This is a genomic window from Roseomonas sp. TAS13 (genome assembly GCF_001950415.1).
GTDB classification, from domain to species: Bacteria; Pseudomonadota; Alphaproteobacteria; order Acetobacterales; family Acetobacteraceae; genus Roseomonas; species Roseomonas mucosa.
On record NZ_BDLP01000002.1, the window covers coordinates 1 to 50,730 of the forward strand.

The window sequence follows — 50,730 nt, forward strand, 5'->3', positions numbered from 1 at the left end:
CCCAGTCCGGCGGCCAGTTGCTGTTCCACCTTGTCAGCCGTCTCTACGAGCAGACCTCGGTCATCGTCACCACCAACCTCGCTTTTGGTGAATGGCCCAGCGTCTTTGGGGACGCCAAGATGACCACTGCCTTACTCGACCGCCTCACTCACCACTGCGACATCGTCGAGACCGGCAACGATAGTTGGCGATTCAAGAACCGCGCCTGAACGCCCCCTCAACACACCTCACAAGAGGGTCCCTTTTGCGTGCCGATCTGGGGTCCCAATTCAGTGCCGATTGACAGTCGTGGCGTCAACCGGGTTCATGGTCCTGGCACAAGTCACGCGCTCTCGGCAACAGTCGGGGACAACCCACTGCCCGGGCTGGCTGGCGATTGCTCGAATGGGACTTGGCAGGGACGGCATCGCGCCGTGACGCTCCTGCCGGAGCCAGGCCGGACGGCAAGGTGGCGCGTCGGCGGGCGCTGTTTGGTCGCGGATCATTGCTGGTCCGGTCAGGGCCCCGTACCTGAAGGGCCAGCTCCGCCGTCGGGCAGGCGCTGGTAGATCTGCCGGGTGTGCCGGCCTACGGGAACCTCCAGCACCTTTCGGTAGTGCCGGCCCAACTCGTCTTCCAGCGCCGCAACGCTGTCCGCATTATTGCGCGGCTGCATTCCCTCCCAGGTCACCACAATTCCCGGACGTGTTGCGAAGATCCGGCGTATCTCGGTGACCTGGTCGGCCCCGATGGCGCCTGCCTCCTTCCGGTCGCTGAGATGGCTCGGGAAGGCGTAGGGGGTTGGGATGCAGCTTCCCGTAAGGTGGTACAGCATCGGCTCTCCGTCGAAGACGTAGAGGCATCCCACCAGCCGAGGTTGGATGAAGGAGACGATCCTGCGGATCTCGGTGCCGTCGCCGCGCTGCCGAACGTGCTTCGTGACGAGGACGAAGCTCGCCAACAGTCCGAACAGGCCCACCAGCAGGGCCACGGGCACGCGCGGCGCCCTGCCTGCGCGACCCAGCTTCAGGCCGATGCTTCGCCACGCGCCAAACACGGGTGCCGCCATGGCCGAAAGCGGCACGAGGAGCGGCAGGGCGTAGTGCGTGTAATAGGTTCCGAAGGCCAGGAAGCCGGCAAGGGCCGCGAGCGACCACGCCGTCACGAAATTCTGCGCCGCCGCGACGTTCCGATCATTCCCCGGCCACACCAGCCGCCTAGGCCAGCGGCTCAGGGCCGCGGCCAGCAGCAGTGGCAGGAGCAGAAGGATGATCGGCCCCAGTCGGCCCAGGGCCGAGCCTTCGCCGAAGGTGCTGCGCTCGAAGACCGACAGGAAGTTCGCGTAGAGGAAGGCCTCGCCCTGGCCCCGCAGCACGTAGAAGGCCAGGGCCGCAGCGGTGGGCAGCAGGCCGCAGGCGATCCAGGAGACCCCTTGAGCCATGAGTGTGACGGGGCGGGTTCCGGCGCGCCAACCCTGCCAGAGTAGCGCACAGCCGAAGAATATCCCCTCGAACACGGCCGTATACTTCATCTGGATGGCTATGCCGGCGAGCAGCATGGCACCACAGCCCAGGGCAAGCCGCCTAGCCGGAGAACAACGTCCGGCGCGGAGCGTCAGCCAGGCCGCCAGGACAACGAACAGGTTGTAGAAGACCGGAGCTTGGCCACCCACGCCCTCGAAGGCGCCCAGGAAGGCCAGGTAGACCAGCCCGGCGCTGACCGCACCGGCGCGCGTCGCGAAGCTCGCGGCCACCACGGAGATCATCCCGGCCGCCGCCGCGGCGAAGAGCGTCGCGACCACCTGGTACTGATAGACGCCCTCGCCCCCGAGAAGGCGGATGGCCGCGTAGATCAGGAAGAGGCCGACCGGCTTGCGATCCCACAGATCGACGAAGGGCAACGCGCCCTGAAGCATCCGGTCGCCGACCAGGAGGTAGAAGGTCTCGTCCACACCCACAACAGGGTTTCCGAAGACCGGGGTACGGATCGCGAAGGCGAACAGCAGCAGGATCGCCATGTTCATGACCAGCAAGCCGGCATCTCTCGGCCAAAGGGTCACAGGCCGAGCCGGTCGCGGATTTCCCCATAGGTCAAGCGTGCGGCCACGCCAAGGCGCCGGAGCCCATGGAAGGGGATCGGTCTCAGATCGGTGATCGGAAAGTCGATCTCCTCCTGCGATGCCCCCATGACCCGCCGAGCCACCTGCTCTCCCATCGCCGTTGCCATGGCCACACCACGACCATTATAGGCGAGGCAGGCGATGACCCCTGGTGCAGGCTCGTGCAGATGCGGGTAGTGGTCCGGCGTGACGGCCAGTCGGCCATTCCAGAAGTACTCCCAGCCGACTTCCTTGACCTGCGGCCAGAGGCGCCGTGCATAGCGTGTGAGACGCTGGAAATCCATCGGATCGGAGGTATCGCGGTCAACGCTGCGGCCGCCCATCAGCAAGCGCTTCCTTGCGTCCACCCGGTAATAGACAGTCAGCGAAGCGATCTCGAACAGCACAGGCCGTTCCGGCATGATCGTGGCGGCGAGATGATCGGGCAATGGCTCGGTGGCGGCTATGGCGCTGAAGACCGGCACGATGGAGCGCCGCAGCCCCTTCCAGATGTCGTCACTATACGCGTTAGTGGCCAGCACGAGCTTCTCCGCCGTCATGGTTCCGGCGGGTGTGACGACACGCCATCGCGTGCCTTGGCGCTCGATGCGAAGCGCAGGCGACGCGGCATGCACGTTGGCCCCGGCTCGCTGCGCCGCATCAGCCAGCCCGCGTGCGTAACCCAACGGGTTCACGCTGCCGCCGCGCCGATCGATCGAGCCCCCTATGTAGCGATCGCTGCCGGTCAGGCGCTGCATGCCCCTCGCGTCGAGGATCTCCACCGGGCCGCCACGCCGGGCATTATCCTCAGCCGTAGCGCGGATAGTGGAAAATCCGTTCGCATGGAAGGCGCCTCGGATGGTGCCACCTTGATGCGCTTCGCACAGAATCTGATGTTGCCGGATTAGTGAGAAGACCTTGTCCGGCGCTGCGCCTGACATGGTGATCATGCGCCGCCCGAGCTCAGGACCGAAATCCCGCTCCACCTTAGCAGGGTCATGCTTAAGGCCCGGGTTGACCTGCCCGCCATTGCGGCCGGAAGCGCCCCAGCCGGGTTCGTGTGCCTCCAGAACCGCCACGTCCACCCCTCTCTCCGCGAGGTGGAGCGCGGTCGAAAGACCTGTGAAGCCGCCGCCCACCACCACGACCGAGACCTGCCGTTCTCCCTGGAGCGGCGGTGCCACGACGGGCTGCCTTGCCGTGTCGGCATAGAGGCTGCGGGGCAGGGAGCGTGGCGAGACGGCGTTCATTCCGCGATCATCCGAGCAGGAAGCGGTTCCACTTGGTCTTCACCGTATCCAGATTGGCTGCCCACCATGCGGGGTCATAATTGATCAGCTTGTCCTTGATGTCCGGGGCGGTGGGCAACAGCTTCAGCCGATCCGCAGACAGATGCTCAGCCGCCTTGTTGTTCACGAAGCCATAGGTGATCAATGAGGAGAGCCGCGCCTGCGGAGCGGCAAGCGTGATGAATGCGGCGAACTTCTGGGCGTTCACGCGGTTCGGTGCACCCTTGAGAATGGCCCAGCAGTCGTTGCGCAGCAGCTGGTCTTGCCAGACAATCTCAACCGGAGCTCCGCTTGCCTGGATGGCTGCGATCCGGCCGTTCCAGGCCGTGGCCATCACCACCTCGTCGTCGTTCAGGAGCTGTGCTGGCTGCGCGCCCGCGCCCCACCACTTCACCACATTTGGCTTCAACTCGCTGAGCTTGCCGATCGCCTTATCGACATCGATAGGATAAACCTTGTCGCGCGGCGTTCCGGCCGCCAGCACCCCGAGTTCCAGATCCGGATTCAGCGCGCCTCCACCCATCATGGCACGTGGGCCGGGAAACTTCTTCACGTTCCACAGATCGGCCACTGTTGACGGCCTGCCACTCTTGAAGGCGTCCGTTCGATAGGCATAGATCTGCGCATAAGGCAGCATGTCGACAAAGAATTCCTTGCGGAATACCGGGTCGATATTGTCCGTATCGAAAAGCGCGTAGTCGATTCTTTCCCAATAGTCGCCTCTGGCGGCCAGAGCCACGACCGAGGAGCCTTCCTGTTCAGTCACGTCGTATTCGATGTTGCCTGTATCGACCATCGCCTTGACCTTGGCGATATCGGGTCCCTCTGTCTCCACGACCTTGATGCCGGAGAGTTCCTCGAAAGGCTTGAAGTAGGCTCGCCGTTGCGCCTCCTGAAGGCTGCCCCCATAGGAGCAGACGCGCACCACTCCATTGCCCTTGAGCTTCTCGGGGATGGAGCGGATCTCCGGAAGATCTACCCCTTGCGCCAGAGCCGGCATGCCAAAGCCCTGCGTGAGCGCCGAAGCCGCAGCAGCCGTTAGCCCGAAGGAGGCGGCCCGGTGGATGAAGCGCCGCCGCGTAAGATCCGCCGCATGAGGTGGCTCCGCCGCGAGGCGCGCAAGCAGGCGTGAGATACGGTCGTCCATGGCAATCTTCTCCCGTTAGGATCCGTTGGAAACACCGGAGCGCAGCCGGGCCGAGCGCCGCCGAAGAAACTCGGCGCCAAGCATCAGCAGCGTGGTCAACACGATCAGCAGAGTCGAAGCGGCCGCGATCGTAGGGTCGAGATTGTAGTTCAACTGCTCCCACATGCGGCGGGGTAGGGTAACGGCGCCGGTACCAGCCAAGAATAGGGCGATCAGCAGTTCATCGAAGCAGACCACGAAGGCAAAGACCGCGCCGGCGGTGATGCCCGGTTGGATGAGCGGCAGCGTGACTTGGCGAAAGGCCCCCCAGGGCGTGGCGCCCAGGCTGAGAGCCGCGCGTTCCAGCCGCCGGTCGAGGCCACTCAAAGCGGAGACAACGTTCACCACCACGAAGGGCACGGCCAGTGCAGTCTGTCCCAGGATCAGGGCGATCGGTCTTCCGATCAGGCCGAAGCGCGCATAGACATAATAGAGGCCGATCGCCACGACGATGCCCGGCGCCACGATCGGTGACAGGATCAGTGCCTGGATCAGCCCCTTGCCGGGAAAGCGTCCTCGCGCGAGCCCGATTGCGGCTGGCACACCGAGTCCGACCGAGAGCAGGGTGGAAACCAGCGAGGTCCAGAGGCTCATCACGGCGGCGTTGGTCCAGGCCTCGTTACCGAAGAAGATCCGGTACCAGCCGAGGCCAAAGCCCGGAGGCGGAAAGGAAAGGTAGCGCGCGGTCGAAAAGGAGAGTGGCACCACCACCACCACCGGCAGGACCAGGAAGCCCAGCACCAGGACCAGCGCGGCGATCAGCAGGACACGGCGCAGCAGGGGCAACTCAATGCCCTCCCTGCAACACCCGTCCCAGCGGGACGATCCGGGCCAGCAGAGCGAAGGCGAGAGCGACGATCAGCAGCAGAACCACCGCCATTGCCGAGGCGCGCGCCCAGTTGAGCTGGTTCACCAGATCGCTGATCAACATCGCTATCATCACATCCGATCCAGCCCCCACAAGGACCGGGGTGATATAGAAGCCGACTGAAAGGGCAAAGACCAGAACGCAGCCGGCTGCGACGCCGGGCAGGGAAAGCGGCAGGACCACCTGCCTGAAGGCTGCAAAGGGTCCGGCACCCAACCCGTTCGCCGCCCGCACCAGGCGCCAGTCCAGACTGCGCAACGTCGCCGTCAGGGGCAGGATCATGAAGGGCAGCAGCACATGGACCATGGCAAGATAGACTGCCAGGCGCGTGTTCATCAGCTGCAATGGCGTATCGATCAATCCGCTCGCGACCAGGGCATTGTTGACGATGCCGCGCCGCCCGAGCAGCGCCATCCAGGCATAGGTGCGCACCAGGATGCTGGTCCAGAACGGGATCAGCACCAGGATCATCAGCAGGTTCGCATGGGACTGCCGCATGCGCGCGAAAGCATAGGCCACCGGATAGGCGAGCAGCAGGCAGAGCAGCGTGACCGCAAGGCTTATCTGCATGGTGATGCCGAGCACGCGCCAGAAGATCGCATCACCGAGCAGCGAGATGAAAACCGAGATCGTCCAGCCTTCCTCGGTGAGCAGGCTGCGGGACAGCATGGCAGCTACGGGGTAGGCATAGAAGACGAGCATATAGAATAGCAGCGGCAGAACCAGCAGTATCATTGCATGCCGTGAACCGAAGGCTCGCCGGTTCTTGGTTAGGTCCGTGCCCGCCATGGGCAGCGCAACAGTCCCGGGGCCGCTTCCCAATGGCAAAGGTGCGTTCATGGCTGCTTTCCCTGCCGCAGGGAGAGACCGAATCCCGGAGCTGGACAGGCGCATTTCGTCTCGTCCATGCTGAATTCCCGATGCTGAGAAGAGGTCAAGCAAACCGGATGCCAGAGGACGCAGCGACTCCCCATCCTGAGAGCTCCGGTGCCGAGATCACCCTCCGTGAGATCACCAAGCGTTACGGCAGCCACCTTGCCATCGACCGGCTTTCACTGTCGATCCGGCGCAGCGAATTCATCAGCTTCCTGGGTCCTTCCGGGTCCGGCAAGTCCACCACGCTGATGATGATCGCCGGCTTCGAAACACCCGAATCCGGCCAGATTGCCCTGGACGGGCGGGATGTGACCCATTTGCCCCCGCATCGGCGCGGAATCGGGATGGTCTTCCAGAGCTATGCGCTCTTTCCCCACATGACGGTGGCGGAGAATGTCGGCTTTGCCCTGAAGCAGCGCGGGGTCGGCAAGGCGGAGATCGTGGAGCGTGTGCGCCAGGCACTGGACCTTGTCCGGCTATCCGCTTTCGGTGGCCGTTATCCGCAGCAGCTCTCCGGCGGTCAGCAGCAGCGCGTGGCCATTGCCAGGGCGGTGATCTTCAACCCGCCGGTGCTGCTGATGGACGAGCCGCTCTCGGCCCTCGACAAGCAACTGCGCGAGGAGATGCAACTGGAGATCAAGGCACTGCATGAACGCCTTGGCATCACCTTCATCTACGTCACGCACGACCAGAAGGAGGCGCTGGTCATGTCTGACCGGGTGGCTGTGATGAACCAGGGGCGGATAGAGCAACTCGACGATCCGGCCACACTCTATGATCGCCCCTCCAATCGCTTCGTCGCTTCCTTTGTCGGCGAGGCGAATTTCCTGCCCGTGGAGGATATGGGGGTGGATCGCCCAGGGGTGCGCTGCGTATCGCTGGGCGGCACCCTCCTGCGAGGTACCGTCGCTTCCTCGGCAGCCCCGGGGCAGGCCTGCATGATCCGGCCGGAGAAAATCGGAATCCTTCCAGCCGGCAGTCCGGTCCCGCCGGGTCGGAATCATCTGATGGCCACGGTACGCGAAGTGACCTTCATGGGTGAGTTGACGCGCTGCGTGCTGCAACTCGATGCCGGTGGCGATCCCGTGGTCGCAAAGCAGCAGCATCGGGCGGATGCGATTGTCGTGCGACCCCAGGAGCGCGTGGCCCTGACCTGGGCGGTCGAGGACACGCTTCTGGTCTGAGGCCCGCCTACAATCCGGCCTTAGCGGCCGATGTTCTGTCTCCAGCGCTCGCTTCGTGAGGTCGGCTGACGGAAGTTCCGGTGTCATGCGGAACACTTGTCCTGCCGGCTTCGCGGCGCGCATGTCGGCCCGCGAGCAGGCCATGCTTCGGCGCCAGGGTGAGGGCCAAGGCGAACAGCAGCGACAGCACGACGACGATGCTACCTGCGGGAGAGATGTTGGCGTGGTAGCTGGCGAGGATACCGATGAGGGTGGCGGCCACGGCGGCGGTCACGGCGATGGCCGACATGCGGCCGAAGCGATCGGACAGCAGATAGCCGATGCACCCTGGCGTGATCAGCAGCGCTACCACCAGGATGACACCGACCGCCTGCACGCCGGCCACCACCGCTGCCGAGAGCAGGGCGAGGAAAAGGTAGCGCAGCATTCCGGTGTTGAGTCCGATCCCCCGCGCATGTGTCGCGTCGAAGCAGAAAAGCGTCAGATCGCGGCTCTTTACCAGCAGGACAGCCAGCGTGATGCCGCCGACGATCAGGGTCTGCCACAGGTCCTCCCGCTCAATCCCCAGAATGTTGCCGAAAAGGATGTGGGTGATGTGGGCCTCGGTGGTCAGGAAGGCCAGCATGACGATGCCGGCCGCGAACATGCCGGTGAACACGACCCCGAGTGCCGCATCCTCCTTCACCCGGCTATGGCTTTGGACGAAACCTGCTCCCAGCGCGCAGAACATGCCGGCAGCAAAGGCGCCCGGCGCCAGTGGCAACCCGGCCGCGGAAGCCAGCACGACACCCGGCAGGACCGCATGGGAGATCGCATCACCCAGTAGTGACCAGCCCTTCAGCACGATGTAGCAGGAGAGCAGTGCGCAGGCCGTCGCAACCAGGGCGCCGGCCCCCATCGCCTCCAGCATGAAGCCATGGCTGAACGGAGCGAGGAAAGTGTCGATCATGCCGCTTGTTCCAGCCTGCCCGCCTGTCGCCTGGCACGGCGGCTGGCCAGGATGCCATGCCGTGGCGCGAGGATCAGAACCGCCGTGAAAATCAGTGCCTGTAGTGTGACGATGACGCCGCCGGTGGAGCCGTCCAGGAAGTAGCTGAGATAGGCGCCGGTAAACGCGGTACTGGCGCCGAGGGCCGTGGCACCCGCCATCATCCGTCCGAAACGATCTGTCAGCAGATAGGCCGTGGCACCCGGGGCCACCAGCATGGCAATGACCAGCACCGCGCCCACTGCCACCATGGCTGTGACGGCGACAGCGGCGACACAGCCCAGCAGCAGCATCTGCAGCAGGCGTGTGTCAAGCCCGATCGCCTGTGCATGGGCGGCATCGAAGGCCCAGAGTGTCAGGTCGCGCCCACGCAGTGCCATGACCAGCAGCACGCCGGCCGAGACAAGCAGCATCTGCATCGTGTCGGCCGGCGCGATGCCAAGCACGTTGCCGAACACCACCGTCTGCAGCCGCATATTGCTCGGGTAGAGCGTCAGCAGGACCAAGCCGAGGCCGAAGAAGGCGGTAAAGACCACGCCGATCGCGGAGTCCTCGCGGATGCGGCTGTTGCGGCGAATGAAGCCCATGCACCAGGCGGCCAGCATGCCCGAGGCGAAGGCACCGAGTGCGAAGGGCAGGCCCAGGATCCAGGCCAGCGCCACGCCCGGCACCACGGCGTGCGACAGCGCATCGCCCAGCAGCGACCAACCCTTGAGCGCCACGAAACAGGACAGCAGGCCACAGACAGCGCCGATCACGGTGCTGACATATATCGCATTGCGCATGTATTCGTAGGCGAAGGGGATCAGCAACTCCTCCGTCACGGCCGGATCTCCATCGACGGCTCCCTCATGCCTCCGGGCCCAGGCGGCCGAGCACCCGCCCATCGGTGGTGACCACGAACCGCTCGCCATTCCCGCCGTCCCGCAGCGTCAGGCGTTCATCGGCCTGCGCTGTCCCCGGGCTGGACGGCTTGGCGGCGTCGCCGAAGGCGCGCGCGATCTGGGCGGGGGTGAAGACGTTACCGCAGGGGCCGGCGGCAAGCACGGTACCCTTGACCAGCGCCACCTGATCGCAGAATTCCGGCACGCTGGCGAGGTCGTGGGTGGAGACGAGGATGATCCGCCCTTCCGCCCGCAGTTCCCGCAGCAGTTCCATAATCTGGCCTTGTGTGGTGACGTCCACGCCTCCAAAGGGTTCGTCCAGGAGGATGATCCGGCCGTCCTGGGCCAGCGCACGGGCGAGGAAGACACGCTTCTTCTGCCCACCCGAGAGCTGCCCGATCTGCCGCCCGGCGAATTCCTCCATGCCGACCCGGCGGAGTCCTTCCTCCACGGCGGCACGATCCGCAGCGGAAGGGATGCGCAGCATGTTCATGTAGCCGTAGCGGCCCATCATGACGACATCGCGCACACTGACCGGAAAGGCCCAGTCCACTTCCTCGTTCTGGGGGACATAGGCCATCCAACTGAGTTTCTGCGCCTCGCTCACCGTGCGGCCGCCAATCCGGACTGTGCCGGAGGCCGGCCGTACCATGCCCATGATGGCCTTGAAGAGCGTGGACTTGCCGGCGCCGTTGACGCCGAGCAGCCCGCAGATCGTAGGCCCGTCCAGCCGCAGCGAGGCATCCCTCAGCGCGACATGGCCGTTGGCATAGGCGACCGTTACCCCCTCCACCCTGAGGTCGAGCGTCTTGCCTTGTGGCGGCCCCGGATCCGGTGCCGCCCTGGACAGCAGCCGCCGGCCGATGCGGCGCAGGGACGAGGCGCCGTGCCTGTCCTGCCTCGGCAGTGCCACGCTACGCGACGGGGACATGAGCATGACGTGTCTACCGTCCAGGCGGCGGCTGGAAGGCGCGGACGATGGTGCTGGCGTTGTATTCCAGCAACTTGACGAAGGTCGGCGCCACGCCATCTTCCGCCGTCAGGCTGTCCACGTACAGCATGCCACCGAACCTGGCGCCGGCCTCGCGTCCGACCTGTTTCATGGCCCGGTCGCTGACCGTGCTTTCGCAGAACACCACCGGGATCCGGTTCTTCCGTACCGTGTCGACGACACGCCGGATCTGGCGGGGTGTACCTTCCTCCTCGGCATTGATCGGCCAGAGGTAGAGTTCCTTCATGCCGTAGTTCCGGGTCAGGTAGGAGAAGGCGCTCTCGCAACTCACCAGCCAGCGGCGCTCCTCGGGAATGCCGGCAAGCTGCGCACGGATCGGCGCGTCGAGCGCGCGGATCTGCTGGGTGTAGCGAGCCGCATTGGTGTTGTAGGTCTCGGCATTGCGGGGGTCGGCCGCTGTGAGTGCCCGGCGAATGTTCTCGACATAGATCACCGCATTGGCGGGTGACATCCAGCTGTGCGGGTTGGGGCGGCCAGCATAGGGACCCTCCGTGATGCCGATGGGCTCGATGCCCTCGGTCAACACCACCGAGGGAACATCCTTTACCCGCTGGAAGAAGCGCTCGAACCAACGTTCCAGGCCCATGCCGTTCCAGAGGACGAGGTCCGCCGCCTGGACCTTCACGATATCCAGTGGCGTCGGCTCGTAGTCATGGATCTCGGCGCCCGGCCGGGTGATCGATTCCACGATCGCGGCCTCGCCGGCCACGGTCTGGGCCATGTCCTGCAGGATGGTGAAGGTGGTGACCACACGCAGTGGCCGGTCGCGCGGGGTCTGGGCGGCGCCTGTGGCTTGGCTGCCGAACAGGAAGACGGCGGCAAGCGCTGCCATCGCGAGAAAGCGCTTGGGCGATCGGTTGTCCAGCATGAACTTTCCTGTAGCTACTGCTCGTATGTCAAGTCCAATACAAAGCATGTAGCATAGGCTACAATCAAGAGCGAAACCTGCGAACTTGGCCCAGCCGTGGCATTTTCATCGGCATGAGGTATTCTTCGGCCTGATGATGCAGGACGACGCTGAGCAAGGCAGGCCGGGAGATCCGGACGTGACGCTGCCCGAAGAAGACATGCAGGCCGCGCGCCATGCCTCTGCGCGTGCCGGCCGTGCCTCGGCCGTGCTTGAGGACTACGTCGAACTGATCGACGACCTGCTGGAGCGGGAAGGGGAGGCCCGTGCAACCGATCTGGCGCGCCGCCTGGGGGTTTCGCACGCCACGGCCATCAAGAGCATCGGGCGGCTCAAGGGTCTGGGGCTCGCTCAGTCAAAGCCATACAGGGGCATTTTCCTGACCCCGGAGGGTCATGCCCTGGCGCGGAAGGTGCGGGCACGCCATCGCGTTGTGGTCGATTTCCTCAAGGCGGTCGGCGTACCCCCGGAAATCGCGGAAAGCGATGCTGAGGGATTGGAGCATCACGTCAGTGATGAGACGCTTGAGGCGTTCTCCAAGTTCCTGCGCCAGCTTTAACCCAGGGCCAGATCCGGGTCTGGCCAACAGCTTCGCTTCAGGCCCCGGCGAGACGCGGTTCACCTTCAGGATGCCGTTGACGAGAGCAACGGACGGATGGCGCAGGATCGCGACAGCTTCCCCTTCACCCCGGATCGGTTGATCAGGCGTTCATGTCACCTGCTCGTCCGCGTCCCCAGGACGCGGGCGAGCGCCATTTCACCATGCGGATGATCGGGAAACGGCTACCGCAATGGCGACGATCAGTCAGGCGAAAAGAAAATCCGTTGCCGTGAGGTGAGGCACACCGTGCACGACCACCACGCTGCTGGTGGAGAACTGAATGGAGGTGGCGTTAGGATCCGAATCCCCGATGACGGCGCCTGCCACGAGCGTGAGGTCGGCAAAACCGTGGATGCCTTGGCTGGCATAGCCGGTCAGGTCGATGTGGTCCTTGCCTTGCTCGAAATCCATGATCTGGTCGCGACCGCTACCGGTGGCGAAGACGAACGTATCGCTGCCACCTCTGGTGGTGCCAGTCTTCGGCCCGTCGCCCCACATGATCTCGAAGGAGTTGCTGCCGGCGATCAGGATGTCATTGCCGCCCCTCGCTTGGTCGGACAGGGCTCCATCGCCATACATCATGACGTAAGGGGCGTTGCTCCCGCCCACGATCACGTCGTCGCCGCCGCGTGCGTGTTCGGTCAGCCGGCCGTCGCCATAAGCATAAAGGCTCTGAGCGCCATCCGAGAGCCGGAAGTGGTCATTTCCGCCACGGGCGTGGCCGCTGAGGATCGAGGCGTCGCCGTAAAGTGCCATCCCGATGCCGCCGCCGATGATGGTATCGTCGCCGCCGCGCGTGGTGCCATCCATGGTCCGCGCATCGCCGGCGACGAAGCCACCGCCTGACGCACCGTTCGAGCCAGGGTAGATCAGGTCGTTACCCCCACGGGATGCGCCGTGCAGCTCCAGCGCGTCGCCCACGATCGTGATGCTGAGGTGGGAGCCGAAGCCACCGAAAATGGTGTCGTTGCCGCCGCGGCTGGAGCCATCCATCGTGGCGGCGTCGCCAGCGATGAGTTCGGTCGAGTAGCTCGCGCTGACGCCGTAGATGATGTCATTGCCGCCGCGGGCATGGCCAGCCAAGGCCTGGGCGTCGCCATACAACTGGTCGTTGTAGCGACCGGTGTAAGGATCTATCGGTTCGAGGCCGCCGCGCAGGATCTGGGCTCCCCCGGACTGAGAGCCGGACAGGGTGCCGGTGGTGTCGCCATAATAGGTGGGCACGGTTGTTTCCTCCGTCGCCCGCTTCTCCTCGGGGCGGCAGTTTGATTCGTAATCGAATCGTACCGGGAAATCCATGGCGTTGTGCTTGAATGTTCTCATCCGCTGCAAGCAGGGTTGCCGGGTGAGACGGCATGAAGCACCGGAGGGCGACGCATGACGTGCGCTTCAACGTCATCTGCCCAGGCTTCGTGCGTGCGCCACTGGCGGAGAAGCAGATCCCGAAGCAGGTACATCAGCGACGATGACGTCATGCACAAGGTGATGCTGAAGGACACGGTGGGCGGCGGTTCACCACAGTGGACAACGTGGCCCAGACCGTGGTGTTCCTGTCCGGCTTCCCGGCCAATGCGCTGACCGGGCAGTCGGTCGTGGTCAGCCCCGGCTGGTTCATGCAGGAGGAGCCTCCGTCCAGCAACGCCGCCTTGAGGGTGCGTTCTGCCTATCAGGGCCGGGCCGCTGGGGAAGGTACCGGTCGCTTGTGCTGAAAAGCTGCTGTCAGCTTCGCAGGGAAAGCAGAAGCAGTGCGGCGGCGGCCACCGCGATCAGGCGGATCAGCTTGACAACGCGACCCGGCTCGATCCTGGGCCGCAGCATGAAGCCGCAGCCTGCCCCGGCCAGACAGGCGGTGATCAGGCTCCACAGAATGCCAGCTCCCGTGGCGCTGGTGGTGGGCAGGCCGGCGACTGCGAGGGCCACGCCATACCCCACGCAGGAAACCGGCTGCATGACACGCCGTACCTCGTCGCCGGAGCGTCCCGCGCGGGCCAGCGCGACGGGAGTCACCGGACCGGGACTGGCGGTCCACAGGGTGAGCATCCCTGTCACGATGCCGGCCCCGGCGATCCCCGCCCAGCCCTTATCGGATCCGGGGACGGTGACGGGTGCGGCCGGGCGCGGCAGCGCAGCGAGAAGCAGGACAGCGGCCGTTATTCCCTTCAGCGCAGCCTCCGGGATGGACGGCAGGACGGCCGCTGCCGCACAGCCCAGCAGGATGGAGCCCGATGACAGGGCCACATCCCCCCAGCGCAACCGCACCCCACCCAGAGCCGTGGCCACCAGGGACACGAGGAGGTTGAGCAGCAAGAGGACCGGTACGCCGACGGCGGTGCCAAGCCACAGGAAGAGCGCGGCTCCGCAAACGATGCTGAGGCCGGCACCGACCGCGACCTGGATCGCGGCGCCGGCCGCGACCAGCGCCATACAGGCCATGATGAGAAACATGACGATCCCTGGTTGGTGGCGCCGGTCAGCCGGCCGACGCGATGCGGTGGCTCGCCGAATCCGGATGGATCTTGACGATCGGCGAACCGGCGATCGTGGCTTCCGCGCGGGCCGCCACCTCGCGCATGGTGGCACGTGCATCCCAGTCCAATGGCCATCCGCGCCAGAGCCGGAGGCGGCCCGCCACGAAGACGGCCTCGATCTGGTCGCGGTTGCCGAAGCGGGTCAGCTCCCACATCAGGTCCCGTGACGGCACGAGCTCCGGCACGGCGAGGTCCACCAGCAGGAAGTCGGCCGCGAGGCCCGGCGCGATGCGGCCGGTAACGGCGCCGAGGCCGAGCGCGTCCGCGGAGGCCGCCGTGGCATGGACCATCCACGGCCAGCCGCCGCCGCAGGAGAAATCGCCCTGCGGGATGCCATAGGCGAGGCGCTGCGAGGCCTCTGCCGCATCGAGCAGGCGGAACGCATCGCTGCGGGTGGCGTCGGTGCCCAGCGCCAGACCTATGCCCATCTCCAGCATGGCCGTGGCGGGCGCGACGGCATTCCCCTTCCATTGCGAGGCGACAGGGCAGTAGGCCACCGTGGCACCGCTGTCGCGCAGCAGCCCCAGCTCGCGCGGCGTGACCAGAGTCACGTGCGCCAGGAGTGCGGCCGCGTTCAGCGCGCCGGTCGCCTGCAGGTGCTCCACCGGCCGCAGCCCGCGTGCGACGAGGGAGCGCTCCACGGCGACGAGGTGCTCGTTGGCATGGGTCTGGAACGGCACGCCGGCCTCGGCGCAGAGGGAGGCGACCCTGTGCAGCATGGCATCCGTCGCCACCTCCGGGATCGAGATGGCGAGGGACGGATGAACCAGCCCGTCCGAGGCCCAGCGGGCAAGGTGGCGTTCCGCACGTGCGAGGATCGGGGCCGGATCGGCAGGTTCCGGCCCGGTTGCGTCGTTGCAGATCAGGCCGAGCACGGTGCGTAGCCCGGCCCCCCGCACCGCGTCGGCGATGGGGTCGAGGTCGCCTTCATGCCGGGTCCCGGCATCCACCACGGTCGTGAAACCGCCTCGCAGCGCCTCCAGGGCCGCGAGCTTCGCGGAGAGCCCCGCCATTTCCCCGCCCAGGTGCGATTCCATCGGCACCCAGATGCGGCGGAAGATCTCGGAGGGTTCACCGAAGGCGAGCGACTTGCCAATGGCCTGGGTCAGGTGATGATGCGCATCGATGAAGCCCGGCATCAGCGCGTGATCCGGCAGGTCGATCGGAGCGAGATCCGCGTTCGCGGCGAGGATCGCCGGAGCCGGGCCGACCGCGGCGAAGCGGCCGTGCTCCACCAGGACGGCGACGTCGCGCGCGAAACCTTCGGGCAGCAGGGCCTGGCCTGGCCGCAGCAGCAGGCGGGAGGCGGCCAGGATCTCGGGGGAAAGGGTGCGCATCGATCAGTCCAGGGTCACACGGTCAGGCATGACGGCGCGCAGTGGCGCCTCCGCGATCGCCGCGCGGAAGACGGCGGGCTCGGTGGAGGCGCCGCGCGCGGCCCCGGTCTCGGCCAGCCAGCGGCCCTCGCGTTCCATCAGATCGAGCAACGGCCGGTCGAGGCTGATTCGGGCGTCGTAATCGGGCCAAGCCGCGCGCACAGCTTCAAGGTTCTGTGCCCGGCCCGCCAGCCGCGCGGCCGCGGCCTGGGCCGCCTCGGTTTCGGTGGCCATGGCCGCCTCGGCCTTGAGCAGCGCTGACAGAAAGCGGCCCGTCACGTCGACGTCCCGGACGAAGGCCTCGGAGGCGACGAGAAGGTAGGTCGGCTGATAGGACCTGACAGGGATCTCAGCATAGTCGGCACCCAGCGCACGGCGCGTGCCGGCATAGGCGTTCGGGAAGGGGGCTGCCGCATCCACATCGCCGCGCGCGAGCGCCGCAATGAGATCGGCCGGCCCGATATTGACGATCTCGGCCTGGATGCCGGCCGTGGCCAGTTCCGACATCAGCATGAAATGCGTGTTGGTGCCGAGCGTGACACCGAATTTCCGGCCCGTCAGCGTGGCGAGCATGGGCGCCGTGCCGCCCTGCTTCTTCGTGACGATGCGCATGCCCCTGTAGCGGGACAGCGTGCCGACCACGCCGAACTTCTGCGCGCGCAGTGCTCCGACCACGACGGGAAGCTCCGCCATCATCGCAAGGTCGACTTGGCCGCCGATCAGTGCCTCGAAGGCCTCGCGCCCAGTGGGGAAGTTGGTGACAGCCGGAGCAAGACCCGCCGCCCCGAACAGGTCGCGCTCCTGTGCCAGGGCAAATTGCGGTGCCTCCACGGAGAGGCCGCCGCCGATCCGGACAGGGCGTGGCGATTGGGCGCGCGCCAGGCTGGGCATGATTGCGGGAGCGAGGAGGAGGGCGCCGGCAAAGGCGCGGCGGGTGACGCGGGTCATCGGTCGGTCCATCGGGAAGACAGGGGTCAGGCGGCCTCGGCCGCCGGTGCGTGGCGCAGGAGGCCCATGATGCGATTGCGCTGGGCGAGGTACTCGGGGCCCACCTCGGCGCCGGCGCGGGCGGCGCGATCGCCCAGCTCTATTGTCTCGACGATCCGGCCGGGGCCGGCGGCCATGACATGGACGCGATCCGCCAGCACCAGTGCCTCGTCCACGTCGTGCGTGACGAAGAGCACGGTGGTACGGTGCGCCCGCCAAACGCCGAGCAGCAGTTCGTGCATCGAGGCCCGGGTCTGGGCATCCAGGGCGCCGAAGGGCTCGTCCATCAGCAGAACCCGGGGCCGCGCCGCCAGGGTGCGGGCCAGCGCCACGCGCTGCTTCATGCCGCCCGAAAGCTGCCCTGGGTAGGAATCCCCTCGTCCGGCGAGGCCGACCTCCGCCAGCGCGGCCTCCGCCGCCTGACGGCGCCTGGCGGCGGAATGGCCAAGCCGCCTGAGGGCGAACTCCACGTTCCCGCGCGCGGTGAACCAGGGGAACAGCGCGTATTGCTGGAAGACGACGCCGACCTCGGGGCTCGGGCCGCGGATGGGGCGGCCATCCACTGTCACCGCGCCACCGGACAGCGGCACAAAGCCGGCGATGGCGTTGAGCAGGGTGGACTTGCCGCAGCCGGACGGCCCGATAAGCGCGGTGAAGGAGCCGGGCTCAAGGACCAGTTCCGTGGGGGCGAGGGCCTGTACAGGCCCGCGCCGGCCCATGAAGCGGATCTCGGCCGCGGTCGCGCGGACCGCTCCGGTGGAAAGGGTGGTGCTCACATGACCTCCCAGTGCACGAGGCGGCGGCTGGCGGCGACGAAGGCCGCATCCAGCGCCGCGCCGAGCACACCGAGGAGGATGAGGTTCACGAACATCACGTCGGTCTGCATGAACTGGCGGGCCTCCTGAATGCGGAAGCCAATGCCGGAGGAGGCGCCGGTCAGCTCCGCCGCAACCAGGGAGAGAAAAGCCAGCGCGGCCCCCATGCGCAGCCCCGCGACGATATGCGGCGCGGCGGCAGGCACCACGACCTCGAAGAACTCCCGCAGACGGCCTGCCCCCAGCGAACGGGATGCGCGGATATAGGTCCCCGCGACGGAAGAGGCGCCGTGATGCGTGCTGAGCCAGACGGCGAGGAAAACGGTATAGGCGATCACGAAGTGCTTCGATCCCTCCCCGATGCCGAACCAGACGATGGCCAGCGGCACGAGGGCGATGGCGGGGATGGGGCGCAGCAGCATCAGCATGGGCGTCACGGCATGGCCGATCAGGCGAGTGCGTGATGTCAGCAGCCCCACCAACACGCCCAGCGTGGCGCCGATGGCAAAGCCGATGGCCGCCCGGCCGAGCGAGACGCGCAGATCGCCGAGAAGCGTTCCGTCCGTCCACAGCTCGACAAAAGCCGCGGTGACGACGGGCGGGCTCGGCAGGAAAACGGGGTTCACGCCCGGCAGAGCACTGAGGACCCACCAGAGGAGTACGATGCCTGCGAGGGCGGCGGGCACGCGGCCGGCGCGGCCTAGCATCCTGATCAAGTGAAGCTCCGTTTTCGCTGGATAAGCACCTTGTTATAACTAGTCATATCTCGTCATAGTAAGAGGATATGTGATCAGTGGGGCAAAAATATCCCCTCGCGGTAAGGTCTCCGCATAGGAAAAAGGCGATGTGATGAGAAAAGAAGCGGACGATGGTTCGGATTACCCAAGGCCGCTCTACGACGTGATCCGGGACGCCCTGCGAGCGGATATTGCCGCCGGACGGCTGAGGACCTTCGACCGCCTGCCCTCCGAGGCGGCTCTGCAGTCGCGCTTCTCCGTGTCCCGCATCACCGTGCGACGGGCCGTGGGGGAGTTGGCACGGGAAGGCTTGGCTTTCGTGGTGCCCGGCAAAGGCTGGTTCGTCGCACGCCCTCGTGCGGTGCAGCCTCTCCATAGTTTGCAAGGTTTGTCCGAGGCCATGGCCGCGAAGGGGAGGAGCATCCGTAACCGTGTTCTCCACGTGCGCGAGGAACCCGCGAAGGCCGATAGTGCCGAGTGGCTGCGCTTGCCGGAGGGCGCTCCAGTGACATCCATCCGGCGTCTCCGGCTGCTCGATGGCGAGCCGCTTTCGGTGGAAGACACCTGGCTACCTGTAGAGCTCGGCCGACGGCTGGCTGGAATGGATCTGGAAGGGCGCGACGTCTTCGCGATGCTGGAAGGGGATCTCGGCGTGCGGCTGGGGCGGGCGGATCTCGTCATCGGTGCCATCGCCGCAACCCTCCCTCACACCACGCTGCTGGAAGTGGTGGAAGGGGCTCCACTCCTACGGATCGAGCGGCTGACGCACGATGCGAACGGCACGCCGATTGATGCTGAGCAGCTCTATTATAGGGCCGACGCATTCCAGTATCAGGTCAGCGTGAACCGATAGGGGCCTGGCAGAGGCAGATGAAGGCGCAGACAAGGTGGGATGTCTTGCGCAGCGCCGTGACTGAGCCGACCGGCGGTGTCGAGGCCGCAGCGGCGAGAAAATCTTGCCAGGGCGGATCTTGCAATATGCCTTCATACCGGCTGTGAATATGGCGAAACGGCGTAGCGCAGCTGATGGGCACGGGCTTTGCTTCACACCCACCAGAAGCGCAGGAAAAACGCTCCATTCCAACAGGCCCTGGAATACCAGAACACGGGTCCGACGAACCTCACGAACGGATCAACGCATCGGGAACTGTTCAATCCCAGCTACATATTTTTCTCCGAGAACGAATACTTAAGAACGATGATCTTCCGGCACCATCACGAAGTCGAATGGTGACCGCCAGGCGATATCACCCTGGATGGGTTCAAACGACGCTATCAGCGTTTTCTTAACCCCAAACACAGCGTCGGATTCCAGGTAAGGATCGCCGTCAACAAAGATATGGGTCACAATCTTTCGGAACCCTGGCGCTGTCACCATGTAGTGCATATGGGCAGGACGATAGGGATGACGTCCTAGATGACTGAGCATCTTGCCGACAGGCCCATCATCGGGGATTGGATAGCTGACTGGCTTTATGCCAACAAAGCTGTATTTCCCGTCGGAACCGGTGACGAACCTGCCACGATTGTTCCATTTCGGTTGAATGCCGGGTTGTTGCACATCATAGAAGCCTTCCGCGTTGTCCGACCAGACATCCACGGTCGCGCCGTCGATAGGTTCGCCATTCAGATCAATGACACGGCCTTCGTAGAGGCAGCTTTCGCCTTTGCCGTCCAGTGAGATCGAAGCGCCCATCTGGCGAACCGGCGCACCATCGACATGAAATGGGCCAAACACGGTGTTCTCAGTCGCGCCAAGCGGGCGGCGGTTGTTGATCGCATCGACCAGCATCGACAAGCCTAATGTATCCGACAACAGGATGAATTCCTGCCTCTCCTCAGAGCAGATCTGACCGGTTCGGGTCAGGAATGCGATGCCGGCTTCCCATTCTTCCTGCGTGAGGTGCACTTCCTTTGCAAAGGCGTGCAGATGCCTGACCAGCGCGGTGAAGATCTCGGCCAGGCGCGGGTCAACGTCAGGACCCATGCGGCCATTGACCGCATCGGCTGATCCTTCCTCGTTGAAATAAGGGATCATCGGAAAACCTCAGGAGCTGAAGGGACGGCGGCCCAGCCAGGCATCTTGCAGAAGCTGGCGAACACCATTGCGTTCGATCCGGCGCGGGTTCGAGTAGGGCGTAAGCACGGCCAGATCCGCCACATTGTCCAGATCGGCCTCGGTCACGCCGAGCGACCTCAGCGCCAGCGGAGCGCCCATGCGCTGAGCGAAGTCATAAAGGCCACCGGCTGCACTGCCGCTGTCCAGAAGCCGGGCGACCGGTTGCAGCACCTCAGCGGCGGCCACCTCGTTGTACGCGATGGCATGAGGCAGGACTATGGCATGGGTCTCGGCATGAGGCAGGTTCAGCGTGCCGCCCAGTGTGTGACATAGTTTATGATGCAGGGCCATGCCGACCTGGGCCAGCACCGTTCCACATAGCCAGGCGCCGAACAGCGTGTCTTCGCGGGCGGCCAGATTGTCTGGCGCCGTGACCACCCCAGGCAGACCGGAGACAAAGGCACGGATGCCTTCGACCGCCAAGGCACTGGAGAGCCGGTTGGCGTCATGGGCATAGAGCCCTTCGACGGCGTGGGCCATTGCATTCAGCCCGCTGGTAACAGTCATAGACACAGGCAACGTGGCGACCAGTTCCGGGTCATAGATGATGACCTCGGGCTGGACTTTCTCCGACCTCAACGTGGTTTTCACACCGTTCTCGGTCTGACCCAGCACCGGTGTCGCCTCGGATCCGGCATAGGTGCTGGGCAATACGATTTGTGGCAGGTCTGTCCGCAGCGCGATGGCCTTGCCCAGCCCGATGGTCGAGCCGCCGCCAACAGCGACGACGCAATCCGCCTCACTTGCCGCGACCTGCTTGAGGGCGGCCTCCGTGACATCGACTGGCGTGTGCATCGTCGCGTTGGTGAACAGGCCCACGGCGCGCCGGCCCAGTGTCTGGACAATGTCCTCTCCTTCGCGGACCTGCTGAGGGGTGGTCAGCACGAATGCACGCGACAAGGATAGAGCATCCAGTTCCCGATCCAGGGACCGGCGCGCACCGCGGCCAAAATGGACGCGCACCGGGGCGCCTCCCTGCGCGAAACCCGCATGAAAGACCGGCATGACCTAAACAGCCCGCCTCTGGAATCCGGCAGTTGCCCGGTAACTGGCGGCGACCCGCTCAAGCTCTTCCGCGGCGATCAGATCCTCGATCCGGTCATCGGGGCCTTTGACGATGGCATCGGCGATGTCCAGAACCTGCTCGGGACCGCCCTTGCGGTTCATCAGCACGACATTCGTGGCCACTGGCCTGCGCTCGGCCTCATAGGCCTGGAGCCCGCCCGGACCTGGATCGGCCGCCAGGCTATCGGCCAGGACGCGGCCGTCGATGATTGCCTGACTGGCACCATTGGCGCCGATCGGATACATTGGATGAGCGGCATCACCCAGCAACGTAACCCGGCCATCGGTCCAGAACGGCAGCGGGTCACGGTCGATCATCGGGAATTCCGTCACCGAAGGCGCGCCCCGCATGATCGCCACCAGATCCATGTCGTTCATGCTGAAGCCCTTGAACGGCGTGATGTAATCCAGCGTGGCGCCCCGGGACCAGTCGGCATCCTGGATATGGCGCGGCCGGTCCACCCGGACCTCAGCAACCCAGTTGGTCAGCGCCTTGCCTTGCTTGCGGGCCTTTTCACTGATCGGATAGGTCACGAACTTCACATCGTGATTGCCGGCAATCACCATCGTGCGGCCGTCGCCGATCATGTCCATCTCGGTTGCGCCGCGGAACATCATCGTGCCCTCATAGCACACGGGCCCTTCGTTCGGATGCATCTGCGCCCGCACCTTCGAGCGCAGGCCTTCGGCATCGATCAGGAGATCGGCTTCCTGATCGGAACCATCCTCGAACAACACCGTCACCTTGTCGGGGTCCTGGCGATAGCCTTTGACGGGTTTACCCGCCTTGACCGCGTCGGAACCCAGACGTTCGCGCACCGCGTCAAACAGAAGAAACTGCAATTCGCCGCGATGAATCGAATACTGGGGCGCTGAGAAACCTGCTTCCACGTTTCGCGGATCGGACTGGATCAGATGGCCGAAGCGGGTGCGGTACTCAACACAACGGGTACGCACGGCGATTTCGTCGAGGGCCGGGCCAAGAGCCAGCTTATGGAGCACTTCGGACGAATGGGGCATGACGTTGATGCCAACGCCCAGCGGTTTCATCTGAGGCACAGCCTCGAAGATGCGAATGTCACCGAAGCCTTTCGCATGAAGGCAAAGCGCGGCCGTCAGTCCACCGATACCGGCGCCCGCAATCACGATTCCGGTCATGTGGTCTTCCTCCCCATGGCTTTTGAAGGAAACGGTCCATTCAGTCCGTTCCTGCTGCTTCTCCAGGTGCAATCTGACGGGAAGGCTGAGTAGGCGGCAATCGAACCTTCTGATAAAAACTAGCACATTTTCAACCTTGGAGATGTCAATGACGGAAAGTCTCCCAGATCGCGGAAAGTACGTTCTGGGCGATGTCTCTGCCCATGTCGGCTTCCTGAACTGTGAGCGTATTTCTGACCGTAGCCACATCCATGGCTGGCGGGTCGACGAACACTACCATGAGGGCTTGGCCCAACTTTTCGTTTTTCAGGAAGGGCGGGTGGAGGGGCGGATCGACTACGCGCAGTGTTCCATAGATGGCCCCGCCGTGGCCTGGATGCCTGCGCTCTGCAATCATTCCTTCGTTTATCCGGCGGATATGAACGGCTGGGTGATCACGGTTCCCACAACGAACATATCCCGCCTGGTAGCGCAGAAACCCTGGCTGAAGGGTTGCACATCTCTGCCCCTCCTGGTCAGAGGTGCGGAACACGCAGCATTGTTGGCGGAAGCCCTAGGCTGGGCGCGTCGGATCGAGGTTGAGCAGGCCCGGCATAGTGAAGAAAGCTACGCCGTTCTCGAAGCACTCTTCTTTCTGGCATTGGTGACGTTGCACCGTGCGCAAGCGACTGAAGGTGGACAGGTCAGTCCAATGGCTGGACGCAAGCAGGATCTGCTGGTCCGATTTCAGGCTCTGTTGGATCAGAAGCCGGATGCAACGCGATCTGTGGTCGAGTATGCACGGATGCTGGCGGTTACACCAACGCATTTGTCGCGCTGCATCAGGGCGTCGACAGGCCGTACGGCCGGCGAGCTGATCCACGATCGGGTTATGCTGGAGGCCAAGCGCCAGCTTGTGTTCACCGACCGGTCGGTCGTGGACATCGCCTATAATCTTGGGTTTTCCTCGCCTTCGTACTTCAGCCGCTTCTTCGGCAGTCGAATGGATGGTGAGACGCCACGCGATTTCCGTGCCCGAATGCGCGTCTCAGCGCTGGTTTGATGGACGCGGCAACAAGACCGGCCGGACGCAGGAAGCGGCCGGCCGATGCCAATGCTCAGGCCGCGGCGGGTTCGGCGCCGCACTGGGACGACCAGCGTATCGCCTCGTTCAGGGTACGGGTTGTCACGCAGGCAGCCGCCCGGCGATAGCGCTCCGGGTCGGGCGAGGATGCTGCCGCATCCGCCAGCCGGCCGCATGCCTGTGCCAGCGCCAGCGCAGTCGTCAGTTTCATGAAGGCATGGGCGAACTCCTCGGGCCGAGCGCTCTCCACAAGATGGGCGCGCGCCACGCGCCACAGCCGCAGCGGTGCGGCCAGCTCCGGGCGGGCGGCGATCATCGCCTCGAAGGCATCGGCCCCGGCACCGCCCGCGTGCTTCAGGCCACGTGTCGCCAGCGTCCGCGCGTGGATGCCATTGGCACCTTCGTAGATGGCGGTGATCCGCGCATCTCGCCAAGCCTGTTCCACGCGATACTCGCGAAGATAACCATAGCCACCCAGCACCTGGATGCCCAGATCGGAAGCGGTGATCCCCGCCTCGGTTCCCAGCACCTTTGCGACCGGCGTCATGAAATCCACCAGCGGGCTGTCACCCTTTTCCGACAGTTCCACCATGGTCGTCAGCGTGACCAGACGCCCGCCAAGGGCAAGAGCCTCGGCCTCGTCCAGCATGCGGGCGACATCGGCATGGCCCGCGATGACGCGGCCACCCTGGCGGCGCTCCGCGGCATAGGAACGCGCGATATGGCTGGCGCGGGCGGCATGGGCGAGACCCTGTAGCGCGACCTCAAGCCGGGCATGGTTCATCAGCGTGAACATCGCCCGCAGCCCGCCGCCTTCGCTGCCCAGCAGTGTGCCCATCGGACCGTCATAGGCCAACTGGCAGGTAGGCGAGCCGTGCAGGCCCATCTTCTCCTCGATGCGCGTGACCTTGACCGCTGTGCGCCTCCCGGCCTCGTCGTGCGACGGAACCAGGAACAGGCTGAGGCCACGCGTGCCTTCCTCCAGCGTGCCGGTGCGGGCAAGGACCAGATGCAGGATGTGCGGTGTCCAGTCCTGATCCCCGCCCGAGATGAAGATCTTCTCGCCCTCGATCCGCCAGTTGTCGCCCTCGCGAATGGCACGAGTACGCATCTCGGACAGGTCGGAACCGGCACCGGGCTCGGTGATGGCCATCGTTGTCAGCCAGTTTCCCGAGGCCAGCCGAGGCAGCCAGAGCTGCTTCTGTTCGTCGGTGCCGAAATTGATGATGGTGCGCGCAGCGCCAGGGACCAGTGCCGGGACCATCTGCAAGGCGTGGTTGGCCCCCGCGAATATCTCGCTGACCGCCCCCAGCAACGGAGCGGGCAAGCCCTGCCCACCCCATTCCTCAGGAAGGCCGATGGCATGCCAGCCCTGTTCCACCAGCGAGGTCCATGCCTGCGCGAAGCCGTCCGGCGTCCTGACGCGGCCATTCTCCAGCCGGCAGCCCTGCACGTCGCCGGACTCGTTCAGTGGCGCGATCTCGGTCTCGGCGAAGCGGCTGAACTGCCCCAGGACTTCGCGGGCGAGTTCATCGTCCCAATCCCGTAGCCGCCCGGCACCGGCCAGCTCCAGTGCAAACAGGATGTCATCGACAGGCGCCCTAAACGCGATCATGTCTTCCTCTGTTCATGGATGTCTTGCGACAGGCCCGCGGCCTGCACAGGGGAACGGGGAAGGGGCGCCGGCAGCGCCGACGCCCCGGCAGGCCGTCAGGCCAGCAGCGCCGGACGACGGCCACGGCGGATGATCAACGCCACGGTCGCCAGGCCGCAGACCGTGACAAAGGGTAGGATGGCGAACAGCAACTGCTGCGGACCCATGCCGCTGGCCAGCAGAAAACCCGCCAGCAGAGGACCGGTAATCGAACCGATCCGCCCAACTGAAACCGCCAGTCCGACGCCGGTGCCGCGTACCTCGGCCAGGTAGCACTGCGGCGCAATACCATAAAGCAGCGCCTGCGACCCCATCAGTGTGGCACCGGTCAGAATGCCGGCCGCCACGGCTGCCGTCATATTACCACCCGGCACGACAGAGAACAGCACGACGGCCACGATCAGCACGGTGAACCAGGCGACGGTTGCCAGTGCCGGGCGGCCGCTATCCAGCAACTGGCCGCCCAACATGCAGCCTGCTGAACCGCCGATGTTGAACAGGATCTGAACCATTGCCGCCTGTTCGCGGGCAAAGCCCAGTGAGACCAGCAGCTGCGGCAGCCAGTTCAACAGCAGATACAGCACGATCATGCCAAAGAAGAACGCTGCCCATAGCAGCATCGTGTTGCCCATGCTGCCGCGTGCGAACAGCGCCCGCCAGTGGCTGGCGGGGGCGGCGGCGTTGTGGACGACACGGAACGACGGCAGGATCAGATAGAGGGGGATGACCAGCACCAGCGGCATCAGGCCACCGATGAAGAAGATCGACTGCCAGTCCTCGTGGAGGCCGACCATGGACACCAGGCTGGCAATGGCTCCGCCCAGTGGAACACCCGCGTACATGATGGCGACTGCGCGGCCGCGCCGTTCAGGTGAGGCTGCTTCGGCGGCGATCGAGATCAGGTTAGGCAGTGCGCCTCCCATACCTACACCGGTCAGGAAACGCATGATGACCAGATGATCGAATGTACCAGCCCAGGCGGTGCCGAGCGAGAAAGCGCCAAAGACCGCCAACGACAGCACCAACCCGGCTCGACGACCATAACGGTCGCCGATGATCCCTCCGGCAAGTGCGCCAAAGATCGCGCCGATTGTCGCGGACGAGAAAAACACGCCCATCTGGCTGGGATGCAGGCCGAAGGCCGGGGCCAGCTTGGGTGCGGCAACGCCAGCCGCCTGTAGGTCGAAGCCTTCGATCATGGCAGCAAGGAACACGAGTGCAAGTACCCTCGTTCCTACACCAACGTGTATGGTCGTTGTGCTCATATGGACTTTCCTCCTGGGGGCCGCGCCTTACGGCGGCGTTATGTCAGTTGTTACTGATCCGCCCGATGATGCTGGCCGGACTTCGTCTCACTCATCCTGCCAGACCTTGGAAAGCAGCCGCCGAAGCGTTTCCCGCTCATCCAAAGTCAGGGCGCGAAAAGTCTCTTCCTCGTGTGCCAGAACGCGATCCCGCCATTCGGCCAGAGCTCGCGTTCCCTGTTCGGTCAGAAACAATCTCTGGATCCGGTGGTCACGGTAGTCGGGCTGGCGTTCGATCAGTCCGCGGCTGTCCAGATCGGCGAGCAGCGGTGCGAGATTTGCGCGCTGAAGAGAGAGTCGGCGCCCGATCTCGGCTGCGGTGATCCCTGGAAACTCATGGACCATGCAGACGACCGTGAAAGGTACAAGCTTGATGTCATTCCCGAGCACGGCTGCAAGTCCAGCCACGTCGCGGAGCGAAGCGCGCCGCAGGTGATAGCCAAGAAGATCCCGAAGACTCAGGATACTGGCCCGGTCCAGTTCCAACGCTTCCATTGTTACTCCACAAAATATGCGCCTTCTGCAGATCAGGCGGTTGCAACACGCATACAGCTATGTCATATAGCAGTCAATCGCTATATGGTATTGCGATCTGGGCCGCCACCGCCATGGCGCCAGAAGCGGGGAGCGAAACAAATGACCGTCCGAGAACGCCTGTTCTGCAGGCTGAACCCAGTTACGGGCGAACAGGCCAGCGAGGCGCCCGCCCAGACAGTGGCCGAGGCATTGGCCGCGGCCGATACCGCGGCGGCCGCCTTCCCGGCATGGGCGGCGCTGGGGCCGAACGCCCGGCGTGCCACGCTGCTGAAGGCCGCCGATGCTCTCGCGGCGAAGGGCGATACATTTGTCGCCACGATGATGGCCGAGACCGGTACGACCGAAGCCTGGGCGCGATTCAACGTCATGCTGGCCTCGTCCATGCTGCGCGAGGCGGCGTCGTTGACCACGCAGGTCTCGGGTGAGGTCATTCCTTCCGACAAGGCGGGCTGCCTGGCCATGGCGATCCGCGAACCAGCGGGTGTCGTGCTGGGTATCGCGCCGTGGAACGCGCCAGTCATTCTGGGCGTGCGCGCTCTGGCGGCGCCTTTGGCCTGCGGTAACGCTGTCGTCTTCAAGGCATCGGAAACCTGTCCGCGCACCCATGCCCTGATCGTCGAGGCGCTTGAGGAAGGCGGGCTACCCAGTGGTCTGGTCAGCCTTGTGACAAACGCCCCCGAAGATGCCGCCGAGATCGTTGGCGCACTGATCGACCATCCGGCGATCCGCCGCATCAACTTCACCGGCTCGACCAAGGTGGGTCGGATCATCGCTGAACGCGCGGCACGCAATCTGAAGCCGGTCGTGCTGGAACTGGGTGGCAAAGCCCCCCTGGTGGTGCTGAAGGACGCTGACCTGGAGGAGGCAGTCAAGGCCGCAATCTTTGGCGCGTTCTTCAACCAGGGGCAGATCTGCATGTCCACCGAGCGGATCATCCTGGTGCCCGAGATCGCCGACGAGTTCGTCGACCGCTTCTCTGCCCGCGCCTCCCAACTGAAGGCCGGCGATCCACGCACCGGCAAAACCCCGCTGGGCGCGGTGGTGGATCGCCTGACGGTGGAAAAGGTAACCGCGCTGATCGAGGACGCGCGGACCAAGGGCGCCACCATCCACAGCGCCGGAGCTGCCGAGGGCGTGCTGATGCCAGCCCAGGTCGTGGACCATGTGACGCCGGAAATGCGCCTCTATGCCGAGGAAAGCTTCGGCCCTGTCGTGGCCATCATTCGGGCAGATGGCGAGGAGGACGCCATTCGTCTGGCCAACGACACGGAGTATGGCCTGTCTGCCGCTGTCTTCACGCGTGACATCGCGCGTGGCCTGAACATCGCCAAGCGGATCAAATCGGGTATCTGCCACATCAATGGCGCGACGGTCCACGACGAGGCGCAGATGCCGTTCGGCGGCACCAAGGCCTCCGGTTATGGCCGGTTCGGCGGCAGTCCTGGTATCGCCGAGTTCACCGAGTTGCGCTGGATCACTGTCGAGACCCTGCCTGGACACTATCCGCTGTAACCCTGTGGCGCATCGTTCCTGCGCCCTTCGATCATCATCAAGCGCCGCATTCCTGCGCCGGCACGGCGCAGGCCACACCGCACACACTCAAGGAAGAGCTCAGCATGGCTAACGATCACGACACCGTCGTCTATGACGTCGAGGACGGCATTGCCTGGTTGCGCTTCAATCGCCCCGACAAGCGCAACGCCATGTCGCCCCGGCTGAACCGGGCCATGATGGTCGCGCTGGATGAGCTGGAGTTCCGCAACGATGTGGGTGTCCTGGTGCTGACTGGAGAGGGCTCGGCCTGGTCCGCCGGCATGGACCTCAAGGAGTATTTTCGTGAAACCGAGGCCAACGGCCTCCGTGGCATTCGTCAGGCCCAACGTGAATCCTATGGCTGGTGGCGCCGTCTGCGCTGGTACCAGAAGCCCACCATTGCGATGGTAAACGGCTGGTGCTTTGGCGGCGGCTATGGCCCGCTGTTCGCTTGCGACCTGGCCTTCTGCGCCGATGAAGCCACTTTTGGTCTGTCGGAGATCAACTGGGGCATCCTGCCCGGCGGCGGCGCCACCAAGGTCGCGGTCGAGCTGCTGAGCTTTCGCCGTGCCATGTATCACGCCCTGCTGGGCGAACCGATCGACGGCAAGACCGCCGCGGAATGGGGGCTGGTCAATGAAAGCGTGCCGCTGGTTCAGTTGAAGGATCGCGTGACCGACGTGGCCAGCAAGCTGAACGAGCGTAATCCGGTCACGATCAAGGCGATCAAGGATGCCGTGCGCCGTGTTGGCGACATGACCTATGACGACGCCGAAGACTATCTACTGCGCGCGCAGGAGGCTGCGAACTCATTCGACAACGACGGCCGCAAGGAAGGCATCCGTCAGTTCATCGACGAGAAGAGCTATAAGCCTGGCCTTGGCGCCTATGACCGGTCCCGTAGGAGCTGAAGGCAGCCAGCAAGGGAGGAGGACACCGTGCTCAACTTCCTATCCCCCGACCCGATCGCGCTTCATGCGCGGTTACGGCCGGACGCGATGGCCGCGATGGATCTATCGCTGGAACGGCGCTGGACCTATCGCGAGCTCGATACGGATATCCAGCGTGCGATCAGTGCGCTGACGGCCAGGGACGTGAAGGAGGGGGATCGCGTAGCGACGCTGGCCAGGAACAGCGTGCACCAAGTGATCCTGCAACAAGCTCTGATGCGGATCGGGGCGATCTTCGTGCCACTGAACTGGCGCCTGTCATCGGTCGAGCTTGGGCGGCTGGTGCTGGATTGCGCCCCTCGGCTCCTGATCGCGGATCAGGAACTTCCGCCATTGCCTCCGGATTGCACGGCAGAGACAATGGCCAGCTTCGCCGCAGCCGTTGATGGAGCACAGCCTGCGCCTGCCTGTCCACCCCATTCCGGGCTGGATTGCTGCATCATCCTCTACACTTCGGGGACTTCGGGGACGCCCAAGGGCGCCATGCTGACATCCCAGTTCCTGCTCGCTACAGGCGTGAACTTCAATGTGCTGGGCGAGGTCGACACCGGTGCGGTTTTCCTTTGCGACAGCCCCATGTTTCACGTTATCGGCATTGTGACGCAGATCTGGCCACCATTCCTGCGCGGCGGCACGATCATCGTTTCAGCCGGATTCAACCCCGAGAAGACCAATGACCGCCTGAGCAACCAGGACTTCAGCGTCACGCACTATTTCTGCGTGCCTCAGATGGCCGAAGCCTTGAGATATGCTCCGAACTTCGCGCCTCGACGCTGGACTCGGCTCAAGGCACTTTTCACGGGCGGTGCACCGAATCCTCCTGCACATATCCGCTGGTGGCTGGACCAGGGTGTGTGCGTGGTCGATGGCTATGGCATGACAGAAACGAGCACCACACTCGGGATGCCTCTTTCTCCCAAGCTGATCCGCGAGAAAGCTGGCGCCGTAGGCTTGCCTGGCCCGCTGACCACGGTGCGGTTGATCGATTATGATGGTCGTGAGGTCGCCGACGGAACACCCGGGGAAATCCTGGTCTTCGGCCTGAACGTCATTTCGGGCTATTGGAACCGACCCGAAGAGCGCGATCGTGCCTTTACACCTGATGGATGGATCAGGACGGGTGACATCGGTGTTCGCGATGCCGACGGCTTCATCTCGATCGTAGACCGGCGCAAGGACATGTTCATCTCGGGTGGCGAGAACGTGTATCCCGTCGAGGTTGAGGCTGCGCTGATCGAGCATGAGGACGTGCGCGAGGTGGCGGTGATTGGTGTTCCGGATGAACGTTGGGGTGAGGTCGGGCGTGCCTTCATCGTACCGGCTCCGGGACGTTCGCCCAGTGAGGGCGAGCTTACAGCGCACTGCCTGTCCTTGATAGCTCGGTACAAGGTGCCGAAGAGCTTTCTTCTTGTGGAGGCTCTACCCCGTACGGGTTCAGGGAAGGTGATGAAGCACGTGCTGCGGCGATCCGTGGCCAGCGGTGAAGAAACAACTCTTTTGCGAGGGTAATCGCCCGGCAATCGGGGAGGTCCCGAAGGCAGGCGCTAAATCTCCTGAACCGCGATTTGCACCGCATGAAGGAGCATCACGGAGTCGGGAGAAACACAGAAGGTTCTTCCGTCGCTGAGCCTGCCTGACACGTGCACATTCGAATTACTCGTTGAGTCATTCAGGAAGACTCAGATGACCCAACGCACTCATATCCTTCTTTGTTGAATATGACGTCGATGAAGCAGAGGATCGTTTCGGCTAGCTGCAGCTCTGATCGGCTATGCCAGAGCGCATGAACGTTGCGGAGCGCTCATGTAAATCAACTACGGCAAACAAGGCTAACAGGCACCAGAACCGGATGGCCGAGCTGAGGCCAATCAGATGGGGAGAGAAAATGACAAAGTTCAAGTGGCTGAATGACGCTTGGTACGTCGCGATGTACTCCGACGCTCTGAAGGCTGGAGACATCGTCCCACGTGTGATGCTGAACCAGGGCATCGCACTGTACCGCAAGGCGGATGGCGTGGTCGTGGCACTTGAGGATCGCTGTCCACACCGCAACGCGCCGCTCTCGCTAGGCAAGGTGTGCGGGGACGACCGGATTGCCTGCGCCTATCATGGGCTGGAATTCGACGAGACCGGGAAGTGCGTGTTCAACCCGCATGGCGAAGGCCGGATTCCCGCCGCCGCCAGGGTGCGTGCTTATCCGGTCGAGGAGAAGTACGGCATGATCTGGGTCTGGATGGGAGATCTCGGCAACATTGCTCCGACGCCGGTGATCGACTTCTTGGAACCTGGTACGGGATACGTCCATTCCAAGCCAAATGTCATCAAGATGAATACTCCGTGGGAGCTGATCATCGACAATCTTGTCGACCTCAGTCACGTCAGCTTCCTGCATGACGGAGTGCTGGGAAGCCGCGACATGATTGGCGCGAAAAACGAGTTGGTCCAGACCGGCAACACCATCGTCGTCTCGCGCATCATGCCAAATGTAAGTCCTCCCGAATATGCGGACCTTCTGTATCACGGTGACCAGAAGCCCGTCGACAAATGGCATACCGTGACCTGGATGCCGCCGACGATCATCCTGCTGGACATCGGACTGACCGATAGGGGAGCGGAGCGTTCACAAGGAACGGGTGTCTATGCCGCGCATCTGATCACACCGGAAACGGAAGAGTCGAGCTACTACCACTTCCTCGCCGTGCGCTGGAACCTGGTCCAGCGCAGTCCCGAAGAACATGAACGTATCGAGAAGCGGCTGGCTGAAGCGCGGGTCCATGCCTTCGCCAACCAGGACGATCCGATGATGCGGGCACAGTACGAGGTGATGAAGCGATACGGGGGAGAGCTTAAGCCCGTCATGTTGGACATTGACGTCGGTGTGGCGCGTTGGCGTCGCATCATCGAGAAACTCGCCACCGCACAACAGAATGACGCTGCTGCCGTGGCGTAGTAGCCGGTCTTGCTCGCCCAGGAGGCTGCGAGGGAGATCGCAGCCTCGATAGGCTGCTTGATCGAGGTCCCCGGTCTCCCTGTCACTTTGTGGGGTGGCCGGACAGGCTTCAAGCACGGGCTACATGATGCTGACACAAGAATGGACGCGGACGCCATTCGGGTGTGGGAGGGAAATAAGAATGGTCCATCTTGTCAAAGTGCGTATTGCTCGGGCCTGGATGGAAACTCCCGATATCAGGGTGCTCGAGTTGGCACCGCAGGAAGCCGTGGCTCTGCCCATGGTTTCGGCCGGCAGCCATATCGATGTTCATATGCCGAATGGCTTGGTGCGCCAGTACTCCATCTGCAACGGGCCCGGCGGAACGGGTTTCTATCGGATTGCCGTCAAGCTCGAGGCCCGCTCTCGGGGTGGGTCGAGAAGCATGCATCAGGATCTGGAGCCGGGTGACGCCTTATCCATCAGCCAGCCGAGGAACCACTTCGCGTTGTCGGAAATTGCGGGTGAGCATCTGCTTGTCGCAGGTGGCATCGGCATAACGCCGATCCTCGCCATGGCTCGAGCGCTGGCCGAGCGGGGTAGCCCTTTCCGGCTCATCTACTTTGTGCGAGGGCCTGAACATGTCGTGTTCAATGACGCTCTGAGCGATGGCCGCCTCGCGAAGCACCTGGTGCTGCATACCGGTTTGAGCGCCGACCAGACAGCTATGGAACTGACGCGAGACATTGTGAGTTCCGGGGACAACAGCCACCTCTATGTCTGCGGTCCGGCAGCCTTCATGGAGGCGGCATTGACGATCGCGGTAGCGGCGGGCTGGGCCCCGGAACGGCTCCATCGCGAGTATTTCTCGGCCTTAGTCGATGAGACTGTCTCCAAAGGCGCGTTTGAAGTCGAGGCCCGGCGTACAGGAAGGACTGTCAGCGTCGCGGCAGACGAGACAATCGTGGCCGCACTGGCTCGCGATGGTATTAACGTCGACGTTTCCTGCGAACAAGGAGTCTGCGGTACTTGCCTGACAGTGGTGCTGGATGGAACGCCGGACCACCAAGACATGTATCTGACCGACGCCGAGAAAGCCCGGAACGACAGGATGTGCTTGTGCGTTTCACGTGCACGATCAGCACGGCTCGTGCTTGATCTCTGAAGGCCGCTACACTCTGTACCACGAATGTGAAAGGGGTGGATGAGCTTGTCTGATGTGATGAGCGGTTCGCTATCACCTTCCTTGTCGTTGCATCATTTTTTCGGAGTTTAGAGCCTGCGACAAACCCGGTGCGGTTGTTCATCCCGCTCCCGATCTCCACACTGGCTAGACGGTATGGAAGGCACTGGCTCCATTCCTCCAGACCTAGGGCAACCCGCGCACGCATGTTGCCCCAAGGCGCCAAGCTTTCATGGTGGCACCACCAACTTGACGGTCAGCTGCCATCCTGTGTGGCCAGTGGCGACTGTTCAAAGGTCTCCGAAAGCGGCCTCCGGTGCAGTGGTTACCTTCGCCACATGGACGGGGCTTGCGGCAATACGGCTGATGACGACGGCTGCAAGTAGCATCGGCAGCGCCATAACCGCGAAATAGGTGAGGGGGGACCATCCGCCCGCGATAAGCATGCCTGCCAGGAACGGGCCAACCGTCGCGCCTAGCCGTCCACACCCGAGCGCCAGTCCGGCCCCTGTTGCACGTACCGTAGGCGGATAAACCGTCGGTACCAGGGCATAAAGTCCGACGATCACGCCATTCATGAAGAAGCCGATCGCGAATGCTCCCGAGAGAAGCGCGATCGTCGACCTCGGCAGCATACCGAAGACCACGACGCTCACGAAGCACAGGGTCATGTAGGCAATGGTGAGCCGGCTAAGGCCGAACCGGTTCGTACACCAGCCAAGCAGGACCCCCCCGATCACCCCTGCAATATTCATCAGGACGGCGCCGGAAATGCCACCCTCCATGGACATGCCGAGGTCGACGAGGATCTTGGGCGTCCAGTTGAGAAGAAAGTAGAAGGTCATCATCGCCAGGAAGAAGCTGCTGCAGACAAGGAGTGTCGTGCGCCTCATGGTACCGGAAAGGATCGTCCCGAATTCGGTCCTATGGCGTTCGTGCACGGCCACTGGCGGCAGGCTGTCGAGCACAGGCAACTGCAACCGGGACAAGGCATTATTGATCTTACCCAGTGCATCGACCGGACGGCGTGCCAGCAAGAAATCGATGGACTCTGGAAGAGCCAGTGCAACCAGCACTGCGGTCACGGCCGAAAGTATGCCGCCGGCCAGGAATACCGAATGCCACCCGAAATTGGAGATGAGGAAGACCGCGACAATCCCGCCGATGGTCGCTCCTGCGGCATAACCCATCGTCATCAGACCGATGCAGAGATCTCGACGCTTTTGAGAAGCATACTCCGCGATCAGCGTGTTGATGCTGGGGAGTATTCCGCCAATACCCAGCCCTGTCACAAATCGCAGGATGAGAAGTTGGGTTGTGCTCTGCACTGCCGCCGACAGCAGCATTCCGAGCGTCATAAGGGCGAGGCAGATCAATATGCTCACCCGGCGCCCGTACCGGTCCGCGAGTGGCGAGAGCAGAACGGAGCCGGTTGCCATGCCTGCCAGACCCGCGCTGAAGAGGATCCCGAGCTCGGTCGGCTGAAGCCCCCATTCCTTCGCAATGGCCGGGGCCGTGAAAGCCATGGCGAGAACGTCAAATCCGTCGAGAAGATTGATGAAGATGCAGATTCCCACCACCATCGTCTGGAACGGCGTCATATTGCGTTCCCGGACGTGCCGACCTATGTCGTCAGCATTCATGTTATCCTCCTGCTTTGTTAATTGGTGTGCTGTAGATAACTTAGTGCCGGTTGGTCTCTACTCGTCGAATACTTCCTCAACGACACTGTCGCGCACCGTGACCACGGCGCTGACCTGCTGGACCAAGGCGGGATGTCCGGCGACAAACTGGCGATAGGAATTTGTCCCTCGCACCAGGGCGATGTCGGCCGTCTCCGTGGTTGATTCGCCGCCGTTGGATAAGATCTCGTCCGTCACCAAGCGAACGAAGGCCCGCCAGTCCTGTGCCGCATCGTCCAAGTCGAGTGGCTGTCCGTCCTGTCCGAGGACACCGACACAAACATCTCCACGGCGCCGGATCGTCTGCAGCGTCACGGCCAGGGCAAAGAGGTCGGTAGTCATCAGCCTCGTCATACGCTTTTATTCCCTTCCCCTAAGGTAGGAAGGATCTGGCTCGTATGGCGCACGGCTCGAAGAACGGACCGGTGCTGGACCTTGAGAACTATCTCCCGTTCTTCATCACAGGTCTCTCCAACTCCCTGGCCACAGGGGCGTCGCGTACCTACCGCGAGCATTTCGGGATCGGTGTTGCCGAATGGCGGCTGATGACCATGCTGGCTCAGGGCGATGGCCTGACACTTCAGATCGTCGCCGATGCCACGGGGGTCGACAAGTCGGCTATCAGCCGGGCGGAGAATGTCCTGTTCCAGGCTGGATACACGCGCTCGGAGCCTGACGAGACGGACCCGAGGCGCAAGTTGATCTGGCTGACGCCCGCGGGCCGGGCGCTTCATGACCGTGTCTTGAAAGTTGCGTTGGCGCGAGAAGCGCTGCTCATGAAGGGGGTAAACGCGGAGGAGCGTCGTCTGCTTCTGCAGCTCCTGCGCCGCCTCATGACAAACGTTCCGGCTGTCAATGCCTATGAGCCGGAAGCTCCAGCGCCCCATAAGCGGCCCTGAGCGCCTCATAGATCGAGCACCAGCACTGGCGTCCGTGCCCGCGAGCAACAGGGCGTGAACTGGTCATTCGCCGAACGCTCGCTGTCGGTGAGCACCTGGTCCCGGTGGTCCGGCTCTCCATCCAGCACCCTGGTCAGGCATGTGCCACAGACACCCTGCTCGCAGGAGACATTCACTTCGGTGCGGTGTTCTGCCAACACGCTCACGACCGAGCGTTCTGGTGGCACCAGGAACCTGGCGCCGGTACTGGCGACCTGCACCTCGAAGGCCGTATCCGCACCGGTTTGCGTGGCAGCAGGCGCCGCGAAGTACTCGCGGTGCAGGTGTTCCGGCGGCCAGCCCAAGCCTTTCGCGGTGTCCAGCACGGCGCTCATGAAGCCCGTCGGGCCGCACACGTAAAGCTGGGTATCGGGCGCATGTCCGGAAAGCAGCCCTGCAAGGTCCAGGCGCGGCTGATTCGGTTCGTCATCGCAGTAGACATGGGAGAAACCAGCCAGCGGTCCCCCATCGATGCTTCGCAGGAAGGCCATACGGCCGCGGGAGCGGCCAGCGTAGTGCAGTTCGAATGACTTCCCGGTCCGGGCCAGACGCTCCGCCATGCAGAGGATCGGTGTGATGCCAATGCCGCCTGCAAAGAGCATGCTGTGCCCATCCGAAGCAGAAAGAGGAAAGAGGTTGCGGGGCGCACCCACCTCCACCAAGTCTCCTTCCTCGAAGCGTTCCGTCAGGCCGCGGCTTCCTCCAGCAGAATCCGGCGTGCGGAGGACCGCGATGCGATAGATATCAAGCGACATCAGGAACCCGGCCACCGGCGACACTGAGAACCCGGCCACCTCCGTTACTGTGATGCCCCGGCGGGTTCCGGTGCGGGTGTTGCCTTGAGCAGCCCCGAGCGGCGTTTCTCTCGCAGCCGGTAGCTGTCGCCGCGGATGGTCAGCACGTGGCTATGGTGCAGCAAACGGTCCAGGATGGCGGTTGCAACGACCTGGTCCCCCAGCACCGTACCCCAGTCACTCACGGCGCGATTGGACGTGACCAGGAGGCTGCCGCGCTCGTAGCGACGGCTGATCAGTTGGAACAGCAGATGGGCCGCGGCGGGTTCGAACGGCAGGTAGCCGAACTCGTCCACGATCAGCAGCTTTGGCTTGGCCAACTGCGTCAGCCGCTGTTCCAGCCTGCCTTCCGCATGCCCCATGACCAGGCTCGTCACCAATGCCGTCGCCGGGGTGAACAGCACGGAGTGGCCGTGGCGGATCGCCTCGCGACCAAGGGCGATGGCCAGGTGCGTCTTGCCGACGCCAGGCGGGCCCTGGATCAGCAGAGCATCGCCGTTGGCCACCCAGCGGCAGGCAGCCAGGTCGCGGACCTGCCTGGCGTCCAGCGAGGGTTGGGCAGTGAAGTCGAACCCCTCCAGCGTGCGCTGGTAGGGGAACTTCGCGATGCTGGTGGCCATCTGGATGCGCCGCTCCTCGCGGTGCGACACTTCGGCCCGGCACAGCAGTGCCAGCGTCTCGCGCAGCGACAGGTCGCCTCGAGCGGCGTCGTCCAGCAGCCCGTCGAGCCGGTCCCGTATCGCCCTCAGCTTCAACCGCGCCAGCATCTCGGGCAGCGCATCCCCCTCGGTGCTCACCAGCCGCCTCCCACCGCCTGCTCATATTCAGCCAGGGGGCGCAGCAACTCGATGCCGGATGACATGACGGGCGGGATGGCACTGTTGTCAGCGTCGCTGGCCGGATCCGGGCGGCATGGCACGATGCCGTGCAGGTGAGCGCGATCGACCGCACGCTCGCGGCGACCAAGGCGGCGATCATGGCAGGCGACCTCGACCCCGGCATGGTGGATGCGGACCTGGCCACCACCGACCTGCACGCTGACCTCCGCCCCAATCAGCCGCCACGGCACGCTGTAGTGGTTGGTGTCGACGTCCACGCAGGCATCGTTCTGCACCCGGCGTGTCAGCTCGCGCAGTTGCTGGAACGGCGGGCGGCCGTTCAACGGGCGCAGTGCCGCGGCCTCCTCGCGCTTGAACCGCACGATCGGCGCCTCGCCCGTTGTCCCGTGTACACGGAGGTCGGCCACCTCGCGCATCCACCAGGCTAGGTGCGCCTCCAGCGCGCCCCAGGAGGCGAAACGCCGCCCGGCGATGGCGTTGCCTTTGACATAGCCGACACCGCGCTCGTCCTTGCCCTTGGTGCGAGCCCGATAGGGTGCGCAGGCCACCGGTCGCACATCCCAGTACCGGGCGAATGCGTGCAGCCGGTCGTTGAACTCGACCTCGCGCGTGGCGGCATCGTGGTGCCGGACCAGGGCGCGGGCATTGTCGAGCAGGAGTTCACCCGGCAAGCCGCCGAAGTGGCGAAACGCCCCCTCGATCCCCTCCAGCCAGGCCGACTGCCGCTCGTGCCGGAAGGCCCGGGCATAAACACGCCGCGAGTAGCCCAGCGTCGCCACGAACAGGTACACCCGGCCCGGATCCTCGCCCTCGATCGCGATCCTTCGCTGGCCGAAGTCGATCTGCAACTGGCGCCCGGGTGGGGTCTCGAACCGTACCGTCGCCAGCGCCTCCGCGGCGAGCTCGCGACGAAAGTGCCCCACGGCGCGCTCCACCGTGCGCAGGCTGACCACGATGCCGAGTTCAGATGCCAATTCCTGGCGGACAACATCGGCATTGCCGCGGTGGCACCGAAGCCGCTCGGCCAGCCAGCCCGCATGCCCCGTCAACAGGCTCGGGCGGGTCGCCACCCGGCAAGGAGACCAGCCGCCCGCGGCCAAGTACCGCTGCACCGTCTCACGGTTGCAGCCCAGCTCCGCCGCAATCCGCCGCGTGCCCCAGCCCAGACCATGAAGCCGCTGCATCGCCGCCACCTCATCCGGCGTCCTCATAGCCTGTCTCCGCCCGTCCCTGCCGGGTGGAAACATGCCCAATCGATCCATCATCCTGCCTCTCCCTCCTACGCGAGGTGGCTGGGTTCCTGATGTCGCCTCCGGATGGATTTACCCTGTCGCCTGACACGATAGAGGCGACGGTCGTCCGGCGAATTGCACAGCGAGTACTGCCGCACGATCCCTTCCGCGACCTTCACATCGATATGGGATCCAGCGTCGAAGGACGGAAGAGCCTCACCGTCACGCGACGCCAGATCGAAGGAGAATATGTCTTCGGCTTCGCGTTGCTTGCGCAGAATGCGAAGCGTAAGCCAGGGCTGGAGCATGGATGCTATTCCGCCGCAACCTGCGTACGTTCGGCTTCCATCAGCCGCGCGAGAATCCGGCGTGCATGGTTGCCACCCGCGTCGCTGACGATATCGACCTTCGGCCGCAGAGGGTCTTCGCTGAGTCGGATCTGCTGCTGTTCAAGAACAGCCCGGTCCTCGACGAAGGTATCGTAGGTCTGCCGGAAGACAGTCTCGGGAACGCCGTTCGCGACTGCATCGGTCGCAATGGACCAGAAGTAATGCGTCGTGCTTTCCGTCTCCGGCGTGATCCCGTGGAATCCCGACATCGAGAAGCCCTGGTCGCGACGACCTTCATAAGCGCCGGTGCCGGCATCGCACCCGCCGGTGTTGATGCGAATCAGGACCGGCTCAAACTCGATCTCCTGCCAGCGGTCGATCAGACCAGTGAACCCTTTCGCTGCCACATAGGTCGGTGGCGGCGCGGAGTTTGGCATCCGGCGTTCGACCCGGACCGTTCGCTCGGTACGCGTGGTGGTCATCTGCGCGCGGAAGTGGATCGCCGGATTTCCGCCGATCGTCTTGGGATGCACATAAGAGAGGTGCGACAGGTCGAGCAGGTTTTCGATCAGGAGCTGCCAGTTGCCTTGCAGGTGGAAGTAGGATGGCGTCCACGCCCACCTTGGATTGTCATGCACCTCATACGCCGGGATCTGGGCTTCGTCGGCCTGTTCCTGGTCGCCCATCCAGATCCAAAGCACATGATTTCGTGCCACCAGCTTATAGCTTCGCACACGCGCGGAGCTCGGGACCTTGTCCTGCGCGGGAACCTTGGTGCAGGCACCGTTCGTTGCGAATTCAAGCCCATGGTAGAAGCACCGGAGAGCCTCACCCTCGACGACGCCGCTGCTGAGCGGCATGGCGCGGTGACAGCAGCGATCCTCAAGAGCACCAATCTCGCCCGCCATGGTTCGGAACAGCACCACGGGCAAGTTCAGGAAGCGTCGGGCTACAACACTGCCCGGCTGAAGGTCCGCTTCCCAGCCAGCCACATACCAATTGTTCATCAGAAACATGCTGAACCTCCCCAGTCCGCCGCCTAATGAGCTCGGCTCCGTTGTCAATCCGGACCGTTGCAATCACATCGATGCATCCACATTAGTGATTCCTGGTCGCACTTCAAGCCGAATTTGTGCTCCCGTTACACACCTCCCCGGCACACCCTTCGATAGCAGGCCTGAGTTGGGGCCATGCGGCCACTGCCAAGTGCTTTGGCTTCAGGAGGCGGCGAGCAGGGCTGGCATATCGTGGCGCACGCTATGGTCCTCAGCGCGACTTTCTGTTGCGGCGCAACAAGACGCGGACCTTCGCAGCAGCTGCCTTGCCGTCTCCGGTGCGCATCACCGGGGCAGGGCTGGCGCGCGTCTCTCGGGGCAGGGAGGACTATGGCTGTGCGACGAGGGGTTCCGGCGTGCCCTGCGGAAAGCCATCGAGCAGCACTGATGCCCGACGTTCCGCGGCCTCCGGCTCGGGCTGGATCCGGGAAAGTCCCAGGGCCAGCCCGGCATCAGCAAGCGGCGCTGGAGACGGCGTCCGCTCTGCCGGGAACAGCATGCCTGATGCGGCCGCACCCACAAGCGGCATTGACCCCCGCATAACCTCGCTTCGGATGCCGGGGCCGGAAGAAACCCTCCCACAACCAGGACGACCTCGCCCGTGCCAGGCCCGAAAAAGCGGAAGAACATGCTGGACCTGAGGACACTACCAAGGCGCATCCCACCGCTGAAGCCGTCAAGGAGGTTTGGCGACCGGGACATAGGCTGGCCTGACCTCCGATCCAGCCAGGGGCGGAAGCAGGCCAGAAGCCGAAGCCTATGGCTTTGGCCCGGTCATGTCCTCCGCGCGCACCCATTGGTCAAACTGCTCGTCCGTGACATGGCCAAGTTTCAAAGCCGCTGCGCGCAGGGTCGTGTTCTCGCGGTATGCAGTCATCGCGATCTTGGCCGACTTCTCGTAGCCGATATGTGGGTTGAGTGCGGTGACAAGCATGAGTGAACTGTCCAGGTGCTCGCGGATGCGCTCCTCGTTCGGCTCGATGCCGCGAGCGCAGTGCTCGTCGAACGCGCGGCAGGCATCGGCGATCAGTTCGGCCGATTCCAGCACGTTGTGCACCATGACAGGCTTGTAGACGTTAAGCTGGAAGTTGCCCTGGCTGCCCGCGAACGCAACGGCTGCGTCATTGCCGTAGACCTGCACGGCGACCATTGTCATCGCCTCGCTTTGCGTCGGGTTGACCTTGCCCGGCATGATGGAGGAACCCGGCTCATTCTCCGGGATCCGCAGCTCGGCGAACCCTGCGCGGGGACCACAGGCATACCAGCGTACGTCGTTGGCGATCTTCATCAGAGCGCCGGCCAGCGTGCGCAGGGCCGCACTGGTGTTCACGAGGTCGTCGTGGGCCGACAGGGCGGCGAACTTGTTCGGTGCGGAGATGAAGGGGTGGCCCGTCTCGTTCGCGATGAACCGGGCTGCGGTCTCGCCGAAGCGAGGGTCGGCATTCAGCCCGGTGCCCACCGCGGTCCCGCCGATCGCCAGGCGGAGAAGGCCCTTCAGCGCATGCTCCAGCGTCGCAACGGCGTCGTCCAGCTGCGCCACCCAGCCGCCGATCACTTGGCCCAGCGTCACCGGGGTGGCGTCCTGCAGATGGGTGCGGCCCACCATGACGATCCCTTCGTATCGCCGCGCCTTGGCGTCCAGCGTGTCACGCAGTTGCTGCACAGCCGGAATCGTGGTGCCCGTCAGCACTTCCACTGCCGCGATGTGCATGGCCGTCGGGAAGGTGTCGTTCGAGGACTGGCTGTGATTCACATCGTCGTTCGGATGCACCGGCTTCTTCGATCCGACCTGCCCACCGGCGATCTGGATCGCGCGGTTCGCGATCACCTCGTTGGCGTTCATGTTGGTCTGGGTGCCGGAGCCTGTCTGAAACACGACCAGGGGGAACTCGGCGTCCCAGCGGCCGGCGATGACCTCGTCCGCCGCGCGCACGATCAGATCGGCCTTGTCGCGCGGGATCTGGCCGAGTTCGGCATTGGCCTGGGCCGCGGCCTTCTTCAGGATACCCAGGGCGCGGATCACCGGGCGGCCGAAGCGGAAGCGGTCAACGCCGATGGGAAAGTTCACGCGCGACCGCTGCGTCTGGGCGCCCCAGAGGTGATCGGCCGGAACTTGAACCTCTCCCATGGAGTCCGTTTCGGTTCGGAAAGCTGGCTCCGTACTGTTCTCGTGTGTCATCTATCCTCCACTCCGGACGAGACTGGCTGAGACGGCCCGCTTCACGTTCACGGGAAAGTGCAAACGAATGTCATTATCATATAAAGGCCGATGCTTGGGAAGCTACGAGCCGATCATAATAACGGCTGACTCGATCTTTGCTCACGCCCGATGTCATGAAGATTCCGATGCCCGCCAAGCCTTTTCCTGAAAGAGACTTGTCAATCTCCGAAGCCAGGACGGCCGGGTCGGCCATGTCCCCGGCCTCTGGCCTCGAAGCACCGGTCGTCCCGTCTGGCGGCCTCACCGTCCCGCTAAGCGCCCGGCTCCGTCCGATCGTCCCGAAGATGACGGTCGATCCGGATCTCCAGCTTCTTCATGCGATGCCAGAAGCTGCGCTCGCTGATGCCCAGGCGTTCGGCCGCGCGTGCCTGCACGCCCCCTGATTGCCGCAGCGCCTCCAGCATCATCTCCCGTTCCAGCCGCGTCAGTTCGGCGTCGAGATCCCCCGGCAGCCGCGCCGCGGACGCGGACGGTACACGGGTCTCGAAGAGATAGCGCGGCAGATCCGGCAGGTCGATGATCTCCGCTCGCGCCACGATCACCGCCCGTTCCACGCAGTTCTGCAACTCCCGCACATTGCCCGGCCAGTCATAGCTCTCCATGGCCGCCAGCGCCGCCGGGCTGAAGCCGGAAATGCGCTTGCCCATCGAGGCGGCGTGCTGCTGCAGGAAACGCTGCGCGAGCAGCGGCACGTCGCCGGTCCTCTGGTTCAGGGGTGGCACATTGATCGGGAAGACATTCAGGCGGTAGAACAGGTCCTCGCGGAACCGGCCGTCTTCCACCGCACGCCGCAGGTCGCGATGCGTCGCGGCGACGATGCGCACATCCACCTTGATGGTCCGCGTACTGCCGACCGGCTCGAAGCACTGCTCCTGGATAGCACGCAGCAGCTTCGCCTGGATGGCGAGGGGCATGTCGCCAATCTCGTCCAGGAACAGCGTGCCCTGATGCGCCATGGTGAAGCGGCCGTCGCGACTGGCAATGGCGCCGGTGAAGGCGCCCTTCACATGGCCGAACAACTCGCTTTCCAGCAACGCCTCGGGGATTGCGGCACAGTTCACCGCGACGAAGCCCCGCTTGCGCCGGTCGCTGTTGTAGTGGACGGCACGGGCGAAGAGCTCCTTGCCCGTGCCGCTTGGCCCTTGCAGCAGCACCGTGGCGCGGCTTTCGCAGACCTCGGCGACCTGCTGCAGCGCCTGCTGGAAAACCGGGCTCCGGCCGACCATGTTGGAGAAGTCGTGGCGCCCTTCCAGCTCCTGCCTCAGGCGCTGGTTTTCGCTTTCCACCTGCTGCACATGCAGGGCGCGCTGGATGGTGGTCACCACCTCGTCGAGGTCGAAGGGCTTGGCGACATAGTCGAAGGCGCCTTCCTTCACCAGCTCCACCGCGTCGCGCACACTGGCATAGGCTGTCATGATCACGACCGGCAGGCCGGGGTGCTCGGCCCGCAGCCGCCGCAGCAGCTCCTGCCCTGAAAGCCCCGGCATCCGCAGATCCGTCAGCACGAGATCCACGCGCTGCGCGGCCACATGCCCGAGGGCCGCATCGGCGGAGCAGGCGAAAGCTGCCTCGAAGCCGCGCCCTTCGAGGCCGACAGCCAGCACCTCCGCCAGCCTCGCCTCGTCGTCAACGATCAGGATGGAGGAGGCCATCACCTTTCTCCTCGGCGAGGGGGAAATGGAAGACGAAGCGGGCCCCGCCGCCGATCCGGTTATCGGCCTCGATGCGGCCGCCATGCCTCTCCACCACGGCGCGCACGCGGGCGAGGCCCAGGCCGGTGCCATGCAGCTTGCTGGTCACGAAGGGATCGAAGAGCCGGTCCACGATCTCCGGGGCGATGCCCTTGCCCGTGTCCTCCACGCTCGCCAGCACGACTGCCGCCTCCCGCGACACCCGGATGGTGATCTCTCCCCCGTCCGGCATCGCCTCCATGGCATTGATCAGCACGTTCAGGAACGCCTGATGCAGCAGTTCGGCATCGCCGGCGATCCTGACCGGAAGGGAGGGCTTCAGGATCGCGCAGGTGATGCCCCGGCGGCTCAGCTCCGCCTCGGCGAAATCGGCCACGCCAGCGATCACGTCGTCCGCCAGGTCCAGTACCTGCAGGCGAAGGGCACGCGGGCGCGCATAGTCGATCAGGTCCTGCACGAGATGATCGATGCGCTTCACCTCGTCCAGCACGAAGTCCAGCAGCCGCTCGGTCCCGGGCGAAAGCCCGTCGCGGCCCCGGATGACCCGGCTGGAGGTCTTGATGATGCCCAGCGGGTTGCGGATCTCGTGCGCGATGGTGGTGGCGGCCTCGCCAAGCGTGGCGAGCGTCTCCCGCCGCCGCATTTCCGCCTCCATGCTGCGCAGCCGCTCCAGCTGCTCCGTCATGGCGTTGAAGCCGCCCGTCAGTTCCGCCAGCTCGCCGTCTCCGCTTTCCCGGACACGGGTCGCATAGTTGCCGCTCGCCACCTGCCGCAGGCCGGCGGTGAGGTCCCTGACCGGCCGGGAGATCCGCGCGGACACGACGAGCGCCACCACGAAGGAGAGCAGCCCGGAGCAGAGCGACAGGACGACGAAGAGCTGGAGCAGGCCCAGATTCGACAGGACCGGCGTGTTGCTGGCGAGGCGCGCGGCGATGATCCCCACGAGCGCACCCTGGCGGTCGCGCAGCGCGGCAAAGCCGCTGGCCAGCCTGTCGTCTGGCAGGGCCATGGCGGAAACGCTCTGCTCGCCGGCCTCCAGGCGGGCGAGGGCCTCGAGTGGTACGGAGAAGCCGGGGAGGCCCTCCCGCTTCGAGAAGCTGAGCGCCGGCGTGCCCCGGGCGCCGAAATAGCTGACCTGCAGCGAGGAGATCGTCTGCGCGGCCGCGATGAGCCGGTCGTTCACCTTGTCCGCCACGAAGGCGATATAGGGGCGCCCGTCGAAGAGGAAGCGGTGGGAGGAGCCGAGCAGCAGCACCGGCGTGCCCCCCGCCATGGTCATGTAGAACCCGGCCCCGTCCTGCCGGGGAAGCCAGGCGGTGTCGCCGGACAGCCCCTGGCTCAGCACCACATGGCCGTCCGGGTCGTACAGGGCGACCAGGTCGTAGCCCGTGGAAACCAGGAGATCCGCGGAAAATCCGGCGAGGCCGCCCTCCAGCGTCTGCGCATGGGTCAGGCTGTTGGCGAAGATGGCGGTGGCCAGCCGCGCCTCCTCTTCTGCCTCCAGCAACTGCCTCACGATGAGCCGCGCGGTGTCGTTCAGCCAGCGCTCGCGGCTGCGCTCGAAACGCGAGGAGATCATTTCCGCCGCGACATAGCTCGCCAGCAGCACGGGGATGACGCTCACCAGCATGAAGGCGAAGGTCAGTTGCCAGCGCAGCCTGACCTTCGGGAAGACCGCGCCCCGAAGCCGGTCCCATGGGCGCGGCCGGAGGCCCTGCCCGTGGTTCCCCGGCTTCCAGGCAGGCGGCATCGCGTCGGCGGGTTTCCGCACCGTCCGGGCATCACCCCCGGACAGCGGAACGCGCGCCCTGATCGCGTAGATCAGGGTCCCAGCGGTCGAAGGCCAGATAGGGTGCGGCGAGGCGGAGCGCACGGTTCAGTACGGGATTACGGTGTCGGGCGAAGATGGCGCAGGGCTCCAGACGGCTTCCGAAACGCAACTTGGAGGCATAGGCGGTCTGGCCGGATTGCAGCAGATGGCGTCCCGTTTCCAGGGCGAAGCGGACATTCTCCGCCCAGCTCACGGCATAGAGATTATGCTGCCGTGCCAGGGGGTAGGCCATGCCCAGGAACTTGTCGATGACGCGGTCCCTTTCCAGCAGCAGCAGGTTGAAGGCCGCCAGCTCCCCGCCCACCCAGTAGAGCACGAAGCGTGCCCGGCCCGGCAGGGCCTCGGCCACGGCGCGGAAATAGTCCCGGGGGAGTTCCTCGAAGGGCCCGTAATGCACGCCGCTCTGCCGCCGGGTGGATTCGTAGAGTGCCTCGATCGCTGCGGCGAGTTCCCCTGGATGCTCCCTGTGCTCGATGCGCACGGCCCCGGCGCTGCGCAGCTTCCGCCGCAGGTCCTTGCGCGTGCCAGCGGACAGGGAGGCGAGATAGGCCTCCATCCCGCCCGCTCCTGTGCCCAGATCCAGCACGGCGACCGGCAGGCTGGCGATGCGCTGGAACCCGGCGGGCTCCAGCACCGGCGCCAGCCGCGCGGCATCCCCGGCATCCAGGTCCTTGAAGGCCAGGAGCGGTGCGCGCGCCGCGCGGGCCTCCCCCTCCAGCGCCCCGAGCAGGGCCCGCAGCGCCGCGGCCTGCCCTTCCGCCGTCAGCCCGGGTCGCAGGGCGAGGTGGCAGCGCTCGGTGAAGGGGGAGCCGGCCGCGAGCAGCCTGAGCTGCGCCACGGGGCGGAGCAGCCGGGCCAGGCCGCGCCCCAGCCGCCCGGAGCCTTCCTGCAATGGGGTATCGAGGCGGTAGGACATGCGGAACAGCGGTACGGCCGCCACCAGCCCCTGTCCGTCATGGACAGCCGCCGCGCCGATCCGCAACTCCGGCAACGCCCCGGCCTCGCAGGCGGCATGGTAGGCCCAGCTCTCCGCCTCGCCGGGCAGGCAGGACTCCCAGGCCTCGCGCGGCAGGGCATGGATGCCGGGCAGGATTCTGGCCCGCAGACCGGCGCCCGGGTCATGGCCGAACCCCTCGGAACCGGGCAGCAGGCCCCCCTCAGACAGCATCGCACAGATGGGCCGCATCATTGTCCGAGACCACCTCCGGCTTCGCGGCAAGCGGGGCGAGTTCCCACCCACCGGCCTGACGGACGAAATCGGCCACGCGCCGGTTCACGATCTGGCGCTGCCGGTCCACCGTGATGATGTGGTAGCTGTCCTCCAGCACCAGCGTCTCCACCCGGCCGCCGAGATGGCGCTGGAAGTGGAAGGCGTTGCGAAGGCTCGCCACGTCGTCCTCGCGCGCATGGATCAGCAGCGTGTCCTGGCGGATCTCCGGCAAGGTGCCGCGCATGTCCGCGACCAGCCGCCACATCTCCCGGATCGCCAGGGCCGGCGTCGCCTCCAGTCCGGCATCGAGGTTGCCCGGCGTGTTCAAGGACTTCTGGACCCAGCGACGGATGCGGGGGTCCTTGATGCCGAAGGGCTCCTGCTCCCGGAAGCGATAGCGGCGGCCGAAGGGCAGATGCACCAGCCCGCGCAGGAGGAAGCTGAAGCGCGGCATCGCCCAGCCGTCGTAGCGGAGGGTCGGGGCCAGCAGGACCAGCCCCTGGACCCGTTCCGGCTCCTCGCGTGCCAGCCGGGCAGCCAGCACGGCCCCCATGGACAGGCCGCCGACAATCACCGTGTCGCAGCTTTCGCGCAACCGGGTCAGCGCGGCCTCGACGCTGTCGTACCAGTCGCGCCAGCCGGTCCTGGCCAGTTGCTCCTCCGTACCGCAATGGCCGGCAAGCTGGCAGCAGAGCACATGGGCGCCGGTCCCGTAGAGGCTCCGGCCGAGATGGGCCATCTCGGCCGGGGTTCCGCCCAGCCCATGGATCAGCAGCACGCCGGTCCTGGTCCGGCCCCGGAGGAAGCAACTGCGGTCGACGATCATGCGGAAGGGCCTTGGGCGGCAAGGAGCCGTTCGGAAGGAAGGGGGAGGGGAGGGGCCGTTCCCGGCAGGGCGCCGAAGCCCTCCAGGATACGGCGGTTGCTGCGGTCGTTGACGGCAAGCGCGGCCGCGGAAGGCTCCGGCACGGTGGCCCGGTCGGTGGCGGACAGCAGCCAGCGGAACGGGTCGCGGAAGCGCGGCGGCGAGTAGTCGCCGCAGACATCCATCCCCAGGATGCCGCGCCGGCGGCCGAGCCGCTGCACCGCGCCCAGGATCGCCGACAGCGCCATGCCGCCCTGCTCCCAGTTGGTCAGCGCCTCGTTGGGGCCGAGCACGTCCTTGTCCAGTGAAAACCAGAGTGGGCGGCCGGGCAGCCGCGCATCCAGCGCTTCCAGGAAGCCGTCCCAGGAGGCATCGGCCAGGGAATCCCAGGCGATGCGGCCACCGCCAGCGCGGCAGCCCGGCGCCTCGAAGGGGCGTCCCCAGTAGCGGCTTTCCATGCCGCGCCAGGCATGCACCTCCAGCCGCCCTTCGCGCAGGGCGCGGAGATTGGCACCCTTCCATTGCGGCCGGACCAGGTCCTCCCCGGCCGGACCGATGGTCACCACCTGTGCCACCTGCGGCAGTTCCAGCGCCCGGTTGATCCAGGCGCCGCAGTTCACCGTGGCCGGGAAGCGCACCCAGTCCGGGTGGTTGTCGAAATGCAGCAGCGTCACCTTCTCGCGCAGCCGGGCGAGGAAGAGCGTGGCGAGGTGATGGAAGTCGCCGGAGCCGTAGAAGGCGATGGTGCCGGGGACGTTCTCCGCCCCCGCCGCCTCGCGCAGCCTTTCCCGCAGCCGGGCCAGCGGCCGGCAGGCGGCGACGATGCGCAGCCGGGGTGCCAGGTCACGCGCCCCGATGCGGATCGCGCGCCCGTCGCGCAGCAGCCCGGCGAGGCCGGGCTGGCTCGTCAGGGAGGCATCCAGATCCAGCACCAGCACGGGCGGGCGTGCCGCCCCTGTCCCGGAACAGGCGCGGCCAGGCCCGATCGACAGGGTCTCAGGCAAGGCTGCGCTCCCGCCAGCCGTGCGGGCCCTTCGCGGGGACAGCCAGCGGGGCATTCGGAGCACGGTGCGGGCGGCTCTCCAGCCAGGCCAGGAAGCGCGGAAGCAGCTCGGCGAAGTCGCGGAAGGGCTGGTGCGCAATGCCCTCGGCCTCGCAATGGGCGATCAGGCGGCTCTTGGCAAAGACGAACCCGGCCTCGCCCGCGGCGCAAAAATCGGAACGCCCATCGCCGATGAGCAGTCCCGGCAGGCCGGCCGGGCCGGTAAGGCGGGCGCATTTGCAATGGCCGGATGCAGCCCGGCATTCGGCGCGGGCATGGGGAAAGCGCAACGCCCAGTGTTCCGCGCCCACCCGCTCCAGCCGGTTGGCCAGCACCGGCAGCTCGCCCAGCCCGGCCTGGCGCAGCACGCCAGACACCACGCGGTCCAGCCCGTCGGAGAGGACCGTCACCGGCAGGCCCCGCGCCCGGCAGAAGGCCATGAAAGCCGGCACGCCGGGATCGATCCGCACCGAGGCGATGAAGCCGTCCAAAGCTTCCGGCGTCAGGCGCAGCAGCTCCACCTGCCGGCGCAGGCATTCGCGCGAGCCGATCGCGCCGCGCAGCCATTCGGCCTCGACATCCAGCCAGGCCGGGTCGGCGAAGCGTTCCAGCAGGAGGTCGGTCGTATCCTGGAGGGAGATCGTGCCGTCGAAGTCGATATAGACCTGGAACTCTGCGGACACCGTGCTGGCCTCATCAAGGGCGGGTGGTGTCGCTAGCGCAAGGCGCGTGCCATCGAGTGCCTGAAGGGGAAAACAGCCTCCAGCCTGGGGAAACCGACGGCAGAGGCCCCCGGACGAGCGGTTCCGGAGCTACAAATCTTGTAGCCATCCCCGGAATGCGGGGTCCGGCATCCGGTCAGCCGAGCCTGCCTGCCAAGCCGGGATATCGCCATGCCGCCCATAAAATCCCGCCGAATCAATTCATTGTTTCGTGATCCCTCATTCTCTCCCGTCTGCCATCACGGCTGGAACAGCACCTGCAATGGCCTGCCCACCCGGCCTGCCGGTCCCGTACCCCGATGGCGCGGCGACCCGGGGGGCGCGGCAGATCGGTATCCGCTGAGACCCCGTTTCATAACGGCTGAGCCAGACGCCGGACGAGGATCATGGCGGCGGCGAGGGTGAAGAAGGCGACGGCGGAACCGACGGTGGCCTCGTGATCGCGAGCGAGGCGTCGGCAGCGGCCGAA

General features: G+C 65.0%; 47 protein-coding genes and 1 pseudogene. 12 read left to right on the forward strand and 36 right to left on the reverse strand.

The window, feature by feature from the left end:
* On the forward strand, positions 1 to 209 hold a 209-nt coding region (locus ROTAS13_RS00370), incomplete at its 5' end, for an ATP-binding protein (RefSeq protein WP_171979005.1).
* Positions 210 to 496: 287 nt separating this feature from the next.
* On the opposite strand, the gene ROTAS13_RS00375 is transcribed toward ROTAS13_RS00370, so the two are convergent.
* The 5 genes from ROTAS13_RS00375 to ROTAS13_RS00395 are packed head-to-tail and all read right to left on the reverse strand — an operon-like array spanning position 497 to position 6,260.
* Positions 497 to 2,011, reverse strand: a complete 1,515-nt coding sequence (locus ROTAS13_RS00375) for a glycosyltransferase family 39 protein (RefSeq protein WP_075821222.1) — start codon at positions 2,009 to 2,011, stop codon at positions 497 to 499.
* 23 nt (positions 2,012 to 2,034) lie between these two features.
* Positions 2,035 to 3,327 (reverse strand): FAD-binding oxidoreductase, encoded by a 1,293-nt coding sequence (locus tag ROTAS13_RS00380; RefSeq protein ID WP_075821223.1) that lies wholly within the window; start codon positions 3,325 to 3,327, stop codon positions 2,035 to 2,037.
* Positions 3,328 to 3,334: 7 nt separating this feature from the next.
* Complete coding sequence (locus ROTAS13_RS00385) at positions 3,335 to 4,513, reverse strand: ABC transporter substrate-binding protein (RefSeq protein ID WP_075821224.1); 1,179 nt, start codon at positions 4,511 to 4,513, stop codon at positions 3,335 to 3,337.
* 15 nt (positions 4,514 to 4,528) lie between these two features.
* Positions 4,529 to 5,338, reverse strand: coding sequence for an ABC transporter permease (locus ROTAS13_RS00390; protein WP_075821225.1), 810 nt, complete (start codon positions 5,336 to 5,338; stop codon positions 4,529 to 4,531).
* A 1-nt stretch (position 5,339) separates the two neighbouring features.
* Positions 5,340 to 6,260, reverse strand: a complete 921-nt coding sequence (locus ROTAS13_RS00395) for an ABC transporter permease (RefSeq protein WP_115359386.1) — start codon at positions 6,258 to 6,260, stop codon at positions 5,340 to 5,342.
* Between the two features lie 107 nt (positions 6,261 to 6,367).
* Between ROTAS13_RS00395 and ROTAS13_RS00400 the strand changes: the two genes are divergently transcribed.
* A complete protein-coding gene (locus ROTAS13_RS00400; protein WP_075821226.1) occupies positions 6,368 to 7,480 on the forward strand; it encodes an ABC transporter ATP-binding protein in 1,113 nt (370 codons plus the stop codon).
* A gap of 7 nt (positions 7,481 to 7,487) precedes the next feature.
* Here ROTAS13_RS00400 and ROTAS13_RS00405 read toward each other — a convergent pair whose 3' ends face one another.
* Genes ROTAS13_RS00405 through ROTAS13_RS00420 form a run of 4 tightly spaced genes read right to left on the reverse strand, consistent with a single transcriptional unit; the run spans position 7,488 to position 11,232 of the window.
* A complete protein-coding gene (locus tag ROTAS13_RS00405) occupies positions 7,488 to 8,429 on the reverse strand; it encodes a metal ABC transporter permease (protein ID WP_075821227.1) in 942 nt (313 codons plus the stop codon).
* Entirely contained in the window at positions 8,426 to 9,292 is an 867-nt protein-coding gene (locus tag ROTAS13_RS00410) for a metal ABC transporter permease (protein ID WP_075821254.1), read from the reverse strand. Before ROTAS13_RS00410 ends, ROTAS13_RS00405 begins: the two co-directional genes overlap by 4 nt.
* Before the next feature lie 25 nt (positions 9,293 to 9,317).
* Complete coding sequence (locus tag ROTAS13_RS00415) at positions 9,318 to 10,289, reverse strand: metal ABC transporter ATP-binding protein (protein WP_305793708.1); 972 nt, start codon at positions 10,287 to 10,289, stop codon at positions 9,318 to 9,320.
* Between the two features lie 7 nt (positions 10,290 to 10,296).
* Positions 10,297 to 11,232: a metal ABC transporter substrate-binding protein gene (locus ROTAS13_RS00420; RefSeq protein ID WP_075821229.1), complete on the reverse strand. Its 936-nt coding sequence runs from the start codon at positions 11,230 to 11,232 to the stop codon at positions 10,297 to 10,299.
* 133 nt (positions 11,233 to 11,365) lie between these two features.
* Between ROTAS13_RS00420 and mntR the strand changes: the two genes are divergently transcribed.
* A complete protein-coding gene (mntR, locus tag ROTAS13_RS00425; protein WP_081798660.1) occupies positions 11,366 to 11,830 on the forward strand; it encodes a manganese-binding transcriptional regulator MntR in 465 nt (154 codons plus the stop codon).
* A 246-nt stretch (positions 11,831 to 12,076) separates the two neighbouring features.
* Here the strand turns inward: mntR and ROTAS13_RS00430 are convergent, their stop codons facing one another.
* The gene (locus tag ROTAS13_RS00430) at positions 12,077 to 13,171 is read right to left on the reverse strand and encodes a M10 family metallopeptidase C-terminal domain-containing protein (protein WP_139323233.1); all 1,095 of its coding nucleotides are present in this window, start codon (positions 13,169 to 13,171) and stop codon (positions 12,077 to 12,079) included.
* A gap of 230 nt (positions 13,172 to 13,401) precedes the next feature.
* Between ROTAS13_RS00430 and ROTAS13_RS27690 the strand changes: the two genes are divergently transcribed.
* Positions 13,402 to 13,581, forward strand: coding sequence for a hypothetical protein (locus ROTAS13_RS27690; protein WP_216348559.1), 180 nt, complete (start codon positions 13,402 to 13,404; stop codon positions 13,579 to 13,581).
* Between the two features lie 10 nt (positions 13,582 to 13,591).
* Here the strand turns inward: ROTAS13_RS27690 and ROTAS13_RS00440 are convergent, their stop codons facing one another.
* The 5 genes from ROTAS13_RS00440 to ROTAS13_RS00460 are packed head-to-tail and all read right to left on the reverse strand — an operon-like array spanning position 13,592 to position 18,285.
* Positions 13,592 to 14,317, reverse strand: coding sequence for a hypothetical protein (locus ROTAS13_RS00440; RefSeq protein ID WP_075821231.1), 726 nt, complete (start codon positions 14,315 to 14,317; stop codon positions 13,592 to 13,594).
* Positions 14,318 to 14,342: 25 nt separating this feature from the next.
* Positions 14,343 to 15,737, reverse strand: coding sequence for an amidohydrolase family protein (locus tag ROTAS13_RS00445; RefSeq protein ID WP_075821232.1), 1,395 nt, complete (start codon positions 15,735 to 15,737; stop codon positions 14,343 to 14,345).
* 3 nt (positions 15,738 to 15,740) lie between these two features.
* Positions 15,741 to 16,724, reverse strand: coding sequence for an ABC transporter substrate-binding protein (locus ROTAS13_RS00450; protein ID WP_075821233.1), 984 nt, complete (start codon positions 16,722 to 16,724; stop codon positions 15,741 to 15,743).
* A gap of 26 nt (positions 16,725 to 16,750) precedes the next feature.
* A complete protein-coding gene (locus ROTAS13_RS00455; protein WP_075821234.1) occupies positions 16,751 to 17,539 on the reverse strand; it encodes an ABC transporter ATP-binding protein in 789 nt (262 codons plus the stop codon).
* The gene (locus ROTAS13_RS00460; RefSeq protein ID WP_037251574.1) at positions 17,536 to 18,285 is read right to left on the reverse strand and encodes an ABC transporter permease; all 750 of its coding nucleotides are present in this window, start codon (positions 18,283 to 18,285) and stop codon (positions 17,536 to 17,538) included. The genes ROTAS13_RS00455 and ROTAS13_RS00460 overlap by 4 nt, the downstream gene beginning before the upstream one ends.
* A 142-nt stretch (positions 18,286 to 18,427) precedes the next feature.
* On the opposite strand from ROTAS13_RS00460, the gene ROTAS13_RS00465 reads away from it, so the two are divergent.
* Complete coding sequence (locus tag ROTAS13_RS00465; protein WP_019462059.1) at positions 18,428 to 19,168, forward strand: GntR family transcriptional regulator; 741 nt, start codon at positions 18,428 to 18,430, stop codon at positions 19,166 to 19,168.
* 336 nt (positions 19,169 to 19,504) lie between these two features.
* Here ROTAS13_RS00465 and ROTAS13_RS00470 read toward each other — a convergent pair whose 3' ends face one another.
* Genes ROTAS13_RS00470 through ROTAS13_RS00480 form a run of 3 tightly spaced genes read right to left on the reverse strand, consistent with a single transcriptional unit; the run spans position 19,505 to position 22,657 of the window.
* Complete coding sequence (locus ROTAS13_RS00470) at positions 19,505 to 20,353, reverse strand: intradiol ring-cleavage dioxygenase (protein WP_075821235.1); 849 nt, start codon at positions 20,351 to 20,353, stop codon at positions 19,505 to 19,507.
* A 9-nt stretch (positions 20,354 to 20,362) separates the two neighbouring features.
* The gene (locus ROTAS13_RS00475; protein ID WP_075821236.1) at positions 20,363 to 21,439 is read right to left on the reverse strand and encodes a maleylacetate reductase; all 1,077 of its coding nucleotides are present in this window, start codon (positions 21,437 to 21,439) and stop codon (positions 20,363 to 20,365) included.
* A 3-nt stretch (positions 21,440 to 21,442) separates the two neighbouring features.
* A complete protein-coding gene (locus tag ROTAS13_RS00480) occupies positions 21,443 to 22,657 on the reverse strand; it encodes a flavin-dependent oxidoreductase (RefSeq protein WP_075821237.1) in 1,215 nt (404 codons plus the stop codon).
* Between the two features lie 148 nt (positions 22,658 to 22,805).
* Here ROTAS13_RS00480 and ROTAS13_RS25625 point away from each other — a divergent pair, with 148 nt between their 5' ends.
* On the forward strand, positions 22,806 to 23,699 hold the full coding sequence (locus ROTAS13_RS25625) for a helix-turn-helix domain-containing protein (protein ID WP_171979006.1): 894 nt from the start codon (positions 22,806 to 22,808) through the stop codon (positions 23,697 to 23,699).
* Positions 23,700 to 23,754: 55 nt separating this feature from the next.
* Here ROTAS13_RS25625 and ROTAS13_RS00490 read toward each other — a convergent pair whose 3' ends face one another.
* The 3 genes from ROTAS13_RS00490 to ROTAS13_RS00500 all read right to left on the reverse strand — a co-directional run bounded on the left by ROTAS13_RS00490 (position 23,755) and on the right by ROTAS13_RS00500 (position 27,173).
* On the reverse strand, positions 23,755 to 25,335 hold the full coding sequence (locus ROTAS13_RS00490; RefSeq protein ID WP_075821239.1) for an acyl-CoA dehydrogenase family protein: 1,581 nt from the start codon (positions 25,333 to 25,335) through the stop codon (positions 23,755 to 23,757).
* Positions 25,336 to 25,430: 95 nt separating this feature from the next.
* A complete protein-coding gene (gene mhpT / locus ROTAS13_RS00495) occupies positions 25,431 to 26,639 on the reverse strand; it encodes a 3-(3-hydroxy-phenyl)propionate transporter MhpT (RefSeq protein WP_075821240.1) in 1,209 nt (402 codons plus the stop codon).
* A gap of 87 nt (positions 26,640 to 26,726) precedes the next feature.
* Positions 26,727 to 27,173 (reverse strand): MarR family winged helix-turn-helix transcriptional regulator, encoded by a 447-nt coding sequence (locus ROTAS13_RS00500; protein ID WP_075821241.1) that lies wholly within the window; start codon positions 27,171 to 27,173, stop codon positions 26,727 to 26,729.
* A gap of 141 nt (positions 27,174 to 27,314) precedes the next feature.
* Between ROTAS13_RS00500 and ROTAS13_RS00505 the strand changes: the two genes are divergently transcribed.
* The 5 genes from ROTAS13_RS00505 (at position 27,315) to ROTAS13_RS00525 (ending at position 33,792) form a co-directional block, all read left to right on the forward strand.
* The gene (locus ROTAS13_RS00505) at positions 27,315 to 28,727 is read left to right on the forward strand and encodes an aldehyde dehydrogenase (RefSeq protein WP_075821242.1); all 1,413 of its coding nucleotides are present in this window, start codon (positions 27,315 to 27,317) and stop codon (positions 28,725 to 28,727) included.
* 104 nt (positions 28,728 to 28,831) lie between these two features.
* Positions 28,832 to 29,659 (forward strand): p-hydroxycinnamoyl CoA hydratase/lyase, encoded by an 828-nt coding sequence (locus ROTAS13_RS00510; protein ID WP_075821243.1) that lies wholly within the window; start codon positions 28,832 to 28,834, stop codon positions 29,657 to 29,659.
* Positions 29,660 to 29,686: 27 nt separating this feature from the next.
* On the forward strand, positions 29,687 to 31,207 hold the full coding sequence (locus ROTAS13_RS00515; protein ID WP_019462510.1) for an AMP-binding protein: 1,521 nt from the start codon (positions 29,687 to 29,689) through the stop codon (positions 31,205 to 31,207).
* Positions 31,208 to 31,583: 376 nt separating this feature from the next.
* Positions 31,584 to 32,648 carry an aromatic ring-hydroxylating dioxygenase subunit alpha gene (locus tag ROTAS13_RS00520; RefSeq protein ID WP_075821244.1) on the forward strand — a complete coding sequence of 355 codons (1,065 nt, stop codon included), beginning with the start codon at positions 31,584 to 31,586 and terminating at the stop codon, positions 32,646 to 32,648.
* Positions 32,649 to 32,829: 181 nt separating this feature from the next.
* On the forward strand, positions 32,830 to 33,792 hold the full coding sequence (locus tag ROTAS13_RS00525; RefSeq protein WP_216348560.1) for a PDR/VanB family oxidoreductase: 963 nt from the start codon (positions 32,830 to 32,832) through the stop codon (positions 33,790 to 33,792).
* A 308-nt stretch (positions 33,793 to 34,100) separates the two neighbouring features.
* Here ROTAS13_RS00525 and ROTAS13_RS00530 read toward each other — a convergent pair whose 3' ends face one another.
* Both ROTAS13_RS00530 and ROTAS13_RS00535 read right to left on the reverse strand, forming a co-directional pair.
* Positions 34,101 to 35,453 carry an MFS transporter gene (locus tag ROTAS13_RS00530; protein ID WP_075821245.1) on the reverse strand — a complete coding sequence of 451 codons (1,353 nt, stop codon included), beginning with the start codon at positions 35,451 to 35,453 and terminating at the stop codon, positions 34,101 to 34,103.
* Between the two features lie 57 nt (positions 35,454 to 35,510).
* Positions 35,511 to 35,834, reverse strand: coding sequence for a hypothetical protein (locus tag ROTAS13_RS00535; protein WP_126281720.1), 324 nt, complete (start codon positions 35,832 to 35,834; stop codon positions 35,511 to 35,513).
* Positions 35,835 to 35,890: 56 nt separating this feature from the next.
* On the opposite strand from ROTAS13_RS00535, the gene ROTAS13_RS00540 reads away from it, so the two are divergent.
* Entirely contained in the window at positions 35,891 to 36,391 is a 501-nt protein-coding gene (locus ROTAS13_RS00540; protein WP_075821247.1) for a MarR family winged helix-turn-helix transcriptional regulator, read from the forward strand.
* A 5-nt stretch (positions 36,392 to 36,396) separates the two neighbouring features.
* Here the strand turns inward: ROTAS13_RS00540 and ROTAS13_RS00545 are convergent, their stop codons facing one another.
* The 13 genes and pseudogenes from ROTAS13_RS00545 to ROTAS13_RS25965 all read right to left on the reverse strand — a co-directional run.
* Positions 36,397 to 37,209 carry a PDR/VanB family oxidoreductase gene (locus ROTAS13_RS00545; RefSeq protein ID WP_253187609.1) on the reverse strand — a complete coding sequence of 271 codons (813 nt, stop codon included), beginning with the start codon at positions 37,207 to 37,209 and terminating at the stop codon, positions 36,397 to 36,399.
* Positions 37,210 to 37,229: 20 nt separating this feature from the next.
* Complete coding sequence (gene istB, locus ROTAS13_RS00550) at positions 37,230 to 38,021, reverse strand: IS21-like element helper ATPase IstB (protein ID WP_305793709.1); 792 nt, start codon at positions 38,019 to 38,021, stop codon at positions 37,230 to 37,232.
* Entirely contained in the window at positions 38,018 to 39,274 is a 1,257-nt protein-coding gene (gene istA, locus ROTAS13_RS00555) for an IS21 family transposase (protein WP_075821249.1), read from the reverse strand. Before istA ends, istB begins: the two co-directional genes overlap by 4 nt.
* Positions 39,275 to 39,342: 68 nt before the next feature.
* Positions 39,343 to 39,603 (reverse strand): hypothetical protein, encoded by a 261-nt coding sequence (locus ROTAS13_RS25960; protein WP_216348561.1) that lies wholly within the window; start codon positions 39,601 to 39,603, stop codon positions 39,343 to 39,345.
* 5 nt (positions 39,604 to 39,608) lie between these two features.
* Positions 39,609 to 40,640, reverse strand: a complete 1,032-nt coding sequence (locus tag ROTAS13_RS00560) for an aromatic ring-hydroxylating dioxygenase subunit alpha (RefSeq protein ID WP_051004931.1) — start codon at positions 40,638 to 40,640, stop codon at positions 39,609 to 39,611.
* Positions 40,641 to 41,436: 796 nt separating this feature from the next.
* Entirely contained in the window at positions 41,437 to 42,858 is a 1,422-nt protein-coding gene (fumC, locus tag ROTAS13_RS00565; RefSeq protein ID WP_075821250.1) for a class II fumarate hydratase, read from the reverse strand.
* Between the two features lie 293 nt (positions 42,859 to 43,151).
* A complete protein-coding gene (locus ROTAS13_RS00570) occupies positions 43,152 to 44,552 on the reverse strand; it encodes a sigma-54 dependent transcriptional regulator (RefSeq protein ID WP_075821251.1) in 1,401 nt (466 codons plus the stop codon).
* Positions 44,527 to 46,341: a PAS domain-containing sensor histidine kinase gene (locus ROTAS13_RS00575; protein ID WP_075821252.1), complete on the reverse strand. Its 1,815-nt coding sequence runs from the start codon at positions 46,339 to 46,341 to the stop codon at positions 44,527 to 44,529. The genes ROTAS13_RS00570 and ROTAS13_RS00575 overlap by 26 nt, the downstream gene beginning before the upstream one ends.
* A gap of 31 nt (positions 46,342 to 46,372) precedes the next feature.
* Positions 46,373 to 47,590 (reverse strand): GNAT family N-acetyltransferase, encoded by a 1,218-nt coding sequence (locus ROTAS13_RS00580; RefSeq protein ID WP_083755340.1) that lies wholly within the window; start codon positions 47,588 to 47,590, stop codon positions 46,373 to 46,375.
* Positions 47,580 to 48,458, reverse strand: a complete 879-nt coding sequence (locus ROTAS13_RS00585) for a carboxylesterase (protein WP_019462089.1) — start codon at positions 48,456 to 48,458, stop codon at positions 47,580 to 47,582. Before ROTAS13_RS00585 ends, ROTAS13_RS00580 begins: the two co-directional genes overlap by 11 nt.
* Entirely contained in the window at positions 48,455 to 49,501 is a 1,047-nt protein-coding gene (locus ROTAS13_RS00590) for a hypothetical protein (RefSeq protein ID WP_252572396.1), read from the reverse strand. Before ROTAS13_RS00590 ends, ROTAS13_RS00585 begins: the two co-directional genes overlap by 4 nt.
* Positions 49,494 to 50,222: an HAD-IB family phosphatase gene (locus ROTAS13_RS00595; RefSeq protein WP_058389470.1), complete on the reverse strand. Its 729-nt coding sequence runs from the start codon at positions 50,220 to 50,222 to the stop codon at positions 49,494 to 49,496. The genes ROTAS13_RS00590 and ROTAS13_RS00595 overlap by 8 nt, the downstream gene beginning before the upstream one ends.
* Before the next feature lie 391 nt (positions 50,223 to 50,613).
* A pseudogene (locus ROTAS13_RS25965) lies at positions 50,614 to 50,730 on the reverse strand (IS5/IS1182 family transposase); the annotation flags it as partial.

Coding starts and splice junctions, on each gene's coding strand:
- ROTAS13_RS00380 (WP_075821223.1), bottom strand. CDS start 3,327: ATGAACGCCGTCTCGCCACGCTCCCTGCCCCGCAGCCTCTATGCCGAC.
- ROTAS13_RS00385 (WP_075821224.1), bottom strand. CDS start 4,513: ATGGACGACCGTATCTCACGCCTGCTTGCGCGCCTCGCGGCGGAGCCA.
- ROTAS13_RS00395 (WP_115359386.1), bottom strand. CDS start 6,260: ATGAACGCACCTTTGCCATTGGGAAGCGGCCCCGGGACTGTTGCGCTG.
- ROTAS13_RS00400 (WP_075821226.1), top strand. CDS start 6,368: ATGCCAGAGGACGCAGCGACTCCCCATCCTGAGAGCTCCGGTGCCGAG.
- ROTAS13_RS00405 (WP_075821227.1), bottom strand. CDS start 8,429: ATGATCGACACTTTCCTCGCTCCGTTCAGCCATGGCTTCATGCTGGAG.
- ROTAS13_RS00415 (WP_305793708.1), bottom strand. CDS start 10,289: ATGCTCATGTCCCCGTCGCGTAGCGTGGCACTGCCGAGGCAGGACAGG.
- ROTAS13_RS00420 (WP_075821229.1), bottom strand. CDS start 11,232: ATGCTGGACAACCGATCGCCCAAGCGCTTTCTCGCGATGGCAGCGCTT.
- mntR (WP_081798660.1), top strand. CDS start 11,366: ATGATGCAGGACGACGCTGAGCAAGGCAGGCCGGGAGATCCGGACGTG.
- ROTAS13_RS00430 (WP_139323233.1), bottom strand. CDS start 13,171: ATGGATTTCCCGGTACGATTCGATTACGAATCAAACTGCCGCCCCGAG.
- ROTAS13_RS00440 (WP_075821231.1), bottom strand. CDS start 14,317: ATGTTTCTCATCATGGCCTGTATGGCGCTGGTCGCGGCCGGCGCCGCG.
- ROTAS13_RS00445 (WP_075821232.1), bottom strand. CDS start 15,737: ATGCGCACCCTTTCCCCCGAGATCCTGGCCGCCTCCCGCCTGCTGCTG.
- ROTAS13_RS00450 (WP_075821233.1), bottom strand. CDS start 16,724: ATGACCCGCGTCACCCGCCGCGCCTTTGCCGGCGCCCTCCTCCTCGCT.
- ROTAS13_RS00460 (WP_037251574.1), bottom strand. CDS start 18,285: ATGCTAGGCCGCGCCGGCCGCGTGCCCGCCGCCCTCGCAGGCATCGTA.
- ROTAS13_RS00465 (WP_019462059.1), top strand. CDS start 18,428: ATGAGAAAAGAAGCGGACGATGGTTCGGATTACCCAAGGCCGCTCTAC.
- ROTAS13_RS00470 (WP_075821235.1), bottom strand. CDS start 20,353: ATGATCCCTTATTTCAACGAGGAAGGATCAGCCGATGCGGTCAATGGC.
- ROTAS13_RS00475 (WP_075821236.1), bottom strand. CDS start 21,439: ATGCCGGTCTTTCATGCGGGTTTCGCGCAGGGAGGCGCCCCGGTGCGC.
- ROTAS13_RS00480 (WP_075821237.1), bottom strand. CDS start 22,657: ATGACCGGAATCGTGATTGCGGGCGCCGGTATCGGTGGACTGACGGCC.
- ROTAS13_RS25625 (WP_171979006.1), top strand. CDS start 22,806: ATGACGGAAAGTCTCCCAGATCGCGGAAAGTACGTTCTGGGCGATGTC.
- ROTAS13_RS00490 (WP_075821239.1), bottom strand. CDS start 25,335: ATGATCGCGTTTAGGGCGCCTGTCGATGACATCCTGTTTGCACTGGAG.
- mhpT (WP_075821240.1), bottom strand. CDS start 26,639: ATGAGCACAACGACCATACACGTTGGTGTAGGAACGAGGGTACTTGCA.
- ROTAS13_RS00500 (WP_075821241.1), bottom strand. CDS start 27,173: ATGGAAGCGTTGGAACTGGACCGGGCCAGTATCCTGAGTCTTCGGGAT.
- ROTAS13_RS00505 (WP_075821242.1), top strand. CDS start 27,315: ATGACCGTCCGAGAACGCCTGTTCTGCAGGCTGAACCCAGTTACGGGC.
- ROTAS13_RS00510 (WP_075821243.1), top strand. CDS start 28,832: ATGGCTAACGATCACGACACCGTCGTCTATGACGTCGAGGACGGCATT.
- ROTAS13_RS00520 (WP_075821244.1), top strand. CDS start 31,584: ATGACAAAGTTCAAGTGGCTGAATGACGCTTGGTACGTCGCGATGTAC.
- ROTAS13_RS00525 (WP_216348560.1), top strand. CDS start 32,830: ATGGTCCATCTTGTCAAAGTGCGTATTGCTCGGGCCTGGATGGAAACT.
- ROTAS13_RS00530 (WP_075821245.1), bottom strand. CDS start 35,453: ATGAATGCTGACGACATAGGTCGGCACGTCCGGGAACGCAATATGACG.
- ROTAS13_RS00535 (WP_126281720.1), bottom strand. CDS start 35,834: ATGACTACCGACCTCTTTGCCCTGGCCGTGACGCTGCAGACGATCCGG.
- ROTAS13_RS00540 (WP_075821247.1), top strand. CDS start 35,891: ATGGCGCACGGCTCGAAGAACGGACCGGTGCTGGACCTTGAGAACTAT.
- istA (WP_075821249.1), bottom strand. CDS start 39,274: ATGAGGACGCCGGATGAGGTGGCGGCGATGCAGCGGCTTCATGGTCTG.
- ROTAS13_RS25960 (WP_216348561.1), bottom strand. CDS start 39,603: ATGCTCCAGCCCTGGCTTACGCTTCGCATTCTGCGCAAGCAACGCGAA.
- ROTAS13_RS00560 (WP_051004931.1), bottom strand. CDS start 40,640: ATGTTTCTGATGAACAATTGGTATGTGGCTGGCTGGGAAGCGGACCTT.
- fumC (WP_075821250.1), bottom strand. CDS start 42,858: ATGACACACGAGAACAGTACGGAGCCAGCTTTCCGAACCGAAACGGAC.
- ROTAS13_RS00570 (WP_075821251.1), bottom strand. CDS start 44,552: ATGGCCTCCTCCATCCTGATCGTTGACGACGAGGCGAGGCTGGCGGAG.
- ROTAS13_RS00575 (WP_075821252.1), bottom strand. CDS start 46,341: ATGCCGCCTGCCTGGAAGCCGGGGAACCACGGGCAGGGCCTCCGGCCG.
- ROTAS13_RS00580 (WP_083755340.1), bottom strand. CDS start 47,590: ATGCTGTCTGAGGGGGGCCTGCTGCCCGGTTCCGAGGGGTTCGGCCAT.
- ROTAS13_RS00585 (WP_019462089.1), bottom strand. CDS start 48,458: ATGATCGTCGACCGCAGTTGCTTCCTCCGGGGCCGGACCAGGACCGGC.